General features: G+C 66.1%; 33 protein-coding genes, 1 tRNA gene and 1 pseudogene. 13 read left to right on the plus strand and 22 right to left on the minus strand.

What is annotated here, in order from left to right; genetic code table 11:
* Positions 1-115: 115 nt before the first annotated feature.
* Positions 116-207: transfer RNA gene (locus tag Ato02nite_RS47985), tRNA-Lys, on the minus strand.
* A gap of 198 nt (positions 208-405) precedes the next feature.
* Between Ato02nite_RS47985 and Ato02nite_RS47990 the strand changes: the two genes are divergently transcribed.
* On the plus strand, positions 406-564 hold the full coding sequence (locus Ato02nite_RS47990; RefSeq protein WP_213013428.1) for a hypothetical protein: 159 nt from the start codon (positions 406-408) through the stop codon (positions 562-564).
* A 161-nt stretch (positions 565-725) separates the two neighbouring features.
* On the opposite strand, the gene Ato02nite_RS47995 is transcribed toward Ato02nite_RS47990, so the two are convergent.
* From Ato02nite_RS47995 to Ato02nite_RS48005, 3 genes are all read right to left on the minus strand, one after another.
* Positions 726-1502, minus strand: a complete 777-nt coding sequence (locus Ato02nite_RS47995; RefSeq protein WP_213013429.1) for a hypothetical protein — start codon at positions 1500-1502, stop codon at positions 726-728.
* Positions 1503-2130: 628 nt separating this feature from the next.
* Positions 2131-2583: a HEAT repeat domain-containing protein gene (locus Ato02nite_RS48000; protein ID WP_213013430.1), complete on the minus strand. Its 453-nt coding sequence runs from the start codon at positions 2581-2583 to the stop codon at positions 2131-2133.
* Between the two features lie 8 nt (positions 2584-2591).
* Positions 2592-3986, minus strand: a complete 1395-nt coding sequence (locus Ato02nite_RS48005) for a hypothetical protein (RefSeq protein WP_281419907.1) — start codon at positions 3984-3986, stop codon at positions 2592-2594.
* A 928-nt stretch (positions 3987-4914) separates the two neighbouring features.
* Here Ato02nite_RS48005 and Ato02nite_RS48010 point away from each other — a divergent pair.
* The 4 genes and pseudogenes from Ato02nite_RS48010 to Ato02nite_RS53145 all read left to right on the plus strand — a co-directional run.
* Entirely contained in the window at positions 4915-8328 is a 3414-nt protein-coding gene (locus Ato02nite_RS48010; protein WP_213013432.1) for a PIN domain-containing protein, read from the plus strand.
* 285 nt (positions 8329-8613) lie between these two features.
* Positions 8614-9327, plus strand: coding sequence for a hypothetical protein (locus Ato02nite_RS48015; protein WP_213013433.1), 714 nt, complete (start codon positions 8614-8616; stop codon positions 9325-9327).
* A 16-nt stretch (positions 9328-9343) separates the two neighbouring features.
* The gene (locus tag Ato02nite_RS48020; RefSeq protein WP_213013434.1) at positions 9344-9922 is read left to right on the plus strand and encodes an HD domain-containing protein; all 579 of its coding nucleotides are present in this window, start codon (positions 9344-9346) and stop codon (positions 9920-9922) included.
* A gap of 69 nt (positions 9923-9991) precedes the next feature.
* Positions 9992-10162: pseudogene (locus Ato02nite_RS53145) on the plus strand (transposase); the annotation flags it as partial.
* Here Ato02nite_RS53145 and Ato02nite_RS53470 read toward each other — a convergent pair.
* The 5 genes from Ato02nite_RS53470 to Ato02nite_RS48050 are packed head-to-tail and all read right to left on the minus strand — an operon-like array spanning position 10116 to position 14475.
* The gene (locus tag Ato02nite_RS53470; RefSeq protein ID WP_498371298.1) at positions 10116-10406 is read right to left on the minus strand and encodes a pentapeptide repeat-containing protein; all 291 of its coding nucleotides are present in this window, start codon (positions 10404-10406) and stop codon (positions 10116-10118) included. The pseudogene Ato02nite_RS53145 and the gene Ato02nite_RS53470 sit on opposite strands and share 47 nt — an antisense overlap.
* An 18-nt stretch (positions 10407-10424) precedes the next feature.
* Complete coding sequence (locus tag Ato02nite_RS48035) at positions 10425-10805, minus strand: hypothetical protein (protein ID WP_213013436.1); 381 nt, start codon at positions 10803-10805, stop codon at positions 10425-10427.
* Positions 10806-10859: 54 nt separating this feature from the next.
* Positions 10860-12911, minus strand: a complete 2052-nt coding sequence (locus Ato02nite_RS48040; protein ID WP_213013437.1) for a hypothetical protein — start codon at positions 12909-12911, stop codon at positions 10860-10862.
* Complete coding sequence (locus Ato02nite_RS48045) at positions 12908-14125, minus strand: YqgE/AlgH family protein (protein WP_213013438.1); 1218 nt, start codon at positions 14123-14125, stop codon at positions 12908-12910. Before Ato02nite_RS48045 ends, Ato02nite_RS48040 begins: the two co-directional genes overlap by 4 nt.
* Positions 14126-14133: 8 nt before the next feature.
* Positions 14134-14475 carry an effector-associated constant component EACC1 gene (locus Ato02nite_RS48050; protein WP_213013439.1) on the minus strand — a complete coding sequence of 114 codons (342 nt, stop codon included), beginning with the start codon at positions 14473-14475 and terminating at the stop codon, positions 14134-14136.
* A 737-nt stretch (positions 14476-15212) separates the two neighbouring features.
* On the opposite strand from Ato02nite_RS48050, the gene Ato02nite_RS48055 reads away from it, so the two are divergent.
* From Ato02nite_RS48055 to Ato02nite_RS48070, 4 genes are all read left to right on the plus strand, one after another.
* The gene (locus Ato02nite_RS48055; protein ID WP_213013440.1) at positions 15213-15602 is read left to right on the plus strand and encodes a hypothetical protein; all 390 of its coding nucleotides are present in this window, start codon (positions 15213-15215) and stop codon (positions 15600-15602) included.
* Positions 15603-16249: 647 nt separating this feature from the next.
* Complete coding sequence (locus Ato02nite_RS48060; protein WP_213013441.1) at positions 16250-18358, plus strand: acyltransferase family protein; 2109 nt, start codon at positions 16250-16252, stop codon at positions 18356-18358.
* A 224-nt stretch (positions 18359-18582) separates the two neighbouring features.
* Complete coding sequence (locus Ato02nite_RS48065; protein WP_213013442.1) at positions 18583-19194, plus strand: hypothetical protein; 612 nt, start codon at positions 18583-18585, stop codon at positions 19192-19194.
* 341 nt (positions 19195-19535) lie between these two features.
* Entirely contained in the window at positions 19536-20024 is a 489-nt protein-coding gene (locus Ato02nite_RS48070; protein ID WP_213013443.1) for a type 1 periplasmic-binding domain-containing protein, read from the plus strand.
* 535 nt (positions 20025-20559) lie between these two features.
* Here Ato02nite_RS48070 and Ato02nite_RS48075 read toward each other — a convergent pair.
* A complete protein-coding gene (locus Ato02nite_RS48075) occupies positions 20560-21003 on the minus strand; it encodes a hypothetical protein (protein WP_213013444.1) in 444 nt (147 codons plus the stop codon).
* On the opposite strand from Ato02nite_RS48075, the gene Ato02nite_RS48080 reads away from it, so the two are divergent.
* The 3 genes from Ato02nite_RS48080 (at position 20993) to Ato02nite_RS48090 (ending at position 32517) form a co-directional block, all read left to right on the plus strand.
* Positions 20993-31195, plus strand: a complete 10203-nt coding sequence (locus tag Ato02nite_RS48080) for a LamG-like jellyroll fold domain-containing protein (protein ID WP_213013445.1) — start codon at positions 20993-20995, stop codon at positions 31193-31195. The genes Ato02nite_RS48075 and Ato02nite_RS48080 overlap by 11 nt on opposite strands.
* Complete coding sequence (locus Ato02nite_RS53155) at positions 31195-31617, plus strand: DUF4240 domain-containing protein (protein ID WP_369076938.1); 423 nt, start codon at positions 31195-31197, stop codon at positions 31615-31617. The genes Ato02nite_RS48080 and Ato02nite_RS53155 overlap by 1 nt, the downstream gene beginning before the upstream one ends.
* A 228-nt stretch (positions 31618-31845) precedes the next feature.
* Complete coding sequence (locus Ato02nite_RS48090; RefSeq protein ID WP_213013447.1) at positions 31846-32517, plus strand: hypothetical protein; 672 nt, start codon at positions 31846-31848, stop codon at positions 32515-32517.
* Between the two features lie 779 nt (positions 32518-33296).
* Here the strand turns inward: Ato02nite_RS48090 and Ato02nite_RS53160 are convergent.
* Positions 33297-33587, minus strand: coding sequence for a tyrosine-type recombinase/integrase (locus Ato02nite_RS53160; protein WP_213013460.1), 291 nt, complete (start codon positions 33585-33587; stop codon positions 33297-33299).
* Positions 33588-34701: 1114 nt separating this feature from the next.
* Between Ato02nite_RS53160 and Ato02nite_RS48100 the strand changes: the two genes are divergently transcribed.
* Positions 34702-35100: a tyrosine-type recombinase/integrase gene (locus Ato02nite_RS48100; protein WP_213013448.1), complete on the plus strand. Its 399-nt coding sequence runs from the start codon at positions 34702-34704 to the stop codon at positions 35098-35100.
* A gap of 452 nt (positions 35101-35552) precedes the next feature.
* Here the strand turns inward: Ato02nite_RS48100 and Ato02nite_RS48105 are convergent, their stop codons facing one another.
* From Ato02nite_RS48105 to Ato02nite_RS48155, 11 genes are all read right to left on the minus strand, one after another.
* Positions 35553-36746: a Wadjet anti-phage system protein JetD domain-containing protein gene (locus Ato02nite_RS48105; RefSeq protein WP_213013449.1), complete on the minus strand. Its 1194-nt coding sequence runs from the start codon at positions 36744-36746 to the stop codon at positions 35553-35555.
* Between the two features lie 14 nt (positions 36747-36760).
* Positions 36761-40210: an ATP-binding protein gene (locus Ato02nite_RS48110; RefSeq protein ID WP_213013450.1), complete on the minus strand. Its 3450-nt coding sequence runs from the start codon at positions 40208-40210 to the stop codon at positions 36761-36763.
* Positions 40207-40908 carry a DUF4194 domain-containing protein gene (locus Ato02nite_RS48115; RefSeq protein ID WP_213013451.1) on the minus strand — a complete coding sequence of 234 codons (702 nt, stop codon included), beginning with the start codon at positions 40906-40908 and terminating at the stop codon, positions 40207-40209. The genes Ato02nite_RS48110 and Ato02nite_RS48115 overlap by 4 nt, the downstream gene beginning before the upstream one ends.
* Entirely contained in the window at positions 40905-42362 is a 1458-nt protein-coding gene (locus Ato02nite_RS48120; protein ID WP_213013452.1) for a DUF3375 family protein, read from the minus strand. Before Ato02nite_RS48120 ends, Ato02nite_RS48115 begins: the two co-directional genes overlap by 4 nt.
* 246 nt (positions 42363-42608) lie before the next feature.
* The gene (locus Ato02nite_RS48125) at positions 42609-45602 is read right to left on the minus strand and encodes an AAA family ATPase (RefSeq protein ID WP_213013453.1); all 2994 of its coding nucleotides are present in this window, start codon (positions 45600-45602) and stop codon (positions 42609-42611) included.
* Positions 45599-46828, minus strand: coding sequence for a metallophosphoesterase family protein (locus tag Ato02nite_RS48130; RefSeq protein ID WP_213013454.1), 1230 nt, complete (start codon positions 46826-46828; stop codon positions 45599-45601). Before Ato02nite_RS48130 ends, Ato02nite_RS48125 begins: the two co-directional genes overlap by 4 nt.
* 55 nt (positions 46829-46883) lie before the next feature.
* Positions 46884-48206: an AAA domain-containing protein gene (locus Ato02nite_RS48135; protein WP_213013455.1), complete on the minus strand. Its 1323-nt coding sequence runs from the start codon at positions 48204-48206 to the stop codon at positions 46884-46886.
* Positions 48203-49690: a hypothetical protein gene (locus Ato02nite_RS48140; RefSeq protein ID WP_246608195.1), complete on the minus strand. Its 1488-nt coding sequence runs from the start codon at positions 49688-49690 to the stop codon at positions 48203-48205. Before Ato02nite_RS48140 ends, Ato02nite_RS48135 begins: the two co-directional genes overlap by 4 nt.
* A 5-nt stretch (positions 49691-49695) precedes the next feature.
* A complete protein-coding gene (locus Ato02nite_RS48145; RefSeq protein ID WP_213013457.1) occupies positions 49696-50826 on the minus strand; it encodes a hypothetical protein in 1131 nt (376 codons plus the stop codon).
* Between the two features lie 63 nt (positions 50827-50889).
* Complete coding sequence (locus Ato02nite_RS48150; RefSeq protein ID WP_213013458.1) at positions 50890-51690, minus strand: hypothetical protein; 801 nt, start codon at positions 51688-51690, stop codon at positions 50890-50892.
* A gap of 154 nt (positions 51691-51844) precedes the next feature.
* Complete coding sequence (locus Ato02nite_RS48155) at positions 51845-52471, minus strand: hypothetical protein (protein ID WP_213013459.1); 627 nt, start codon at positions 52469-52471, stop codon at positions 51845-51847.
* Positions 52472-53009 lie beyond the last annotated feature (538 nt).

The following is a 53009-nucleotide window of genomic DNA, read 5'->3' on the forward strand; positions in this document are numbered from 1 at the left end:
CCGGGCTGAGCGCAACCACCGCAACGCGGGGCTTCCGGGGGCTCGGCCCCCGGAGCAGACATGACGAGTGGGTCCGGTCCGCGCTCTCTGCGGACAGGGGACACCCACCCACTCGTGGGCCGCCGGGGACTCGAACCCCGAACCTAAGGATTAAAAGTCCGCAGGAGACGACCGATCGGATCAAGGGTTGCCGATGGAAACTGGCCCTTGACCTGCATAAACGTAATCGCCGAAGCGAGAGGTCTCGTCCTATGCGGCTCGGGGTGATCCTGGGGTGATCGTCTGTCGAAGACGGCGCCAGTCCGATGGAGTACCGAACAGTCCAGAGAAGCTATCCAGAGTCGTTCTGCATATAAGTCGGACGCTATCACGGTCGCGCGGACGGTGACGGGCGATGGAGCGAACATGCCGCTGGGCTCGACCGCTCTCGCGCGCGCCGAGTTGCCACCGGACGAGGGCGCGCCGATCGGCGGCTTCAGGGCGACGCATCGGAAGCCGTACGCCCGACCGGGCTGTGGTGCGCCGACGCTGCCGGACGGTGGCCAGCCCGCCACCGCGCGGTAAGGCGTCACTCTCGGTGGCTGAGTTGCTCGCCGGCGCACGCGACTGCGGACTCGCCTGCGCCTGGTCGCGCCTGCGCCTGGTCGCGCCGGTGACGGTGGACTGGACTGCCGTGTGCGCGTGTCGCCTGGGACGGGTGCGCGATCAGTACACTCATGCTCGTCTTATGGCGGAGTTGCGTTCTCGCTGGCGAATCCGCGCAGGAGTTCGGCCAGCTCCAGGGCGTTCCCGATCTGGGCCCTGCGGTCAGGGTGCTCGACATACCAGCGGATCGCGTACGCCAGGAATGCCGCATCGATGTGTAGTCCATCGGATGGCAGTGACAGCCGCTCGGCCGGCCGCCCCGGCGTCGCCGCGGATCGGAGCACGTCGATCGTGCCCGGATTTCGTTTCGCCGGTCGTGGTGGCCCGCCAGGCAGCAACTTGTCCCACCGGATCTCGTCGCGCCGGAGGGGACGGCGCAGGGTCAGCCCCTTCGGGCTTAGAACAATGCTCGGGCTGTTGGTCATCGACAGCACCACGATGGTGATCAAATACACCGCCACGACGACGATCATGATCATCGTGAACGCGCCGAGTTGCGCGATCCGCACCTGATCTTGATTCGGCACCCGCTCAACCGGAACGACCTGCGCGACCAGGCCCGCCGAGGTGATCATGGCCGCTGCCTGCCGCGGAGACGGCGGCGCGCTGAACCGATGTCCGGCCGGATTGCTGTCCCAGGCGGCTGGCCGGCGACGAAAGGCGCCGGTGACCAGGGCGTACGTTACGGCCGGAACGGCCGCGCTCGCCGCCGCTAAGAGTAAGTAGACCGCGATGCCGGCCGTGGTGGGCTCGATCCGGTATGTGGCAGGTCGCACCCGCAGGGAGACGGTGAGCGACAACGCGAAGGCCAGGACCACCAGCGGTGGTGCGAGCAGTCTGCGTAGGCGTGGTGGCATCGCCGGATCGTATGGCCGGGAAGATCAACGGCGTCTGGAAAATGATCAACAGCACCGCCGGCCCATCGGACACCGGACGCATTAGCAACCCAAACGCCCGGATTGCATGCGTGAACATCAGTGTTCAGCAGCGTGAACAGGTGTTCTTCATATCCCTCCCTATCTCGTTGCAGCGCGGGTCGGTACGCGTCGCTCAGATTCTCGGCGGATGATCGGCGTATCCAGGTGGGGTTGCGTCAGCCGCTGGCGTCCAAAGGCCGTAACGCACCCTGGCCACCTGAGCGGTTACGTTCCTCAAGCTCAGTGCCTCGCCACCGATAGTGCAGATGTGACTCCGTCGCGCCGAACCGGCTGGCTGGTCCTGGCCGCTGCTGTCGCCGGTGTCCTGGTGGGCCGCAGGGTCGCCGGGCGTCTCCGCGGCACTGTATGCCTCAGGGCAGTCACGTCTGCTGGCGTGGCTTAGGTGGCCATCGCAGATCCATGTGAGTTGACGCGGAAGATGTGGTGTTGCCGGACGGCCGTACCGTCGCGGCGGATCGCGCGCTCGAGCGGCGAGGCGCGGAGCTGTGTCACCCGAGTGTAGTGGGCTGTTCGCCTGCATTCTCGCTCGGCTGCTCAGCCACCCGGGTCATGCATCAGAATCGGTCAAGATTCGCGTCGCGAGCTCCCGCACATCGGGGTTCTTGCTCGTGCGCTGCAGGTCTTGCAGCTGTCCGCGTAGTTCCACTGAGGGGTGTTCGGGCACAGACTTCAGGGCCACCCGGGCGACCCCGCTGTCGGCGTCAGCCGTGAGCCCGATGACGATGTCGGTCACCGCGGGAGCGGGCAGGTGCCGCGTGGCCGCGGCTGCGGCGACGCGAACGGTCGGGTCGGGATGGCTCGCCGCGTCGGCGACGACTTTGACGGCTTCGTGCCCGAGGAGGCTGGCGAGATAGACCGCTTTGGCGGCGAGCATCGGGTCGTCCCCGCGGACCAGGGCGGCCAGGTGAGGCAGGGCCTCCGAGCCCAGCTGCTGGGCTTGGCGGTAGTCGGGTTCGTCCCGCTCGAGGGCGGCGCGAACGTCGTTCATGTCGACGGGCATCGCTGCTCCTAGATGTCGATGGTCAGGGCGCTTTGGTCCATGGTCGCACCTTCAGCCGGTGTGAGGTCCGGAGGCGGGTTGGCGATCCTGCCGGTGCCGTTGCCGGTCATCAACTGATTGTTGTTGTTCACGTGGTCGAGGCCGAGCACATGCCCGACCTCGTGGCCGAGCGTCCAGCGCGTTGCCCCAGCCGCGATCGCCGCGCCCGGCTGGCCGCCGGGATGAGCCGCGCACCCGTTCAACGGTGGGATCGTGGATCGGACGAAGAAGACCGCGATGTCGGTCGGTTGCATGCCGTCACGCTCGGCGTAGAGCTGCGCCTGCTCGGTAGTGACGAGGCCTTGGCTACAGGCGCCCACGTCGAGGTCCACGAGAGCAGGCAAGCTCCGTCGGCGGACAGATTTGATCTGTACCTTGATCCCGACGGTGTCATAGACCTCTTGCATGGCCTGCACCGCGGTGTCCAGGGGCACGTTCGGTCCCAGGTTAACCAGGGCGTTGTCCCGCTCACTGGACGAGGTCGTATAGAAGTGGTCGCGAGGGTGCAGGTAGAGCCGGTACAGCGGTGTTGTCCCGGCTTGCGGGTCGGCGAAGACATGGCAGGCGATGCCCTCGAAGGTGTAGCCGGCGGCATTGACCGCGTAATCGCGTTCGGCTTCCGAGGTGGTGTAGAAGTGGTCCTTCGACCCCGGGTGGAACAGCCGTAGTAGCGGGACCGTTCCGGCCTGCGCATCGGCGAAGACGTGACACGCGACGCCTTCGTCGATGAACCCAATAGCGGCAACCGCGTTGTCACGTTCAGCCGCTGAGGTGGTGTAGAAGTGATCACCCGCGGCCGGATGCACCAGCCGGAACAAGGGCGTGGTGTTCGGCGCCGGGGCGGCGAAGACATGGCAGGCCGTGCCCTCATCGGCGTAGTCCTGCACCAAGATCAGATGCAGGCCCACCATCGCGCCGTAGCGCTTATAGGCACGGAACAACGGCGCGCGGTCTTGCCCGGCACTGTCATAGACGTGGCAGGCGACACCTTCGTCGATGTAGCCGGCCGCGCTGATCGCGAACGTGCGCTCGGCCTGCGAGGTCGTATAGAAGTGGTCCTTCGACCCCGGGTGGAACAGCCGTAGTAGCGGGACCGTTCCGGCCTGCGCATCGGCGAAGACGTGACACGCGACGCCTTCGTCGATGAACCCAATAGCGGCAACCGCGTTGTCACGTTCAGCTGCTGAGGTGGTGTAGAAGTGATCACCCGCGGCCGGATGCACCAGCCGGAACAACGGCGTGGTCGCTGCGCTCGGGGTAGGAGTCCAGCAGGCGATACCCTCATCGAGGTAGCCGAACACTGCCACAGCGTTGTTGCGTTCTGCGGACGAGTCGGTGTAAAAGTGGTCACCAGTAGGCCTCACCAGCCGAACATATACTTCCGAATTACACCGAAAATGTCCTAAACCTCATAGTTAGACCGAAGGTGTTGAAACTCTGCGCTAACTGGCCGTTTGAAGAGCATGATGTTCTCTCGGCCGGGCGCCGCGCGAGAGCCTCGTTTTCGTTTGCAAGTTTGATGATCACGTTGGCGGAGGTCTGAACAAGGACCTCGAGGCTGGCGCAGTGCCGGTGCGGCGCGAACCGGCTTTCTGCGAGCCTTACCGCGGACGCTTCCAGGTCGGTACTCCCGCGCTCCATCTCGGCGACGCCAGGACGGCAGACGCCGCAACCACGGATTTGGAGAGGTCACGCTGACTCAGACCGGGTTATGGGCCGGCCGTATCGCGAACCGACCGGATCGTCCCCGTTTCCGTCGAACTGCGGCAAAGCTGCCGGGAAATCGTGAACCATCGGTAATACGCTTGCTACTCTTCCCGGATTGTTCGTTCGCTGTCTTGTTTCTGCAACGGCACTCAGTAGGCGAAGCGCATTGTGTCCACGACTATCTCGCGGACTAGCGGCCGATCGCACCAACGAGTTGGCCGAGCCCACCGCCTTCTACGTACCAGCCCTCGTCGGCCGCGCCGCGCTTCCCCGTACGCCGGCGCAGACCTTGAACGGCCGCAAGACGCCTCGGTCGGTGACCGGGCCAGCGGCCCACCCGAATCGCCCCTCGCCCCGGCTGCCGCCGAGCCACTCCACCGGCGCCTACAGTCGGTGCGGCGCCGCTGTCCGTCCAGATGCCGGATCGTGGGCGGGGCGACGAATTGAAGGCGAGCAACCTGCATGTCGTGGAGATTTGGCCGGCCTGCCACCCCCGACCCGGGGGCTGGCTTGCCGCCGGGCGGAAGCCCTGCCCACCCGAACAGGGGTCGCGGCCCAAGAGTTGGCCTGTGGGCGGTCGCGATCGTGGTCACCACGGCGTGCGAGGCGGTCGTCGCCGTGGTGCTCAATCTGTTCACGAGCAACGTCACCCTCAAGCTGGGCGTGCTCGTCCCCATAGCCGTGATCTGTCTGATCGGCGCCCGGCTGATCTCCCGTCATCTTGACTCGGTGGATAGCGAGCAGCAAGTGGCCCGGCAGATCGAACACGCGCGCGCCGAGGCGTCCACCACCCGCACGGTGGTGGAGGACGGCAACCGCTCCATTCTGAGCAGGATGTCGACCGCCCGGGCGTTCGACGACCAGGTGCGCATGCTCCGGCCGTGGCGCCGTGATCGGGCCATTGAGATCCGTGACTCGTGGCCGGTCGTGGAGCAGTTGGTGCAGAGCATCGTCACGGCTGATGACCGTGGCGCTGTCCTTCGGCAGTGGGGCGATCAGCCGCCGGACTGGTTCTCTCAGGCACCTGTGGAGGTGGTCTGCTGGCTGGCCGAATTGGCCTCCGATTACGGCCAGAACCCTACGGCGGCGCGACTGTTCGCCGTCGCCGTGCAGCGTGGTGCCTATCCGGCCGGCTATTGGAAGGCCCGGCAGGCGACGGCGCTGCCCGAGGAGGCCGTCGCCGAGGTCGACGAGCTCCTCGCCGGTGCGGCCGACGAGCATGTGTTTGCACATGCCTTGCTGCTCGTTCACCGCCAGAAGTGGGATCTGGCCATCGACGTCCTGGCAGGGTGGCAGACGTCGTCGAACGCGGACGAGGTGATGCGGCTGCAGCTGCTTGCGCGGCTGCATGCCCAAGCGAACAACCTAAACTTGGGGATCAAGTACGCGCTCGAGGCCGCCGACATCGAGGGTGCCAGCGGGAGGGCGCTTTACGCCGCTGAGCTGCTGCTTTACCGCGCTCAATACGGGGAGACCGTTAATCGGCTGGCCGATACCGAACAGGCCGCCGCGCTGGCGATCAAGGTGCGCAACGCCCGACGATCGTGGCACGGCGACAGCGTCGAGGCGACCGTCGTCGCGGTCACGGCGCGCACGCTCGTCGGCAAAGTGAGGCAAGCGCGGGTGCTCATCGAGTTGGCACCCGAGGGTGAGGCCTGGCCGCACGAGGCCGCTGATCCCCGGCTGCGTAGGGAGAAGGCGGAACTGCTCGCCGTGACCGGCCAGCACGACGAGGCCCGCACGTTGGCCGCCGAACTTGGCAATCCCTTCGTCGCGGCGCTCGTCGAAGCCGTGGCGCTGACCGGCACCGCCGAGAACCCGCTCGCCGCCGCGGCGTGGCAGGCCGCTTTGGACGTCGCGGAGACCGACACCGACTTCCTCATGGCGGTCCGCGGGCTGGCCCACACCGGAGGTGATCTCCCGGATCTCTCCAAGATGCAACAGCAGCACCCGCGGATGGTCGACGAAATCAAGACCATTCACCGCGCCATGGGTGCCGGCGGCGGAACCATCGAAGCCCTGCGCGCCGGCGCCACCGAACACCTGGCACTCGCGGTGTTACTCGCCGAACGATACGGGCACGACGGGAAGCACCTGCTGGCCGCTGAAGTGCTCAACGACAGCGCACACCGGTGGAGCGAACCGGGCTTGATGCTCACTTCGGCAAACCACCTGCGGGCCGCAGGAGAGCTCGAAGCAGCGACTCGGGCCGCCGAACGCGCGCTAACCATGGGAGGCCCGGAGTGGGCCGGCCAATTCGACACCCGCGCGTTGATCTTCCAAATTCACGTCGCCGACGGTCAGTGGGATCTCGCGATCGAACAGGCCCGCAACCTGGTGACGCTCGACCCCAACGCCGCAAGTGCCCGTTGGGCGCTCGTGCACGCCTTGGTCCGCCGCAATGACAGAGAGGGTGCGTGGAACGCCCTCACCCCTGACGGCGACCCTTTCGCCCCTCGTGACCGGCACGACGCCCGCACCTGGATCGGCCTGGTCGCTCGGTTCGACACCAGCACTCAGTTTGTGTCCCGCGGGCTGTCCACGATGGCTCGATGGCCGGACGACGAGCAGTTGATGGGGGTCTTCATCGCCCAGATCTTCTTCGGTCTGCAACGGCAGGAGTTGTCGACGACCGATGAGGACCTCGCCGCGCTGCACACCGCGATGTCCGATTATGCCGAGCGCTTCCCCGACAGCACGGTGTTTCGTAAGGTGACGATCTCTGAGAAGGATCCGCTCGGCTCGCTCGCGTCGACCAGCCGCGCGCGTTACGAATCTATCAGCGAGGCGGTCAAGCAGCTCGACCGCGCCAACTTGCCGCTGGGCTTTGTCGCCACCGCCTACGGCTCCTCCTACACCGAGGCATCGCTCAAACGCGGCGCAGGCTTCGTCAACGCTCATTCCCCGGCGGCAGAGGCACACGGCAGGGCCGCAGCAGAGACCGCCCTGAACGGCGCCGTCGTTATCGACATCACCGCAGCTCACACGCTGGCTCTGCTCGAACCGCAGCTGCGCTCGCAATTGCTCTCTGGCTTCGGACAGGTCCGTGCCACCGACGACGCCTACCACGACGCGATCCGGGGACAAGAGTCACTCGGCATGCGCTCGACCATGTCGACCGGCTGGGATCCCGTCGAGCAGCGCCCGACCATCACGACAATCGAGGAGGCCACCGCCGACGCACTTGCCGAGCAGTCCACGCTGGTCTGCTCGATCCTGCGTCAAGCAACACGCCGGCCATGGCCACGGTTGACGAAATTCCCCGATACCGACCAGCGATTCGAGTGGCTGTCATCGCTCGACATGGCGGCCGCTCAAGGCACCACATTCTGGTGCGACGACCATCGTCTGCGTTCAGTCGCTGCCGAAATGGGCGTCCCGACCTTCGGCACGATCGACCTCATCCGGCACCTCCAGAGCCAGGGACAGATCCCCCGTGAGCTCCGAGCAGCGGCCGAGGCGGTCCTGCTCACCAACTACTTCACCGACCTCGGATTCGACCGGGACACGTTCGATCTTGCCGCAGCAATCGACGGACAAGTGCCGCGTGGAGTGGCGTTCGCGCTGACCCGGCCCGCGACCTGGGCCGACCCGGACGCGGTGATCGAGTTCCTGCTCGCCATGCTGACGCACGCCGCGACCGCCGGACCGGAGCAGATCCAGGGCTGGGTGTCCGCGACCGCCATCGGCCTGGTCCGCATCACCGCAGACGACGACGGAGCCGGCGCCAACCTGCAAGTCCTCCTGAATCGGTGCCTGACGCAGCCGTGGATGAGCGCTGATCGGCTCCCGGCAGTGCTGAGCGGGGTACGGGCGGGAATCCGGGAACGGCCACCGGTCACTGACCCGTTCGAGGCCGTAGCCACCAGCATCTACCGCAATCTGGTCACCAAACAGGGCCACGCCTTCGCCATGTCCATGATGCTGGCCTTGGTCGCCTTGCTGCCCGAATCCGCCAAGGCGACCGTTTCGCGGGTGATTCTGACCCATCGTGACTAAGCCAACGATCGGGCGGGTGTCCAGCCGTTGTCCGGCCTGTCGCGTCGTGACGCAACTGCAGTCTCGATGGGGTGTGCCGACAAGACCCATTCCACTAAGTTGGCTTCGCTCGCACTCGGAAGCGACAAATGAAGCAGGCCCACGCCGGTGCTCGCAGAGAAATGCAGAGCAAGCCGTGTCGGAAATCCGACCGGTCGTTAGCGGGTCCTCGCCGTTATCCCCGCTGTAACAGGTTACACGGATTTATCATGCCAAGATGTATGTATGGTACAAAACGGAGTTTCAGTGACCAACATAGATATTCTCCCCGGTTCGGTGAACCACGCGCCGGCGACGGCCAGTTATGACGAGCTGCTCGCTGCCTTTGTCCGCTACACGCCGTCAGAGATCACCGCGCTGTTGGGCAGCCTGGCGGACGAGCTGCGAGCCGGGAGGTATCCGGCGGGTAAGCCCTATCGTCACGTCAACGGCTTTACCAAGATCGTGGTGGCCGAGCATCCATCGGCGCGGTTGACGCTGCACTATTGGCCGGCGGATCCAGGAGCAGCCGACGACGTGTCCCGGCCCCACGACCACCGATTCCGCTTTACCTCACTACTGCTCGGGGGCGACCAGCACTTCGACGAATTCGAGGAGACGAACAACCCCGCCGACGAACGTTGGGCCCGGTACGCCTACCGGCCGTTCATCGCCGGGCGCATCGCCGCCGTGGCACGGCGCGGCACCGTCGGCCTGAAGTGCGTCAACGTTGAGAGGCGCAACGCGATGGTGGGGCACTACACTACCTCCTCCATCGTGGTGCACCGGGCAATCACCAGCCGGCGGCAGGCGTGTGCGACATTGGTTCTGCGGGGGCCTCGAGAACGAGTCACCTCCCACGTCTACTACCGGCCATCCGACCCGGCGCCGCGCGGCGGCTTGCAGTTCGGGCGGCACCTCAGCCGCCTCGAGGTTGCCCGGCAGGTCGACCACGCGGCTTCGTTCGTGTCTGGGACATAACTGCCAGAAGGGGCCGATGACAGTGCTGTCCGAGACCTTCGACGCTGCTCTCGCCTTCGCCTCCCGCCGCCATGCGCATCAGCGCCGCCACAACACCGCCACCCCGTACGTTTCGCATCTGTTGGCGACGTGTGCGGTGGTGTTGGAGGAGGGCGGTGACGAACATTTGGGCATTGCTGCCCTCCTCCACGACGTGCTGGAGGACACCGATACCAGCCGTACCGAGCTCCGACAGCGGTTCGGCGAACAGGTTTACCGCGTCGTCGATGACTGCACCGACGCCGATGCAATGCAGCGGGCATCGCTGAGTTGGGAGGAACGCAAACGTGTCCACCTAGACCGGATGGCCGGGTTCGCCAAGGGATCGTTGCTGGTCATCGCGGCGGACAAAGTCTGCAGTCTGCAGTCCCTGATCGACGACCTGGTCCGGTTCGGCCCGGCGATGTTTGAGCGAAGTGCGCGGACCGGTCCGGAGCTTCTGCAGAACTACCGCGACGTGTCTGCGGTGCTGGAGCCAATGCTCGGCGAGCGGCCGGTCGTACGGCGCCTACGGACCCTTATCTGGCAGTGCTCCGACATGTTGGCCGGTTCGTAGCATTACACAGCGCCGGCCAGCCGTTGCGCAGAGGCCTCGAAAGACAAGCCCGATCAGCCAGATCCCCCCGTGAGTACGTTAGCCACGAAGAAGGAACTGAAGGACCTGGTCGCCAGCACCAGCAGCCGCCTGCAGCAACTGCACGGGATCGGACCGTCCGGTGCCGCCCGGCTGCTCGGCGACATCGGTGATATCACCCGGTTCGCCAGCCGCGCTCACTTCGCTTCCTGGAACGGCACATCGCCTCGTCGAATGTGGCGCCGTAGAGGTTGCAGCCGACGAAGCGGGCGGTGGACATCTCTGCGCCGGCGAAGTGGGCCATCGCCAGTTCACAGTCAACGAACGAGACGCCGATCAGGGCTCTGTGTTGATGCCTTCCAGGTTCCAGCCCTTGACCGACAGATTCGGCGACTGGCGCAGGTGACGTCGCAGTTGGTCGACAGTGCCGGGGCGGCCCAGGCTTGCCGTGCGGGCCTGGCGACACAACGACACTGTGATCTGGCTATCGACTCTGTCGCTGTCTGAGCCACTCGCTTGCGGCGTCCGCAACCATGGCGCCGATTGCCTCGTCATCGCCCTTGTCGCGGATCACGCGAGCCGGGATGTCGCCAGCAGCGCCGGCCTCCCGTAGCCACGGCTCGGCCATGGCCAAGCGGTTCTCGGCGCGGAACACGGCAATGACTCGGCGGGTCGCTAACAGTCGCGACGCGATGCGGCAGCGGGTGTTAGCGTCGCCAGTCAGCCAGAGACCGTACTCAGCGAGCGACCGCGCACCGGCGATGTAGGCGATGAGCGACCGGTCGAGGATAGCTGCGCATACGTCGTTGTCCTTGGATACGTCGCGAATCGGGCGGTCGGCAACGCTCGGCATGCTCTCAGCCATCCCGTGACGGTAAACGGCAACGTGCAACATCGCACCCGGCCACGCAGCTGAAAGCTACCCGGCAGAGACTCCTTGGTACAGCTCAGTGGCGCGATGTGCCAGCATTTCGAAGACCGGTTCGCCATCGTCGAGCGCCGCAGCGAAGGCGGCCCACGAATCGATGACGTAGCCGCCCACTGACGGAAGCGGGCGGCTGGTCAGGTACGTCGGCAGCAACACTGCGTTCTGGAACAGCCAGTGGATATAGCGCCCCTCGTCGTCCCAGTAGTCTAGTTCCCGGAACCGATGCAGCTGGTTGGCCAGTTCCTCCGCCGAGTTCCAGCGCACCATGCCCGACTCGTGGTTGAGGCTCTTGATCCTTGGGTTGTACAGCTGGCTGATGCCGAAGCCGTAGATCTGGCGCCATTGCTCCCAGAACAGGCCTTCGTCGCGTCCGCCGAGGGTGATGAGCGAACTGGTGGGGTTCTCCCGGAGTAGATAGTGCAGATACGCCCACATTGTGGTTGGGGTCAGCAACCGGTCTGCGTTGTGCCGCTGCAGGTCTTGTACGATCTTCCCTGCCTGGTCGTCTAGCTCGTACGGTGCCAGGTGCGGTAGCGCCTTGACTGCGGCCAGCGCCGTGTATAGCGACACCGGCCGGCCGTAGAAGTCGCGGGCCACTCGCCAGGGATCGGTCGGGCGTAGCAGCGCCTCGCCGTTCGGAAGTTCGACAGTATTGCTCCCTGCGGTGGTCGTCGTGCCGACAAACGCGGCTAGGGACTGGACCCGCACATGAGCTTCCGGTGCGACGTACCGGATCCACCGGATCAGGTCTGCCTCGAAGGACCGTCGCGGTTCCTCGGCGACCGAGATGCTCAGGTCTTCGAGGGCAACGACGACGCGGGCGCGCCGCGTAGCGAGCGCGCCGGCCGCGAACGCCTGCACCATGTGAATCACCGAGGTGCGCCGGCGCAGCCGGACCGGCCAGAAGACGACGGCGGGCTGGACGTCCTGCGGACCGGGCTCCGCCCATTCCACTCGCCAGGCGAAGCGGCGTTCCATCTCACGCAGCAGGCCGGGCGGGTCGGCCGGCGGCTCGCTGTCCGGTTGGGACACGAACAACCGCTCCCATGCCGGATGGCGCACCTGGACGTTGCGGGTCGGTTCGCTCGGCACAGCCACACCGAGCCGGCGGGCTAGCGCGGGCAGTAGGCGGGAGTTGTCGACCGGGAATATGTGACTTACCGGAATGCGTTCGTCTAGAGCCGGTGGTGCTGCCAGGCCGTGCGACACCCAGATCACCGGTACGGGGTCGGGTATGGCCTCGATCGCAGCGCGAACGGTCCCGGACCGGTCACCCACGCCGAGCACACACACCAGGTCGCCATCGAGCACTCCGGATGCCGCCACGCCGATGCGCTGCACAACAGCGTCGTCGAGGGTGTCGCTGAGCCGCACGGTCGGCGACAGCGGCAGGGGACGCCAGAAGCCGTGTAGGTGACACACGATGGTCGTGTCGGCGTGGGCGGGTTCGATGTCGCCTAGCAGGCGGCTCTCCGCGCGCCCTCCGGCTCGCCGGATCGCAATCTCTAGCAGGGGGTCGACGTTCGTCGTCAGCACGTACTGACAGAACAGGTCCGGATGACTGGCCAGCAGCGCGCCGAGGGCCCGCACCGACGGCGGCATCCGCCACGACTCCCGGTCGTTCTCCAATTCCTCACCGACCCGTAGTGTCATCGGCTGCCAGAGGCCGCGGCGACCGAGCGCCGTGGCGTACAGGTCCGGCGGACGGTACTGCTGCAGGACGGCCTGCTGGGCGATGGCGTCGAACTCGTCGCTCGACAGGAAGCCTGCTAGCACCTGCCGGTACTGCGCGTACAGGGCCGCTGGCGAGGGGTCAGCACAGTCCTCGCGGGCTTTGCGCAGCGCAAGCTGCAGGTCGCCGTCATCATTGCGCCCGTCGGCGAAGCGGTCGGCCAGCCGGATGACGTCGGACACCCGAGGAACGTGCTGGTCGTCCAACCCCGAACCGATTACCAGCGTGATGTGCTCGCCGTTCTCCTCGCACTCGACCAGCAGGCGCACCATACGAGCCTGCACATCGTCGATCGCGGGGTCCCCGGTCATGGCGCACCGTCCCTGGCGAATGTCACCCTCGGTGCGGAGACGTCGGCGACGTTGAGAATGCCGTCGTTGATTAGCTGTTCTAGTCCGCCGGGTCCCCAGCCCAGATAGCCGACAAAGATTCGCAGATCGGCCACGCAGTCGCGGACCGAGGGTTGCGCGTCGCTGAGCGGCAGTGAGCCCAGGTTGCCCTTGACCGCGGTGAACCGGATCGGCTGGTCAGCGCCGGCCCGAAGCCGCACGAGGGCGATGAACGCGTCGCGCGCTATAGGGCCGCCGTCGAAGAGTCGCTTGGGTGCGGTGATCTTCGTGCGCCAGCCGTGCAGCGCCTCAGGAAGCGGGTCGCCCGGGCGGTTGAGGCGTACACCGATCGCCCCGGTGTCGTCGTGTCGCAGCACGAGCATCCGGCCGCCGCGCAGCTCGGGGTCGGTGACCTCTTTGCTTGCCTCCAGCACCGATCCCGTAAGGTTCCGCCGCCGGATACGGATGTTGCGGGCGAGCGGGATGTCGCCGGCCCGGTTACTCAGCCGCAACTCCGGTCGCTCACGGCCGCTGGCGAGTAGGTGCCGGTCCACCTCGTCGGCGACGGTCTGAACGGTGAGCACCGGGTCGCTGAGTTCCGAGCCCATGGTCAGAAGGTCCAGCAGGGCGCCGGTGAACGCGGTGTTACGGTCCCCCGCGGGAGCGCTGGCCGGCCGGTTAGCGCCAGCTGCGAGCAGCAGGCAGGCCTGCTCGGTGTCGGAATGCGCAAGTCGGCGCAGGGCGTCGGCAGCCGACATTTCGGCCGTCCCGGCACGCCCGGCGAAGCAGCAATCGAGAATGAGGACCCGGCGCGGCGAACGGCTCAGCCGGGTGGCATCGCGCAGCGTGGCGTACGCCAGTGCTTGCTCGTCCGGGTGCTGGGGGTCCGTGCCTGGCAGGCCTAGGATGAGATCGCCGCCGTGGATCAGGCCGTGCCCGGCGTAGTAGAAGAGCAGAAGGCCGTCCGTTCCGGCAGCGCCCGCGGCCTCGCGTAAGGTCTCGTAGACCGCGACCCGGTCCGTCGCGTCCGCGATCGTCATAACATTCGCTGGCGGCAGTCCCCAGATGTCCTCATCGGTCAGCGCCCGACGTAGGTCCTCCAGATTGGCGCGAACGGACGGCAGCGGCGTCAGCCAGCGGTAGGCCGACGAGCCGATCAGCACGGCGCGCGAGCTCGCCGGGTTCGCGACATCCATCGTCCGGATCAGCCGTTGTTCAGCCTGCGGGCAACCTCGGCTGCGGCGGCGGGGTCGGACGTCTCGATCTTTACGACTGTGCCGTCGGGACGGTCCTGGGAGACGGTGATCGCCGGAGGGTTCGGCCGGGTGCGACGCCAATTGAGAACCTGGATGATCAGATTGCCGGTGGTTAGTGTGCTGGTGATGGCGAGGGACAGGACCTCAATGTCGACTCCTTGGTGGGCCGGATCTGTGGCACGGCCGTAGCGTAGATCGCCGCCACGCTGGATCTCCGGGTCCGCTGCCATCCACTCTCGCAGGGACTCAACCTCGTCCGGATCCGCTTCCACTCGGAGCTGCAAACGCACGTTTTATCCCGTTGTCTAGGATCTGGGTCACAAAAATAATATCGAAGAGGATTGGACCTGTCACTACTTGTAATCGTCGGCTATCGGTCACCCCCAGCTTCCGATGGCTTGCCCGAGCGAACAAGAAGCCCCGGCGCAGATTTCGAAGTCGGTCTCAGCGGCGGCTCGCCCCAGTCGATCGCGTGCCAGTCGAGGACGTCCTCCGGTCCGTTCACCACCACGCCCGAAGTCACAGCGATGTCCAACTTGTCCTTCGGTTCTAGCCTCGTCGTTATCATCTCTTTCACGGGCTCACCTGATCCGCGTCAGCCTGCTTGCCGCAGCCGGCACCAGGCCCCGGTATCCGGCCAGTTATCCGAGAATCCCTGGTAGAAGAAGGGCCAGCGATTCGACTCTCGGGTTCCTGTCGCCTTTTCGGCCACCGGCGTTCGCTTCTCGGGTCGTCCTGTTCCAGCCGGGGAGTGGGGCCTTCCTCACGGTCGGCCTACCGCCACCAACAGCGGACGGACCCCGTCGGGATTTCCACGTTCTACACTCACGAGGTTCGACCGGATTAGGTGCCCTCTCTACCCCGGGAACGGCGATGCTCATCCTGGCCCGGATGCCGTGCCCGGCCGGCGCCTGCCGCTTCACAACGGCGTATCGCTGCGGAGACCGCCCGTCTGGACGGTCTGGCGCAACTGCCGCAGCAGACCGCGGCCAGCCTGCGGGAGCAGGGTGTCTTTAGCCGACTGTGGGTGGACACCCTCGAGAATCTCGTCGGGGTGGTGGAAGCACTCGGCTCAGGAGTGTTCCGCGGCGCGGTCACGGACGCCGAGCAGCGGCTACGAGGTAAAGGCAACATATTCCAGCTGAACGACACGGCCGACCTGTTCGTCGCCGCGGGCTACACGGACCTGCGGACCGTGATCGACGGGCAGCGGTGGCAGCGCTTGATCGAGTTCTGGGCGACCCGGCACGTGTTCACCCACAACGACGGGCTGGTCGACGACAAGTTCCTGAACAAAGTGCCGTCGAGTACGACCCGAGTCGGTCAGCGACTGACAATCACCGAGGAGCACTGCCGGCAAGCCATCACCGACACCGACGCCCTGTGCCGGGCACTCGGCGCACTCATCACGCCCTGAATAGGTCAACCACTCGGGCGGATGCCGGCCAGCCCCATGTTGTCGGCGAACGCGGGCCAAGTGTCCTTCGATTCGGAGGACCCATGGGCGAGGTCGCTGCGCTCCGGCGTTCCTCGCGGCGGGCGGTCCACACCGGCAGCTCAGCACGGACGAACTCTTAACGTTCTGATCGGTGATGGTGACTACCTCGTCACTGTCTTGCTTGCCGTATTGACGGCCGCTGCGGTCGACGTCCGCGTGAAGGACTCGGTGTAGGGCCAGCGGTAGGTTCAGCGCCCCCGTGGTCGGAGCGCCGTCTCTGGCTTCAGGTCGGCTGAGGGTGGTCGACCGGCGCGTTCACTCCGGCCACCCGGCTAACCCCGTGGATACCAGATTCCATCCAAGAGCTGGTTGAGTTTCTCCTGCTTTGATCAGAGGTCCCATAAAAGTGGGTACATGCGCCACAATTGAACACGTGCGAAACGTGACATGCAATACATGGCATGCGAAACGTGACGTGCGGGATGACGGTTACGTCCCCGGGCAAACAAAGACATCAAAATAGCTCAAAGCCTGGATGAATGATCTCGGTCACTTTGCAAGATGATCTTGCGGTGTATAGCATCTTTCGGCGCCTAGCCGATCATGCTTGACCAGGGAGTTCACGAATGTCCAGTCCCATCCGTGATCGGGATGTCCGGCTCGATATTCAGGCATTGCGGGCATTCGCAGTGGGTGTGGTGGTGTGCGGACACCTGTGGCCGTCCGGGCCGTTGTCCGGCGGTTTTCTCGGTGTAGATATCTTCTTTGTCATTTCCGGGTTTCTCATCACCTCGCACCTGTTGGGGCATGTCCCCACCAACCTGCGCGGCCTGCTGGACTTCTGGGCCCGGCGGGTGCGGCGGCTGTTGCCGGCGTCATTGGCCGTCTTAGTGGCGACCGCGGTGGCGGCGTGGTGGTGGCTTCCGGAAACACAGTGGGCGGATACCGCGCGTCAGATTCGAGCGGCCGCGACTTATTGGATCAACTGGCAGCTTGCCGGCGATTCGGTCGACTATTTCGGAGCCGGGAAGCCGGCTTCCCCGGTGCAGCATTACTGGTCGCTTTCGGTGGAGGAGCAGTTCTATCTCGTGTGGCCGGTGTTCATCCTGGTGCTGACCTGGGTGGGGTGGCGGCTTCGGGACCGGCGGTGGCTTTACTTCTCGGGTCTGCTCGTCGTGGTCGGTGCGTCGCTGTGGTGGTCCGTTACCTACACGCGTACTACGCCGGCGTCGGCGTATTTCGTGTCTACGACCCGGGTGTGGGAACTCGGTGCCGGCGGTCTGCTGGCCGTGGCCTCTCCGGTGATCGCGGGAATGCTGGCGACGCTGTGGGGTAGACGGGCCCGGGTGCCTGCGGCGTATGCGGGTTGGCTGCTGATGATGGCCGCAGTGCTGCAATTCAGCGGCGATACGGCGATCCCGGGCTGGCGAGCGGTCGTGCCCGTCACGGGAGCGTTGCTGGTGATCGCGGCGAACGCCCCGCTGGCCTGGTATCCGGTTCGGGGACTGCGGTGGCTGGGGGACCACTCCTACTCCACCTATCTGTGGCACTGGCCGCTGCTGGTGATCGAGCCGGCGGCGCTGCACTCGGCGCGGGGCTGGAAGGACGACACGGCGATCATCGTCGCCACGCTGGTGCTGGCGGCGCTGACGAAGCGGTACCTCGAGGATCCGGTACGGAATGTGGCGTGGTGGCGTCGCCTTGTGCCGACGTACGCGATGGGCGCGGCGGGGATGGCGGTCGTGATTGCTGTTGCCGCGACTTGGAGTGGGGTGGTGAACCACCGTCAGGACCGCTACCAGCGTCAACTCGTGGCGCAGGTGGCGAGCGCGGAAGGGTGCTTCGGCGCCGCCGTACTCGATCGGGGCTCGACCTGTGATCGTTCCCTGCAAGGTGCGTATGTTCCGAAATCATCGACCTGGCAGATCGGTGCCATCTCGCAGGACAAGCCGGGACTCAACTCTCGAGAGTGCAACAGCACCGACCGTGAGTGGGTGCTCGTACGGTGCGATGCCGGAGATGTGTCGTCACCGGTGTCGGTGGTGTTGACGGGCAACTCCCACGCCTTGCAATGGCTCGAGGCCTTGTCGACGGTCGCGGAGGCCGAGCACTGGCATCTCATCACCTACTACGCCACCGGCTGCCCATTCGCGGCGTGGCCGCGCCGAATGTTCACGCCCCAGTTCGCCCGCTGCGCCGACTGGGAGCAAGAGGTCCTGAGCAGTATCGTCCGGCTGAAGCCGACCCTGGTGGTCACCTCAAACCTCGGCTACCGATCCCGATTCAAAGACTGGTTCACACCCGACGCCGGCGGTCTTCAGCCCGTCGACGCTTACGCTGCCGCCTACGCCACTCTCCGGGACGCCAACATCAAGACTCTGGTGATCAACGATGCGCCGGCGCCTGCCGGCGGCGACAAATCTGATCCCGCCAAGTATCCGAACGCCGACCCGATCCGTTGCCTCGAAGCCCACCCGACCGACTATGCGGCGTGCTCAGCACCGAGATCGGATTGGGAATACCGCGACCCGGCCGTCGACGCCGTAACGAGAATCGGTTCCCCGAAGGTCACCTCGGTCGATCTCAATGACCACATTTGCGGCCCGCAGGTATGCGACGCGGTCGTCGGCGGTGTTCGGGTGCGACAGGACGACTCGCACCTCACCGGAACGTACGTCCACACCTTGATCCCTTACTTACGGCCAGTGCTCGTGGCGTCGGTGACGGATCGGTGAGGCTACGCTCCGTCGCGTGTCAGGTTGCACGAGTGACTTAAGAGTGCCCCCCGGGCGGATGACTCAAAAGCCGAAACGTGCGAAGACCGCTGGCGCCGGCACGGACCCGCCGCAGTTAGGTACGCGCAAGAGATCCTGAGGCTGGCCCAGCAGCCTCGGGGGCTGCGGGGAAGCAGTACTGTGCGGCTGCGGGCAGGGGTGATGGCTAGCCGGATCGGCTCGTCATGGCGCTCACCCTATTGGCCTATGGCTGGATCGCCTACGATGCCGACGTGAGGCGCGCGGATCTTGGGATCGGACGATACGCCTGGTCTGAGCTGCGGTGCGGCTGCGGCCGTCAAGCCAGCCATCTCGAGGGGGGCTTCGCGCGGCTTGCCGGGGCCGACGCAGAATTCGACGCAGGTGCACTCGAGGGACATGTTTTCTCGGAAACGGTTCTCTATGAACCGGCACCCGTAGTCATATCGGCGTGTTTAGACGCATTGGCCGATGACCTCGCGGTGACGGCGCGTCTGCACCTGTTGGCGCTACTGGCGCAACTGTCTTCAGCGCAAGACCAGCCGCCAGGCGTGACCAATGCAGGAAGCAACCTCTGGTCGGAGTGCCGTGCCGCCCTGCGTAAAGGCATACCTTTGCTCTATGCAGAAGTATTCCGCGCATATCCGAAGCAAGCTGGCCGCGAAAATGCCATGGTAGCGGCAAGCTACGCATTCGACGTATTGATGATGATTGACAATGATGCGCAGCGAGTGGAACGGTGTCGGTCGGCTGCCGCTGAATTTCTGGCCTGGGACCTGCGGTCGAAGGCCTCCTTCGGGGGGTCGGCATCCTCGTAGGCCCGGGATGGGCGGCCGGTATGCCCAGGCAGACGCCGACATCCTGACCCAGGGCAGGAGCCGACGACTGGCATCGCGTAGGCGGAACGATCACCTGGCGAGATCCGGACATTCGGCAACCGGCGTGCCTTTGCGCTCAGGTCATCCCGAGTTCGGACGAAGGCGTTCAGCTAAGTGATTCTGCTGACTTCTGGCCGACGGGCTAGCCGTTTGTCCTGGTCGGGGGACTGGACAGGCTGGGTACGCTCTGCGCCGTGCTGGGTGGACGAGTTGATAAGCGACTGCAGGGTTCGATGAAGACGGCGCGGCCGCCACGGGATTGGTGGCCGCCATCGCGGCGTGTGCGATGGCTGGCGGGCGGCGCGCTCGTGCTGGTCCTCGCTGTCGTGGGTCTGGTGGTCTGGTTGTCGGATGACGGCGTGGATCTTCGGGCCCGGGTGTACACGCAGTCGTCGGCGTGTCTGCTGACACCGGCGGCCGGTGTGTCCGACCCGGCCGCGGCCCCGGTGTGGGCCGGGATGCAGCAGGCGTCGCTGGCCACGAACGGCAAGGTCAGCTTCCTCGAGGTCGACGGCCGGCAGACCGCAGAAAACGCGGCAACTTACCTCGCGACTCTCGCGCAAGGCGATTGTGATCTTGTTCTCGTTGCGGGTGCAGGTCCGGTCGCGGCGCTGGAACAGTCATCGGCGTCGTTCCCGCAGATCCACTTTGTCTCGGTGGGCGGGTCAAAGGCGCAGGCCAACGTCTCGGTTGTAGCCGACTCTGACGCGAACGCGGTTTCGGCACAGGTCAAAAGCCTGGTGGAGAGTGCCCTGCGTTCCGGTGAGTAGTTGATCAGCCGAACGGCCATGTCCAGTTTGTGATCTTGTAAAAGTCAGACGTCAGCCAGAAAACTCCCAGGAGCTTCGCAGCTTCGGGGGAAGGAACGGCTGTGCGTCGTGGGTTGAATCGAATCGCTGTCGGTACGGCGGTGGTTTTCGCGTTTACCTTCATGGCCCCGGTCGGGGCTGTGCAGGACCCGAAACTTCCGCTCTCGTGGATGTGGTCGTGGCTGTCGCAGCGTCCGGCATGGGCGTGGGGCCACCTGGAGCTGCCGCAGCAAACCGACGGCCCGGGCCCGGTCGCGGACTTCGACACCGACGCGGACCGGGGCTCCGGTAAGCCGGTGACCGCAGTGAAGGGCGCCCTGCCGGGCTATCAGCCGCACGATCCGACGCAGAAGCCTGTCACGACAGGCGAAGCGGATCCGGGGTTCGACGCCGAAACGAGCAAGCGGTCAACGGACGACTCATCGCTGCGGACCGACGTGTTCGACAACGCCGACGGGTCACAGTCCGCGACGATGTATGCCGATCCGGTCAACTTTCAGGACAAGAACGGCGACTGGCAGAAGATCGACAGCGATCTGACGAAGCGGGCGGACGGCCGACTGCACGCCGCGGCGAACAGCTTCGACGCCTCGCTCGCCGCGACCGCGACCGCGACCGCGGCCACGGCGACGGCTACTCCTGCCGCGGCCGCCATCACGGCAACGCCGTCTTCTGCCCCGACGGCAACGACGGCAGAGCCGTCCACTTCTGCGAAGACCTCGGGCGCACGTGCCGCTGCCGCGGCGACCACATCGCCGGCTGAGGCGGCCTCGTCAGCGCCGGTGAACCCCGGCGCCGCCCCCGAAGTCTCCGGGGCGGCGTCACCGTCAGCAGCCGCGTCACCGTCGAGCACCCCGACGACTGCGGCGACCCCGACGACCGCGGCGACCTCGTCGGCTCCCACCACATCGTCGCCGGCGGGAACGTCGTTGCTGGCCAATCTGAAACTGCCGACCGGCGAGAGTGCCGGTTACACGCTGCAGGGTGCCGCGCCGGTGACCGCCCGGGTCGACGGTCAGACGGCGACCTATCCGTCGATCCTGGCGGACACCGATCTGGAGCTGCACACCTACGACTCCGGTATCAAGGAGACGCTGGTCCTCAAATCGGCGCAGGCGGCCTCGTCGTGGACGTTCCCGCTGACGCTCAACGGGCTGACCCCGCGGATGACCGACAGCGGCGAGGTCGAGCTGCTCAATGCCGCTGGTGTGGCGGTGGCGTGGTTCCCGCACGGCTCGATGGAGGATTCGAAGTTCGATCTGCGGTCCGGTGGGTCGGCAGAGTCGGGTGCTGTTACCTACCGGCTGGCCGAGCAGGACGGTGGCACCGTTCTGAAGGTCACGGCGGATCGGGCGTGGCTGGATGATCCTGCCCGGGTGTATCCGGTGCGGGTAGACCCGACCGCGACCACGATCGACAGCGGCGATGTGTATGTCGACAACGACTCGACGACGACCAACCAGAACGGCAACGACTTGCCGATCGGCACGTACGACGGCACCGTCAAGGCCCGTTCGTTCATGCACTTCGACAGCTTCGCCGGCGACGGGTTTACCAGCCGGCATGTCAGCAAGGCCGTGCTGCAGCTGTATCTGACGTGGCAGCCCAGCTGTACGGTCAGCCGCGCGTTCGACGTGCGTGCGGCGACATCGGCGTGGACGGTGGACAGTCTGAAAAACAACGCCGGGCTCAGTGCGGGGCCGTCCTACTCGGCGCCGATCGGTTCGCTGACGGTCACGGATCCGGGTGACGCCTGCACCAACAGCGCTAAGGATCGGTCGAAGGGTAAGTGGGTCAACGTCACCCTGGACGCCTCGGTGATCGACAAGTGGGCGCGGCAGACCAGCCCGAACTACGGCCTGGCGTTGACGGCGTCGGAGACCGACGTGAACGCGTGGAAGAAGTTCACCTCGGCGAACTACTCCGATACGTACAAGCCGCGGCTGTCGCTGACCTACACCAACAACGTCGCCCCGCAGGTCGATGTGCGGTATCCGGCGAATAACGCGGTGGTGCAGACCCTGACGCCGGAACTGTTGGCCAAGGGCCACGACTCGGACAACTGGCCGGGCAAGGGGCAGAATTTCACGTTTGGCGTGCTGGGCACCGACGGGTCGACGATCGCGGTGTCCTCGGCGGTGAACTCGTCCTGGACGGTGCCTGCGGGCAAGCTGAACTGGAACACCACTTACCTGTACACGGTGAAAACGTTCGACGGGGTGACCTACAGCCCGTTCCAGGAGACGTACGCGTTCACCACGTCGGTGCCGCAACCGGCGGTGACCAGCTCGCTGGCGCAGAACGGCGGCAAGGGCTTCGACGCGAGTATCGGCAATTACACGACGTCGGCGACGGACGCGAGCGTCACTACCGTCGGGCCGTCGCTGGCGATCACCCGCACCTACAACAGCCTCGACACCCGCCGGGACACGGCGTTCGGGGTCGGCTGGTCGAGTGTGCTGGACGCGAAGGCCACCCAGATACCCGACGCCGCCGGAACGGTCCAGTCGGTGCGGGTGACCTACCCGACCGGCGAGGAGGTGGCGTTCGGCCGGACCGCCACGGGGACGTTCGTGCCGCCATCGGGCCGGTTCTCCACCTTCGCGGAAACCAAGTCCGGCTCGACGCTGACCGGGTACACGCTGACCGACAAGAACGCCACGATCTACACGTTCGGCCGCGGTGTGGGCGGAGGAGTGTTCCGGCTGACCGCGATCACCGACGCCAACGGCCGCACCATGAGCCTCGGCTACGACGGCGACGGCAACCCGACGACGATGACCAGCGCCTCCGGGCGCCACCTGAGCTTGTCGTGGTCGTGGCCCGACGGCGCGTCCGCGCCGCGGGTGGAAACGGTGAGCACCGACCGGGCCGACCCGGACGACCCGGACAGCGCCAGCGTGTGGACCTACACCTATCGCGGTGAGGACCAGCTCGGCCAGGTGTGCCAGCCCGACGGCGAAAACCGGTGCTGGCAGTACTGGTCGTCGTGGATCTCCCAGTACCGCAACTCGGTGCTCAACCTGTCCCCAGCGGCCTACTGGCCATTGGACGAGGCCGGCGGCACTATGGCCAACAGTGCCGTGCTGGCCAACGCCGGTATGGACGTGGCCGCCTACAACAACGTGACCCTCGGCCAAGGCGCGCACCTGGACGGCAGCACCGCCACCACGGCCGGGTTCAACGGCACAAGTTCGTTCGTGCAGCTGCCGAGCAACATGATCGCGGGCGGGCAGTACCAGTCGGTCAGCATGTGGTTCAAGACCGCCACGCCGGGTGGGGTGCTGTTCAGCTACAGCCACGACCAGGTCACCGCCGGTACCACCAGCGGCGACTACGTGCCCGCCCTGTACATCGACAAGTACGGCAAGCTGCGCGGCGAGTTCTGGAACAACACCGTCGCCAACATCAACTCGAACACGGTCGTCACCGACAACAACTGGCACCACGTCGTGCTGGCCGGCGTCGGCAGCTCCCAGACGCTGTATCTCGACGGCAACGCGGCCGGCACGATCGCGGGCACGATCTCCGTCGTCAGCTCCCGCAGCCTTGACACCGTCACGGTCGGCGCCGGGTTCGTCGGCGGGGGCTGGCCCGATCACGCCAACTCCGGGGCAGCGCCGGCCAAGGCCACCTACTTCAACGGCCAGATCTCCGACGTCGCGTTCTTCAACACGGCGATCACCGCCGCGCAGGCCGGCCAGCTGAACTGGACCGGCCGCAACGACCAACCGGTCCTGGACTGGGTGGGCCGGCCCAGCGGCAACGGCGCCAACGCCTGGGTCGACTACGACGCGGTCACCGGCCGGGTCGCCCGGGTCGGCGACGAGAACGGCGGCGCCTGGACCCTGGACACCCCCAAGATCGCCGGCAGCAGCGCGGTCTACGCCGGGCAGGTCCTCGGCGCGAAACCGCAGGACTACTGGCGCTTCGCCGACGCCCCCGGCGACGGCGTCTCCGACGCGGTCAACCAGGTCTCGGGTGGCATCGCCACCTACAGCAACGTCACCCTCGGCGTGTCCGGGCCGTTCCCGGACGCGAGCGCGGCGAAGTTCGACGGCAGCAGCTCCTATGTCGAGCTGCCGCCCACCGACATCCCGGCGGGCACCGGGCCGTCGACGGTCGAGATGTGGTTCAACATGCCGGCTGGCAACACTGCCGGTGGTGTGCTGTTCGGCGCGCAGATCGCCGCCACCGACGAGCCGACCGGCGGCGGGTGGACCCCGGTGCTGTATGTCGACGTCAACGGGAAACTGCGCGGCAGCTTCTGGACCACCAACGTCACCAACATGGTCACCTCGGCCAGTGTCAACGACGGCAAATGGCATCACGTCGCACTGACTGCCACCAACAACAACACCCAGGTCCTCTACCTCGACGGCGCCCAGGTCGGCACCTCCACCGCCACCATCACCAACGACTACGGCGCCCAGCACGCCTACCTCGGCGTCGGTCGCTGGACGAGCTGGCCTGGGAACGGCAGCACCGACATCGGCTGGTTCCCCGGCTCGATCGCCGAGGCTGCTGTCTACAAGTCCGCGCTGAGCGCCGCGCAGGTCGCCGACCACGTCGCCACGGCGAAGCAGACCGCGTCGGTGGCGATGACGATGATCGGTGGTGTCGCGACCGCGATCGCCATGCCCGTGCAACAGGTCGTCGTGCACACTCCCGACACCGGCCCTGACGGCGACCAGGACCGGACCCAGGTTTCCAGCTACGACCTGGTCAACGGTAATCGGCTGGTCGCGCAGACCGACGAGCGTGGCCAGACCACCAAGTACGGCTACGACGTCGGCGGCTACGCCAGCATGGTGTACGACCCGAAGGGTGTCCTGACCCAGACCTTGCAGGACGTGCGGGGCAACACCATCCAGTCGATCACCTGCCAGGACCAGAGCGCGAACAAGTGCTCGTCGGTGTACTTCAGCTACTTCCCGGACGCCACCAGCAAGGCGCTGACCCCGAACCCGAAGAACGACCTGCTGCTCACCACCCGGGACGCCCGGACCACCCCGCCAGCCACCGCGGGTGCGGCGCCGAGCGACGACCGGTACCTGACCACCAACACTTACGACGATCACGGCAACCTGACCGCGGTCACCGACCCACTGCACCGGGTCACCGCCACCACCTACACCGACCACTGGACTGCCGCCGTCGACGGGGGCGCACCACCGGACGGCTTGCCGGAGACTGTGACCACCCCGGGCGGGCAGACCAAGCAGGTCGTCTACTTCCAGTCCGGTGACGTCGCTGAGATCCACGAACCCAACGGCAAGGTCACCAAGTTCACCTACGACGGCCTCGGGCAGGTGCTGACCGAAACCGAAACCACCGCCGACGGCGGGGACGAACTGGTCACCACCCACACCTACGACAAGATGAGCCGCGAGGTCACCCAGACCGACCCGTCGACGACCAACCGGATCACCGGTGGCGTGCACACCCGGGTGTCCACCTCCACCTACGACGCCGACGGCAACGTCACCGCGGTCACCACCAGCGACGCGACCGGCGGCGACGACCCCCGCACGGAGCAGCACACCTACAACGACTTCGGCCAGGAGGAAAGCTCCACCACCCCCGGCGGCGCGCAGACCTGGTTCGACTACGACGCCATGGGCCGCATCGTCAAACAGACCAGCCCTGACGGAACCGTCACCACCAACAGCTACGACGCGACCGGCAACCTCACCGACGTCTGGCTCAAAGACTTCACCGGCGACCCCAACGACCCGCAGGACCCGACCGACCTGCGGCTCGAGCACAACGAATACGACGAGGCCGGCCGGTTGGCCAGCGAGACTGACGCCGAGAACAACGTCACCTACCACACCTACACCGACAACGGTCTGGAAGCGACGATCACCCGGGTCGGCGCCGACGCCAACGGCAATACCGTCACCTACCAGGTGCAGGACACCACCTACGACGAGGCCGGCAACCCGCTCGTCGAGCTCAGCAACAACGGCCTGACGAAGGTCAGCCACGTCTACGACGCCGCCGGACGGGAAACCTCGTCGACCGCTGACCCGGACACCCTCAAGCGCACCTCGTCGGTCACCTTCGACGCTGACGACAACCCGATCAGCAACGTACAGACCGACGCGTCGGGCACCGTGACGGCGAAGATGGAAACGCTGTACGACAACGCCGGCCGCACCCTCGCCGAGCTCACCTACCGGTCGACCACGACCGCCCCGGTCGCCCGATGGAAAATGAGCGACGGCTCCGGCAGCACCGCGGCCGACACCGCCGGCAACAGCCCGCTTACCCTGAGCTCCACCGGCGGCGCGAACTGGAGCACTGAGCACGGCGGCGCCCTGGCCTTCAACAACACCGGCGGCACCGCGACGACCAACGGCGCGACCGTGGACACCGGCCGCAGCTTCACTGTCTCGGCCTGGGTCAAACTGACCGCCGGCGGGCACTACATGCAAGCCGTCGCCGGTGTCGGCACCAAGCAGACCGCCTTCGATCTGGGCTACAACTCCGCCAGCAACCGGTGGGAATTCCGGCTCGGCGCCTACGACACCGTCAACCCGAGCACCATCGGGACACAGATCCTCTCCACCTCCACCCCGCAGACCGGCACCTGGACCCTGCTCACCGGCGTCTACGACGCCGCCAGCAAGACCGGAACCCTCTATGTCGGTGACACCGCCGAGGCCAGCGCCACCGCCCAGCCGTACGCCGCCTCGGTGCCCACCGTGCTCGGGACCGGGCTGTGGAACGGCGATCACTCCGACTACTTCAACGGTGCTGTCAGTGACGTGCAGCTCTACCAGCAGGCCCTGACCGGCAGCAACGTCACGGGCATCAAGAACGCCACCTTCCCGGCCGCCGACGCGGGCGTGATCCGCACCAGTTACACCTACGACGCCGACGACGAGGTCACCTCGGTGACCGACCCGAACGGCAACACCAGCTACACCGCTTACGACGAGGACGGGCACGCGGTCAAGACGACCGCGCCGGCTGCGATGGCCGAATCCGCCACCTCGGGTGCCGCGGTCAAGGCGAACGCGGTGTCCTGGACCGGCTACAACACCTTCGGCGAGGTCACCGACACCAAGGACGCCCTGGGTAACTGGTCGGCGACCTACTACGACGCCGACGGCCGCGCCACGCTCGAACGGCAGCCCGCCTACACCCCACCAGGCCCCGGCACCACGGAGATCGTCCCGGAGACGATGTCCTACTACACCGCTTCCGGGCAGGTCGACCACACCACCGACCCGAATGGCAACAACACCTGGTTCGACTACGACCAACTCGACCGGCTGTCCAAGGTCACCGCCGTGAACGGCGCGGTCACCAAGTACACCTATGACAAGGTCGGCAACCAGCTGTCCATGACCTCACCCACCGGTGCGGTCACCTCGACCACCTACGACTACCTCGGCCGGCAGGCGAGCATCACCGACGCGGTCCGGCAGGACAACGCCTCCTACACCACCACCTACAACTACAAGCAGAGCCCGGCCGACGGCTGGTCCACCACCGTCACCTCCCCGCGCGGCGTCACCTCAAAGACGACCTACAACCAACTCGGCGACGCCGTCAGCAGCGAAGACGGCGCCCACAACGTCACCACCACGACCTACGACGGCGGGGCGCGGCCAGTCAAGACCACACTTGCCGACGGCACCTACACCACCACCGGCTACGACCTCGCCGGACGAGCGCTGAGCACCACCTTCTACGACGAGAACGACACCTTCCTGCAGTCGCAGTCCAGCGAGTACGACGCAGCCGGCAACGTCATCGCCTCGACCGACGCCCGCCACACCCGCACCACGTTCACCTACGACGCGACCGGGGTGCTGACCGCCGAGCACCAGCCGATCAACAGCTCCGCCGCGATCGACACCAGCTTCGGCTACGACCTCGAAGGCAACCAGACCCGGTTCACCGACGGCCGCGGCAACGCGTTCTGGACCACCTACAACTCCTGGGGCCTGCCCGAATCGCAGATCGAACCGGCGACCACGGCCTACCCCAACCCGGCCGACCGCACCTACACCACCAGCTACGACATCGCCGCCCGGGCAACCAAACTCGTCCAACCCGGCGGCGTCACCACCACCAACACCTACGACGACCTCGGACAGCTGACCAAACAAGCCGGCACCGGCGCCGAAGCCACCACCACCGACCGATCCTTCGGCTACGACCTCGACGGCCGCCTGATCAGCTTCAACGGCAACACCGGCACCAACACGATCAGCTACGACGACCGGAACCTGCCGAAATCGATCACCGGCACGTCCGGCAACACCAGCTACACCTACGACGAAGACGGCGACCTGGCCAGCCGCGCCGACGCCGCCGGCACCACCGCCTTCCATTACGACAGCGCCGGCCGGGTCGACCAGCTGACCAACACCAGCAAAAACGTCACCCAGCTGTACACCTACACCAACCTCAACACCCTCTCGAAAATCACCTACGGGGCGGGTAACAACTACCGCACCTTCACCTACGACAAACAGCACCGGCTCACCGGCGACGACCTGAAGAACACCGCCGGCACCACGATCGCGAAGATCGGCTACGGGTGGAACGACAACGGCGATCTGACGTCGAAGACGACCACCAACCTCGGCGGCACGACTACCACCAACACCTACGACTACGACCTCGCCGACCGGCTCACCTCGTGGAACAACGGCACTGCCACCACGGCCTATGCCTACGACAAGTCCGGTAACCGGCTGCAGAACGGCAGCAAGCTGTTCACCTACGACGCCCGCAACCGCCTGTTGACCGGCGACGGCGCCAGCTACGCCTACACCGCCCGCGGCACCCTGTCCTCCTCCGGCGCCAACCAGACCAAGGCCGACGCGTTCGGACAGGTCATCACCCAGAAATACAACAACGGCGGCGGCACGAAGACCTACAGCTACGACGGTCTGGGCCGGGTCATGCAGACCGGCTTCGCCTACACCGGCACCGACAACGATCTGGCCGGCGATGGCACCTCCACCTATGTGCGGGGCGGAGGCAACGAAGTGGTCGCGGAAGCGACCAGCGCCGGCACCAAACTGGCCTGGACCGACCTGCACGACGACATCGTCGCCCAGTTCACCGCCACCGGCACCACCCTGGCCGGGTCACGCAACTACGACCCGCTCGGCAAGGTGATCGCCACCAGCGGGGCGCTGGTCGGCAGCCTCGGCTACCAGTCGGAATACACCGACAACTCGACCAACCGCGTCAACATGATGGCCCGCTGGTACAACACCGACACCGGCCAGTTCGACACCCGCGACACCGCCAACAACAGCCCGGTGCCGGACTCGGTCAACGCCAACCGCTACCAGTACGGCGACGCGAACCCGCTGACCGTCACCGACCCCTCCGGCCACTGGGGCGTGCCGAGCTGGGCGAAGAAGGCCGTCAAGGTCGTTACCGCTCCGGTGCGGGCGACCGTCAGCGTCATCTCCAGCGCCGCGTCGTACGGCTACAGCAAGGCCTCATCGGCCTACAGCGCCTCCACCTCGTACCTCGGCTCCAAGCTCAAGACCGGCATGAACACGGTCAGCCAGAAATACCACCAGCTCAAGAAAGCAGCAATACATAAAGCGAAGTCACTCAAAAAGAAGGTCGACGCCGGTGTTTCGAAACTAAAGCGGAACGTCAAAATCGGCTATTCCATAGTTAAGAAAAAAGCCAGCAAGACCCTCGCTTCCGGCATCGACAAAGCAAAAAAGATCGGCAAAGCCTCACTCAAAGTCATCAAGCAGAGCGCCGGGCCGATCCTATCCGGCGCCAAGCGGGTGGGCAGCGTCTCTTCCGCCGTGCTGAAGGACGGCTGGAACAAGACCAAAAAATTTGTGGTCGAGCATAAGGACGTCATCTACGAGATCGGTGCGATCGGGCTGACCATCGCGGCTGGTGCAGCGTGTGGTGTGGTCACGGCCGGTGTCGCGGCGCTGGCCTGCATGGCGGGCGCCGGTGCGTTGATCAACATGGGTAAGGATGCGCTGCAGGGCGACATCAACTCCTGGGGCGACGCTCTCGGATCCGCGGGTACCGGCGCGGTGAACGGTCTGCTCAGCGGGACCGGTGGTGGTGGCGGTTTCGCGAAGGCTGCCACGATGATCGGTGGAAAGGCCGCGACCGGTCTGACCGGCCGTGTTGCCACCGAGATGGTGGAGAACGGTGCCATCGACGGCATCAGCCAGCTGGCCAACACCGGCAAGATCGACCCGAGATCCATGGCGTTGGGCATGGTCCCCGGTCTCGGCAAAGTCGAACGCAAAACCCACATCAACACCGGCACAGCACTCAAAGATGCCCGCAAATCCGGCCTCATCAGCGGCGTCGAAACGGCTGCCGGTGGAGTCGTCGGCTGCCAGACCGGCACTCGACGTGTTGCGCGCCACAGCTTTGACCCCGATTCGCGGGTACTGATGGCGGATGGCAGCCAGCGGCCGATCAAGGACGTCAACGTCGGCGACCAAGTCCTAGCCACCGACCCGGACAGCGGAGTGTCGAAGGCCGAACCGGTCACCCAGTTGCACCGCAACACCGACCACGACCTGACCACCCTGACCGTCCAGGACCAAGACGGCAAGAAGTCAGCACTGGAAACCACCTGGCATCACCCGTTCTGGGACGCCACCGACCGCAAGTGGACTGACGCTCAGGACCTGCGGGCCGGCCACCACCTGCAGGTCGAAGGTGAAGGCGACGTCACCGTCATGGTGGTCGCGAACACCACGGGTACTCGTGAGATGCGTGATCTCACGGTCAGCGACATCCACACCTACTACGTATTCGCCGGCACCGCTCCAGTACTCGTTCACAACTGCGGCAAAGACCAGGGAATCTACGAGTTCGCGGATCAGCACAATCCTGGTCAAACCTATGTCGGGAAGTCGATGAATCTGACGAACCGGCTCCAGGATCATCTGGATTCTGGACGGCTGTCTAGCCTGGACGACGTGAAGGTGACCCACGTTTGCGGATGCGAGGATGACGTGTTCGTTGCCGAGCATCTTCGTATGGAGGAGTTGCGACGACAAGGCGTTCCGCTTTCCAATCAGAAAGCATCGCCGGGGAAGTCGATTCTCGGAAGACGAAGTCAACCGATGTTGCCGGGGGCTGAAGAATGGGGCAAATGATGGCGTTCGATTTTTGGACTGTTGTAGGATCCTGTTCGATAGTTGATCGGTCCGATGTTGAGGCCGCGCTGACGGACGTCGAGAATCGTCTGCGAGCGCTAGACCTCGAAGGCTTGGTTGCGTTTCAAGGTCATCTTGCTGTAGAGCTGGAGGCGCTCAATCTCGGCTCGTTGGCCTCCATTCCGATTGAGCTGCCGAGTGGAGCCGTATTCGATCAGACCGAAGACCACTTTCTCTATGCCAGGTGTGCATGCTTGCTGTCGGGGCGCGCTTCGGCTCACGAAGTAATTTCGGATCCTGGGCAATTCAGTGTCTTCGTCGCTCCGCGGCTCCAGTCGGCGGAAACGCTGTTGTACCTGGCTCGGAATGAATATCGGAGACGCACTGGGGAATCGATGAAGGGTGTACGAACTCCTGAGTAAGGCGTCGATCGAGAAGAGCTTCTGCGCGGTCCATGAGTTTCGAATGGGATGGCTGAAAGTAGTCGTCCGTACGTCTTCGGCCAGGCGCGGAATCGTTTCGATTGCAAGTTCGTGGTGATGCCGGGATCGGGGCATAGGCGGGGCTACGCGGATTGGAACGCTGAAAGCCTTTCCGAGACCCGGCGGCGGCTTGAATGGCGGCCTACTCGGGATTGAGGTGACTCCGTGATGGCTGACGCGCAGGTAAAGCGACGAGTCGGCAAGCAGTGGGAGAAAATGTTTCCCGGATTTGAACTCTGGCGTCCATTGCGTTTGCTCCGGCGTATCGGGCCTGTACTTCAGGGGATTTCACTCGATCTCGCCAGAAGTGGCACGCAGTACTTTCCGTCTGCACATGTGCATCCGCTTACCATGAAATTTCCTGTCGTTTCGCTGGGCCTCGATCACCGTCTTCTAGGGAAAACGGGAATTCAGAGAAGAATTTCTTTCGATGACGACGTCGATACTCTTCTTGCTGCGGCAGCTGATCTGCGTGCCCAGTCGCCGCTGCCGCTGGACCGGTACCCGACAGCCGCTGAAATACTCGACGCCTACAGGAGTTTTTTCGGCTCCGCCAATTTGCCAACTGGGCCCACTTCAGAAATCGAAACACTGGTTTTATTGAGTGCGCTTTCGGGGTCGCCTGAAAGGCAGACTATTGCAGTCGATTTTGCCCGCAGTTTGGTGAAGTCCTGGCGCCACGCGCCGGATGGCTTCGACTCGGCGGACGCCTGGCTCGAAAACTTAGTCGAGCGAGCCGATAACGTTGATGCGTTGGAAGCATTCGTTGACGAGCAGGCGAAGGCGTTGAAAGTCGACAAGCTGAAGTTTGCTTCGCCGTTCGGCCCCGAATCACGATAAGTCGAGCTATAAGTAACGGCTACTTTATCTCGCGGATTTATCCTGAATCGTTCGAGCCGACCAGTCAGGTTCTCGCTAGCGCGCCGGCTGGCCCTCGTTGATCGGCATCGGTTCATTCTGTGGGCGACGGGAGCGAAGGTCAGTGGCCAAGTTGTACATTGACTCTTGCTAGGTTAGGCCTGGCGTGTGGCTTTATGGGTAGGTGCCATGAGTATGACCGTGTACTTGGCGAAGGTTCAGCCCGAGCTGGCCGAGCGTATCGAGGGCGATCCTGAATTGTTCCTCTAAATCTGGCGCGAGGAGGATGTTGTAGATTAGGCGGTATCCGCCCTCGACAAGGAGGAAGACCTGCTGGCGGAGGACTATCTAGCCGTCAATCAGGCTTGGGATGAGCGGCCCGAGAATTACCCGTGGATGCAAGCCGCATTGCAAGGATTAGACGTCGAGATTGCCCTGGATTCGGCTATGGTCCGAGGTTCAGGCTGACAATAAAGGGAGTCTCGCGCATCGCTGCAGGCCTAGTCGAGGAGGGCTGGAATGCGGCCGGTGAAGAGCTAGAAGCCACTTCTCAGGCGATCACAGCTTTCTACCTGCGCGCCTCGGCCCAAGGCCGCGTTGTCATTGACGGGAACTCCTGACGAACCCGAGGCCGCGCGGCAATCCTTCACTACTGACGAAGGGTCGATGTAACCGCCGTACTACTCTCTGATATCGGAGCCCGTCGGACCAAAGATGGAAGCTTCCGTCAGTTCGTCACGCTTGTGAAGCTGCACCCAGATTCAACCTAAATCGGCATGCGACCGTAGCAACTCCGCCGTCGCAGCGACCGCTCCATGCGCCAGCTCCCGGAACACCGTCCAATACGTGTCTGCAGTCGTTACCGCGCTGGAGTGGCCGAGGTCGTGCTGGATCACTTTGAGCTCGACGCCGGCGGCGCCGGCCAGGCTTGCCGCGCCATGCCGTAGATCGTGCAACCGGACTGACGGCAGCCCCAACTTGCGGACCAGGGTGCGGAAGCGGTGGCTGAGCCAGCCCGGCCGTAATGGCCGCCCGTCGGGGTGGGTGAACAGGTAGCCGTGCGGATTGAGGCCGGTCCCGGCGAACCGGCGTTCCTGGCGCCCGTTTCTGCCGGCGAAGTAGCTGGTTGGTGAACTCGTCCAACGCCAGCGCGCGTACCCCGGCGGCGGATTTGGGCGGCCCGAGGTGCACCTTGCCGTCGACGACCAGCAGCTGCCGCTTCACGCCGAGCTCGCGGTACCGCTCGTCCAGGTCTGAGCCGCGCACTGCGACAGCCTCGCCGCGGCGCAGCCCGCGCAGGGCGATCAGCCACCACAGCGGGAACAACGGGTCGTCCTGGACGGCCTCCAGGAACTCCGCGACGTGCTCGACCTCCCACACCGCAACCGGTGGCCGGGGCGCCGGTGGCCCACCACAGCTTCTCCCGCTCCCGGGTCCAGGCGACCGCCTGAGGCCGGCCGCCACGCGGTAGCCGCAGCCGCCACGCCACGTTGGTGGAGACCGGGCCCTGGCGGCGGGCTTCGCTGAGGCCACGGTCGCTACCGAGGGCAGCGCCCGCGGTGTCACCGGCGAGCAATGGCTGCTGCACTGGCTGCAAGCCCTGCCCGGCCGGGTCCGCCGGTCCACCGCGGCCGGCTACGGCATCCACGTCCACCGCTACCTGATCCCGCACCTCGGCCACTACCTGCTCACCGGGCTGCGGGCCGGGCACATCGGGGCCATGTTCACCGCCATCGCCGCGCAGCGCACCAGGTCCGGCACGCCGATGGCCGCGATAACCCTGCAACGGATGCGCGGCACCCTGCGCCGCGCCTTGAACATGGCCATCCGGGAAGGGCTGCTGCAGGTCAACCCGGCCCGGCGGGTCCTGCTGCCCCGCCCACAACGGCACCGACCGCAACCCTGGACCACGGCCCGGGTCGCCGCCTGGCGCCGTGAGGGGCAACGGCCGACGGTGGCGGTCTGGACACCCGCACAACTGGCGCAGTTCCTGCTGTTCGTCCGCGACGATCCGCTGTGCGCCCTGCGGTGGACCGACTCCGACCTGACCGACGCCACCCTCACTGTCAACCACAACATCGCCCACGCCCACGGCTGGTCCGACCTCGACGCACCGAAGACCGCCGCCGGGCAACGCACCATCGCCTCGACAAGGCCACCATTGCCGTGCTGCGCGAGCACCAACGCCGGCAACGCCTCCTGCTCCACGACGTCGGCACCAGTTGGAGACCCGGTGGGCCGATATTCACGACGCCCGACGGGCGAGCGCTACGGCCGGACTGGCTCACCCACCGCTTCGCCACCCTGGTCACCGCGTCCGGGCCGCCCCCCATCCGGCTGCACGACCTGCGATACGGCTCCGCCACCCTCGCCCTGGCCGCCGGCGCCGACCTCAAAACCGTCCAAGACATGCTCGGGCACACCAGCTACGCCTTCACCGCCGACACCTACACCGCCATACTCCCCGAAAACGCCAAGAAAGCCGCCGAGTCGACCGCTCGACTCGTCGTCGATGCCATCCGACAACAGGAACCCTCACCGGCCCGCTTCATGGTCGCCGCCTGAGGGCGGGGTTTCCGTCCTGGCTATCGAGCTGTTCGGCTCGACAGCGCGAGATCGCCGGGAAGCCGGGGAGGCTGGTGCTGCCCGCGACCACGAGAGGGCTGGTACCTCTCGTGGTCGCGGGCGTTGACTGCGGTCAAGTCGCCCGCGGCGGTGTGCCCGGGTTTCGCCCACGCACCGGGCGCCTCGGCGGTCTCGGCGTCACCGGCCCGGTGTTGTCCGGGTCGGCGGGGCTGGAGAATACGACCGGAGGCACGTGACAGATCACCGCGGCCGCGGTGACCCGTTCCGGCAGTTCCGGACCCCGCCGGCTCGAACGGCGGGATGCGCAGCCCTGTCTCAACCAGGAGTCTCGTAGATCCACGTCAAGCTCCACTGTCGGTCACCAGGGCCGCCGCGCTCCTCGTGGCCAGCGCCGAGCCGGCCCAGCAGACGGTCACACGACTCGGCAAGGGCTAATTCGGCTCGTTGGAACGGTCTCCGTCCATGGCGCGTCGTAGCTGGTCAAGGACGTACGGCGACGGGATGCGTTCCTGCTCTAGCCGCATATATTTGCCGTGCTCTGTAGACAAGGCGGTCAGGGCGGCGGTTTCGATGTCGGTGAGATTGGGGTCGGGCGGGTCGGCTCGTGTCTCGTCTTTGACGGCCAGTGCCTGGTGCTCCGCGAGCGTGGCGGGGTTCATGAGGACGGAAGCGAGGTGCGGAAGCCGAGTACGAGCACGTGACAGCAGGGTGAAGCCGGCGCGGTCGAGGTCTCCCCAGTACAGCTGACGCGCGTCGTCCAGCCAGCCGATCTGGTCCAGAACGTTGAGGTGATTGCCGAGCGAGTGGACGATCACGGTTCTGGGCCGGTCGGGTATCAGGTAGGCAGACTCCTTGTTCTCGACAATCAAGACCGTCTCGGGGCGAATGGGTAGCGCGTCGATCTGCGGCAAGGGCGCGTTTACGTGTCGCAGCCCGCCCGCCAAGGCGCGTTCGGAGGGGTCGGCCAGGATAACGTCGATGTGCACGGGCAGCGCTTTGAGTCCGAGCGGGTCGAGGTCGCTCTGTTCTAGTTCCTCGTCTGGCTGTTCGGCGCTGGCGTTCGGCTTTGGGGTGATGTTGAGGCAGGCGAGAACGTGTCGGCGGTTCCGGGCGAGCCATTTGGTGTGCATTCCCAAGACGGGCACCTGTCGGATGATCAGTCCGGAGCGGGGGTTTTCCGTGAACCAGATGACGGCATCGAGCAGGATCTTGAAGTCGGCGTCGTCCATGTCGACGATCTGCGGAAGATCGGGGCGCAGCCGTTCCGCGTCCACACCGCCAGGCAGTGCGCTAAGCCGCGCCCATCTGGCGTTCGCCCGCCGCCAGTGGTCGGCAAGGTCGTGATCGAGGGCGACAAGGTCATTGATCGTGGCGATGTCAAGGTGGGTGAATATTTCCTGGGCGCCCACGATGGTTCGGCGCTGGGCATTGCGCAGCCGGGCGGCGGGGTGCGCCTTCGCCCAGCTCCGCCAGTCCTGGAGCCACTGCCCGATAGCGTCGGAGTGGCGAGCTATCGTCTGCGCCGTCGGCGCAGCGAGGGGAAACGAAAACGTCGCTTCGTCGCCTCGCAGGAGCCAGTCGCGCCAAGTGCTGCGGTACCGGGTGTGTATAAGTTCGATGATCATATCGGGACTTCGCATTATTCCGACGCTTCGCCTTCCAGACGTAGTGCCTCTTTCATCGTCATCGGATAGATCCGTACGCGCGCGGGATCGTCAACATTGATGTTGATGTAGGCGACGGATTCGACGTAGTCCTCGAAGGCGGTCGCCTTCTCTCTGGGTGCACCCACGATGAGTTGGAAGCCCAGGGCTTGCAGGGCAGACAGTGCCCGGCCGGTGTAGTCGCTGTCGGCTTTGACGAATCCTTCGTCGAGGATGATCGACGCGTAGCTGGGCGGGCCTTCGTGGCCTTCGCCGAGGCGGAACCGCAGGGCGGCGCCGAGGATGAACGCGATCAGCTCCTGTCCCTCGCCGCCACTCATGCCGGACACGCCGTCATGGATCACCTTGATCCCGTCTGGGCGGGTTTCGATGGCTTGGAACTCGACGTGCTCGCGGGCGTCGAATACCCGCCGTCGCCATGCGTCGCCGGCCCGTGACTGGTCATCGAGTCTGGACAAGTGCTTACGGAGGCGGGTGAAGGACTTCTCCACCTGATCGGCGTTGCGTTCGATGTCCATACCGACCGTGTTGCTGGTGTACCGGGTGATGATCTGGCGAAATTCCTTCAGGTCACCGCTTGGTCGTTCGACCGATTCGATGCTCAATGTGGCGTCTGAGCGGAACGGAACGTGCTGCAGAACGTCGTTGATAGGGGCCAGGCCTCGTTTGATCGTCCGTGCGTCGTCGTCGATCTGCACGAGCAGGCCGCGTAGCTGCCGGTTCATGTCTTCGTCGACCTTCGCCAGCCACGCGTCCTTCGCGCGGGGCAGGTCGTCGGTCACCAGTTGCCGATATATCGCCAGCACCGCCGGTAAGGAATCGATCGTGCCGTCGGTCTCGCGTGCGGTTCGTTCATCCAGATTGCGGTACGCGGCGATGTGGCCCACCACGGCCGTCTCAAGTTTCTCCCGATCATCCTTGTGCCGTTCGATCTGCGCGCGTAGGTGCTCCATTGCTGCCTTCAGGCTCGCCGTGACCGCGGTGGTGTCGACCGGTGCGGTGAACGGGGTAGCCGCAAGCGCAGCACGCTCGTCGTGTGTCAGTGGTGGCCCTGCCTCGACCCGGTCCTTGGCCTCGTCCACGACGGTGACAAGGTTGCCCCACTCCTTGTCGAGTTTCGTCTGCTCGTCCTCGAGTCGCTTCACCTCACGGCTGGCGGCGATGGACGAGTCACGCTGCCCTTTCAACAGCTTGGTCAGGTGCGCAACTTCGGGCGAGTTGGCCTGTGCGAGCTGAGTTTCGAGCTCGCCCATCCGTTGTTGGGCAGCTGAGGTGTCGATCCCGTCCCAGGTCAGGTCAGAGCGGATGGCTCGCAGTTCTTCCAGTCGGCTGCGCGCGGACTCACGGCGTCGACCGGCCTCATCAGCCGACACGTCCGCTACCTGCAGCTCCCGCTGGATGGACTCGAGTTCCTCGCCCAGTTCCAGCAGCGTCCGCCGGGTGTCCCACCCAAGCCAGGGGTAACGCAGCCGGCGGTCGTCCTTGATAAACCGGTTTCGGGAGCCTGTGCGCATGCCGGCTGGGGTGATCGAGCCGCGCGCCCAATGGGGACGCCGGTGGTCCAGCTCCGCGTCAGTCTCGACGCAGTAGTAGTTCGCGGTTTCGTTCAATTCACCTGCGAGCCATCCTTGAAATGGGTGGTCGGCGATGTCGAGCAGTGCAGGGACACCGCCGTCGACCAGCATGGGGCCCGGCGAATCCGAGACGGCGGGGGCGAGGGTCATCGATCCCCGCATGTCGTGGTCATGCACGTATCTGCGGACACGTGCGAAGTCATGGCTTCCGACCAGGAGCGTGCTCGCCAGCGGCAGCAGCAGACCGACGACCGCCTTCTCCCACCGGCGGTGCTCGGGCTTGAGCTGGAGCAGTTCCCCGGCGTACCGGAGCTGGTCGATTTCGATATCGAGGTGGGAAGCGATCCGGTTGCGGCGCTCATCGGCGTCCTCGGGGATCAGGCTGTGTCGTGCCCGCAGCCCGGCAATCTCGCGCTTCTTCGCTTCAGCGTTCTGGCGGAGCTGCCAGAGCTGTCCAGCGGCCTTGGTCGCCGTCTCGGTGACGACCTCCAGCGCCTTCTCCTCCTTGATGGCGAGGTTGTCGAGGCTGGCATGCGTGAGCGTCACATCACCTGGCGAGGTAGGCAGGGACAACTCGAACACAGCAAGGCGGCTCTCGAACCGCCGGCGTCGCGCTTCGAGCCGTTCCAGCTCTTCCTTCAGATGCTGCAGTTGCACTTTGATCAGCTCTGAACGATCGCCTCCGGCCGCAATGAGCTGGGCGATGGTGTCCTTCTCACGAAGGTCGGCGGCTTCGGCCACCTTGAAGGCAGCGGCGTGCTCTTCGTCTGTTACCGCCTTGGCGAGACGGTTGTCGTCGATGGTGGTCTCGGCCCATTCGGCGACCTTCTCCGCATGCCAGACATGGATCCGGGTGGGGCCGTCGCCGTTGCTCTTCAGCAGCCTGTTCTTGTCTATGTAGTCGGCGCCGGCGGCGCGGTACTTTTCTGCGATCTGAGGAAGCGGCTTCAGAGTCTCGGTCCGGCGTCGCGCTGTCTCGAACTCTTCGTACAATCGCGATGCCTCACGGTATGCCTCAAGGGCGACGTCCCACCGGGTCAGCGCGAGCGGTTCGGTGAGCACGAATTCCTTGAACAGGGCGTTGATGGAGAAGATGCCCTTGGACGCCTGGGCACGCCGCAGCAACTGCATGGCCAGCCGCTGCGACTCGTCCGTGGAGCCCATCCCCATGACGCTGCGCATTTTCGCGTGCACACGCGCTTGCGAGGAATCCACGACGTCGCCTCGGCTCTGGTGGATCAGACGTTCCAAGGAGGTCTTGGACAGCGGGGAGGCGCCCTGACGGATGGCGGTGATGCCGTTGAGCTGCGCAAGGTCGAAGCGGTCGTGGACGAACCCGTACACGGTGGCACCGTTGATCGCCTCCGGTCCGTCGGCGTCCGGGCCGACCCACGCCAGCCGAAACGAGGTCGCGCATCGTCCGTCACGGGTCTCCCAGGTGATTGCCGCGCCGCTGGGGAAACCCGGCCCGCCAGGCGGTCGCAGGTAGTTCGTCGTCGCGGACCGCCGGTTCTCGTCCTTCCTCTGGTCGGTGTGACCCCGCGCGTACGAGTAGACGGTCCGTTCCCTTTTCTTGCCGCGGTCGTCACGGGCGGCTTGGTTGAACTCCTGCGGATTGGGCAAGATTACCGAGGCCATGGCGTCGAGCAGCGTGGACTTGCCACGCCCGGACGGGCCGACGATCGCCGTGCCAGATCGCGCCACAGTCATCGTCTGCAGGCCGGCGTATGCGCCCCAGTTGAGAATTTGCACCTCGCTGATGCGAAACTGCGCCCGGTCTTGCCCGTCGGTGACAACCAGAGGAAGCATGATTTCTTCGTGGGATCCCGCAGTCGCGTGGGGCGTGGTCATGCGAGATCCTCGCCAGTCTTGTTGTCGGGCTCGTCTGCCTTGCCCGCTGTACCGGATGCCTGGAGGAAGTACCGCTCCATGCGCATTACCTCATCGGCGCCGATCAAGGGAACGACCGCCGGCGAGACGGCGAACAAGTAGTCCGCATCCGGGTCCGGCGTTAGTAGCTTCAAGTCGGCGACAGCACGGATGGCGATGTCCACGCGGCGTTCAAACCCAGCCTCGTCGCCGTCGCCGTCTTCCCGGAACGGGCGTAGAAACTCGCCGATCTGGGCTCTCGTGATCATGACCGGGTCATCGGTGGCATCCGTATACGTGTGCTCTTTGCGCAGGTGTATCAACAGCAGGGACGCGTCACGGTGCAGCGGCTTGTCGCGGCGCAGCAGCTTCGGCGCGTCCTCTGCCGGGTCCTGCCTTTTGAACGCCACCTCGTATTCCTTGTCGATGATGAGCAGCAGGTACATGTCGGCGAGACGTTCACGGATCTCGTTCTCATACGCCAGCAACGCCTCCCAGGCGGAACGGTGGCGAGATCGGGTGATGAATCGATTGGTCAGCAGGGTCGTCAGTGCCCGGCGCGCTGCGGCCGGCAGTTGGGAGCCGCCTTGGCTGTCCGGTTCGTCGCCTTCGAAGCCGTACTCGTCCCAGTGGTCGCCGGAGGTCGAGTCGTCGGCAGGGGCGTCGATGCGTTCGTTCACGGCAACTCCTTCGTGGGAACGGGAGCGTCGAAGACGACGTGAGGCAGCGTTGCCATCAGGGCGGTGGCGCGGTCGCCGGACAGCCGCACCCGCTCGACGAGGTCGGCGTCGATGTGCCCGTGTACGACGGCAAGATCCAGGAGGCTAACAAGGGTGCCGAGTCGCTGAAACGCCTGCGGGGTGGCGTCGAATATTTCGGCACCAGTCACCACCGGCCGGACAGCCAGCAGCTTGTTAATGGTTCGGCCGACGGCACGTGGGCTGGTTCCGGCGGCCAACCGTAGGGCAACCCTGTCTTCGGTGGGCAGCGTCCCGCGCCGTTCGGTCACTTCGACGACGACCTCCTGCGAGCCTTGGTCGCGCCATAGCTGGGTTTGGGAGACGTCGATGACGGCAAGTGGACCCACGCCCAGGACGTCTTGTGGGACATGCCGCTGCCCTGGCTCGGCATGTGTCCAGGTGGCACCGGCGTGCAGGGCGCGGTCGGCGAGGGTGAGCAGCCGCTGATGGCGGCCGTGGGCAGCGCGCGTGAGGAAGCGGCGCAGCGATGCGGACCAGCGCAGGTAGCTGTTCTGCACGTCAAGCTCGGCGGCGAGGAGCGTTGAGAGCATGCCGTCGAGCTCTTCACGCTGCGTGGTAGTCATGTGCTCGCGCGCGAATCCCTGCCCGAGGATCTGGTCGATGTCGGCGCGGAGTTGTTCGGTCTGCGCGGACGACAGCAACCGGGAGAAGCCGAGGTAGGCCGTACCCTGGCTTGTCTTGGACAGCAGGTCGTTCTCGCGAAGGTACTCTTCCACGAGGTCCGCTTTGGGCGGCCCCTGGGCCATGGCCCGTCGCGCAACCTCCTGATGACGGTCTTCCACCATCGTGCGCAGTTGCCGGAAATCGGCCGGCAGAGACCGTGTCATCGCGAGAATCTCGCGCAGTTGCTGCTTCATCTCCTCCAGGGTCGCCAGACGCACCCGACCAGCAGCGATGTCGTCGCGCCTTTTGCGCAGCTCGGCGATTTGGCGATTAATACGGCGCACCTGGACGTCCCGGTTCGGATTAGTCATATCCGCCAGGAGCCGCATCGCGTGTGAGATCGAGCCGAGACGGGCACCGCTCACGGTCGTCTCACCGTCGACGAGCTCCCGGACGAACCGCAAAGCTCGAAGTGAATAGGGCGAAAGGCGGTATCTCAGGCGCCCATTGGGTGTCTCGGTCTCCAACCACCGCTTCTCGACCCAATCGCGGCAGTACTCGGCCGGTGTGACATTGCCTTGCCGCTGCGGGATCTGCTCACGTGCCTCGGATATCCGCTCGTGGAACCACTCGGCGGAAACCGACCCGTCGACTTGCTCGAGGTGCTCAGCGAACAGCGGCAGCACCCATTCCCTTGAGTAGGCCTTGAGCAGAGTCAGGGTCGGGTTCGAGTCCAGCGCTGCCCTGATCCGTTCGCTTGCGATCTCCATGATGGTCAATCACCTCGCGATGCATGCCAGCACTGCCGAGTCTGCCGGAACCCACCGACAAAATGTGTTTGCGCCGCAGCGGATCGAGATTTAGCCCGCGAACCAACCACGGGGCCCCCGCGATCAGCGGGTGATGACTCTCCGGGCTGCGCGTGGCGACGGCGTTGATGTCGGCTACCTCCGTCCCGATACGGGTTGGATTCCTACTCGTTGCTACGCCCTGCTGCCGTCTGTTGTTATGTGCGATCAGGTATGTAGCGGCCCGGCGCCGGCTTCGTCGGCTAGTTCGAGCAGTTCGGCGTCGGTGGCCCACCGCACGGTGCTTCCCCCGGCGGTGTTGGAGACACGGAGTAGCACCGGCACGTGTTGGGCCACGGCGAGCATGTGGCTGATCACGACGACGAGGCGGCCAGCGGCGACTTGGGTGGACAAGGCGTCCAGGGCATAGGTGAGGGCGGTCTGGTCGAGGCTGCCGAAGCCTTCGTCCAAGAAGAGGGACTCGGCTTTCCCTCCACTGCTGCTGGCTTGTTCGACCACGGCGAGGGCGAGCGCGAGGCTCGCCTGGAACGTCTCGCCGCCAGAGAGAGTCTTCACGTCGCGCAGGCAGCCGGTGTGGGCGTCGAAGATCTGGAAGTCGGGGCCGAGGGCGAACCGGCCGAGGGTCATGCCGCGGATGATCGCGGTGGCGGCCCCGAGCAGAGTTTGCTGTCGTTCCTGGACAACGGCGGCGCCGAATTTCCCGTTGCCGAGCAATTCGACCAGGGCGGTGAGTCCGTCAAGGTGGGGCTGGGTGGACTCGATGCGGTGCACCAGATCGTCCATCACCGGGATCTGGGCCAGTGCGGTGCCGCGTGTCTTCACGGCGATGGCCCGGCGGCCGATGGCGTCGTCATACGCGGCGCGGATGGGCCTACCGCCGGTCGGCGCGTTGCTGGCGACGGCGGCTGCTTCGCCGGCGAGCCGTTCGAGCAGGGAGCCGATATCGCTGGTCCGGGCGCGCCCGACGTCGAGTGCACCGAGGGCGAGGGTCTTGATGTTGGCCGCCCATTGAGCTTGGGCGGCGAGGTCGGCGGTGAGATCGAGCTGGCTGGCTGGCGGCGTACGCAGCAACGCCGCGAGCGCGGCGTGGCCCGCGGAGACGTCCAGCATCCGCTGCTGGCTCTGCTTCGCCGGTGCCGTGACCTGATCGGCGCGTTTCTCGATCAGCTGGTCACGTCGCGTCTCCAGCGTCTCGATCTCCGTGCTGAGGCGCGTGAGACCGCTCCATTGCTCGCCCAGACGTAGCCGGTCGGCGATCGCTTTGTCCCGCAGGCGGGTCACCAGTTCCGCAGTGGGCCGTTCCGGCCGATATACAGCCGGGATCTGCTGCGTAAGGGTCGTGATCCTCTTGCGCAGTGCCGCGCTCTGGGTGTCGACCTTCTTCAGCTGGGCGGTCCGACCGGCGATGTCCTTGTCGATGGCCTCGACGATCGCGGCGGCTTTCGCGGCGCTGTTGCGGATCTCCTCCAAGTATGCGGCCTTGGCCGCAGTCCGCTCCTGGGCGGCCGTGAGGACTGCGATACTTGGTGCGAGGTTGTGATCGTCGGACCGCTCGAGGTCGATCGCACCGAGCTGTTGCGTCAGGACCGTGAGGGCACCGCGCGCCTGCTCGGACGTATCCGTGAGCTGGGCGGCTTTCTGCTCGGCGACCGTGTAGGTCTCCCGTTCCTTGCTCAGCGCCGCGGTGGTCAGGGCGGCTTGGCGCTTGGCGTGGGCTCGGGCCTTCTTCAAGGCTTGTTCGGCGTCGTGCAGGCCCGGCGCGTGCGGAGGCACAAAGCCGTCGGGCAGTTCGTGGTCGCAGATCAGGCACGCGTCGCCCGGCTGCAGGCCGGCCGCGGCGTATGCGGCGGCGTTCAGGCGCTTCTGCCCCTCGAGCGTTTCCTCCGCCTCCGCTACCGCCTGATCGGCTTCCTCCTCGGCGGCACGTTGCTGCTCCAGCTTCTCCGCCGCGACAGCGTGGTCGGCACGCCGGTCGCCCAGTTGCTGGGTGAGCTGCGTGACCCGGGCCGTCAGGTCGCGGACATCGCGCAGGGCGGCACGCCACGCATCAAGCTGTCTCTCGAGGTCGCTTTCGCGGTCCGCGGCGTTCTTCCGGTCCTGCTCGGTTTCCTTGCGCAGCGTGGCGAGCTTGTCGGCTGCCTCCCGTGCGCCGGACGCCCCGGACTCCGCTGCTCGCAGCTCGGCGGTCTCGGTGTCGTAGCGGAAGCCGGCGTCGGCCTCGCGCTCGATCAACTCAACGAGTTGCCCGAGCTCGGTAGCGGCGGTGGCGGGCACATCGGCGAGCGGGCCGCCTGGTCTACGGTCCCCGAGCTGGGCAAGGAGATCATCGCGCTGCTGACGCAAGGGGGTCAGCTCGGCGACAAGGGCACCGTCCATCACGGCGATGGCGTCACCGAGTTCGGCGAGCCTCTTGAGCTGCTCGGGCGCGTTGGTGTCCAGGATCGATGCGAGCTTGCCGACCAGCTCCAGCAGGCGCGTGCGTTCGTTCTCAGCGTTGATGCGCCTCGTCTCGATGTCGGCGAGTTGCTCTTGTGCCGCGCCGAGCTGCTTGATCTTCTCGTCGACCTGCCCGATCTGGGTGGCGGCCTGGGCTGCGGCGGCACGCGGGTCGTCGAGCAGAGCGGCTTTGCGCTCACGGAGTTTGTGCAGCTGGGGGGCGAGTGCGTCACGGCGGTCGCGGGCCTGCTGGCTGATGGTGTCGAGGATGTCGAGGCCGAGCAGGCCTTTGAGCATGTGCGCCCGTTCGGCTGGCGAAGCGTGCAGAAGCTGTTCGAACTTTCCTTGCCGCAGGAGCACCGAGCGGACGAAGGTCTTCTGGTCGAGCCCGATGAGTTGCTGGATGCGGGTGTTGGTGGCGTCTCGGCCGAGCCGTGTCTCCGAGCCGTCGAGTGCCTGCAGCCGGTGGTGGGAGGTGGCTGATGTCTTCGACAGTCGTCGGCTGACCTTCCACTCTTTGCCGCGTGCTTCGAAGACGAGTTCCACGGCGAGGGTGCCGTCGCCGCCGTCGGCGATGAGCACCTTCGGGGTGGGCGCTTCGAAGGTGCAGGCCCCGAAGAGGGCGTAGTTGATGGCGATGAAGATCGAGGATTTGCCGGAGCCGGTTTCGCCGGTGATCCCGATGAGAGTCTGGCCGCGGAAGTCGATGTGCTGTCGGCTGATGTAGGACCGCAGCCCGGAGAAGGTGAGTTCGAGCGGTCTCATGCTGCACCCGCCATGTGGTCGTCGGTGAGCAGCGCCTCGACGGCGAAGCAGGGGTCGCGGTCCTCGTGGTCGGCGGCGAGGAATTCGCCCATGATCGCCATCACCGTGTCGATCGGGGCGGTGCGGGTGCCGATCTGCTGCAGGTAGGCGCCGAAGGCGTCCAACAGTGGCCGCTGGGCGGTCGCGGTGCCGGGTTCGACTACGAGCGCGGCGCCCTGGGTGCCGGCGACACGCTGTTGCAGGTCCAGGACGGTGGCGTGTCCTAGCAGGTCATGGACGCGTTGCGCGAGTGCCGGGTCGTGGGTGTCGGTGTGCACTGTCGCCAGGCACAGGGCGTCGTCGATCATGTCGACCTGGGATTGCAGATCCGCGAAGCTGCCCTCGAATCGGAACAGGGCTCGGCCACCCCGCAGCGGGATCGCCTCGCAGCGTGCGGGCATGCCGGGCTCCAGCGTGACCAGCGTGACGCTCTTGCGCTGGCCGGCCTCACCGAAGTCCAGCGGGATGGGCGAGCCCGCGTACCGGCCGGTGACGGGGCCGGGCAGGTCCTGCGGGTCGTGGATGTGACCGAACGCGGCGTAGTCGACCGGCGGGATGGCGGCGGGGTCGCAGGCGTAGTCGTCGCTGCAGTGCTGGGCCCGCTCACTGCCGGAGAGACCGGCGCCGGTGACATGCAGATGGGCGGCGAAGACCGTCAGCTCGCGACGCGGGTCCAGGCCCGCGGTCAGGCCAGTGGTGATCCTCGCCTGCAGGTCGGCGATGCGGGCACGGTACGCGCCGGCCCATCGGCGAGGGTCGTCGAAAACGTCGACGCCACGTTCGGCGGACACGAACGGCAGCGCGCCGAGCCGCAGTGTGTTGCCGTCGCGGCCAGGCAGGACGAGGTGGTCGCCGCCGATGCCGAGCGGCTTGTTGACGAAGTAGAGCCGGTTGAGGCGTCCGAGCCGGTCGAGGTAGCGCAGCAGGCTGAAGTTGTCGTGGTTGCCGGCGACCACGATGGTGGGGGCGATCGCCGCGAGTTCGGCGAGCGCATCGACGACCCGCTCGATCTCGGCGTGGCTCACCTTGGAGTGGTCGATCAGGTCACCGGAGTTGATGATCGCGTCGGGCCGGATGTCCCGGGCGATCGCGATGAACTCGGTGAGGGCGTCGTCGAGGTCGGCGGCGCGGGACTGGTTGTAGGTGGTCCGTCCGGCGTGCCAGTCGGAGGTGTGCAGCAGTTGCATGCGAGCTGGGCCCTTTCGCGAAGGGGACGTGCGCTGACGTCAAGGGGGTCGGGCGTTAGCCGAGGCTGCGGATCCGGTGGCCGGCGAGGTGGGCGAGGACGGCTTGGTTGGCTTCCCAGCCGTCAGGGAACTTGATGAACGCTTTGAGGTGCATCGGTTCGGTCGAGGGGTGGGCGTCCAGCAGTTCCGGGATGCCCTGGCGGCCCACGACGATGCAGGCGTGCCGATGCCGGGAGGCCAGCACGCACAGCCGACCGGACTCCAGGTGGAACGCGGTGGCGTCGATGCGACCGGACAGTGGGTGCAGGATGACGGTGATGTCGAACTCGGCGCCCTGCAGCCGGTTGGCGGTGTCCACGCGGATGCCGGTGAGACCGCGGGCGCGTAGTTCCCGGCCGAGGGCGGCGACCTGGTCGCGGTGCGCCGCACCCACGGCGATCCGGTCAGCGGTCAGTGGCCGCCCGCCTCGGGCGTGTTCGCAGTAGGTTTCCGTACCACGTTGCAGCAGGCGCGCGGCGATGTCCGCCGTCGCGGTGACCGCCTCCTCGTCGGTGCGCACCGTGTTGCGGTGCGGCAGCTCGTAGAAGCCCCAGCCGGTCTCGGCCGCCATCGCGATCACCTCGTCAACCGGAGTCGGCCGCAGGCCAGCAACGCGCATCACGACGTTACGATCTGCCGGGCCGGTGCCGGACTGGAAGGGGGTGAACGGGTAGAACGCCTCCTGGACCACTCCCGCCGCGCTCGGCGGCAGCCGCCACGACAGCGGCAGATGGTGCGGCGTGATCTCCGGGTTGTTGCGCATCAGCACGGCGACCGCGCTCTGCATCGGATCCCACGGCAGACCTGCCCACCGCTCGCCGTCGACCGGGGAGAACGGGTCCAACTGCCCCGGGTCGCCGACGAACAACATCCGCTCGAACAGCTCGGCGGTGAGCAGCAACATGTCGGAACGCATCTGATACGCCTCGTCGACGATCGCCCACGGCAGCTTCCCGGCCGTCTCGACCCGGCTCCACTTCGCCGCCGTGCCGACCACGACGCGGCAGTCCCCGAGAGCGTCCAGGCGGTTGCCGATCTGAACCTTCGGCAGCTGGACGGCGGCGGGCGGACGGTAGTCCTCGCGGGTGAGGCGGCCGATCAGCAGGTGCGGCAACCGCGCGGCGATCTTCGCGGTGAGGTCGTCCACCTGCGCGTTGGTCTGGGCGACGACCATGATCGGCTCACCGGCTTCGGCGATTTCCGCGGCCGTCCGGACGACGAGCGTGGACTTACCCGCCCCGGGCGGCGAGTCGACGACGACCCCCGATCGCCGAGTGCTGGTGAAATCAGCGATGATCCCGGCGGTGCGGGCTTCGGCGAGCTGCTGCGGTGATGTCATGACCAGTCCTCCACCGCGTCCTCCGGAACGGGAACAGGCTCCGGCGGCGGCCCGCCGTGGGTCCACGGAATGTTCTCCCGCGCGGGCCAGGCCCGGCCGCGACGCACGAACGTGTCGGCGAGCGCGGTGTAGACCACCTCGTCACCGACGGCCGGGACGGATCCTGGTTCAGGGGCCCGGCCGCGGCCCATCTTGTCCTGCAGTTCGAGCTCGACGATCCAGCCGTCGGTGGCCTCGTCGAGACTGGTGATGAGCGCCCGCTGCCCGTTGCGGCTCGGGTCGTGCACCTGCTGTCCCACGTCGAGGCGCACCGGGTCGGTGGTGGTGACGGTGACCAGGGGCCGCGTCACGGATCGTTGCGCGCCGCGCACCCGCCGGTGGGGATCGCTCGCGACGACCTCGCCGGCGAACGCCTCGCCGGCGAGCCGGTAGTCGGCGAGGACCAGCGGGTCGTCGTAGGCGCGCTCGGCGTCAAAGCTGGCCAACCGCTGCTCCATCTCAGCGAGGCGCTGCGCGCCGCGTACCGCGTTGTCGCGTTTGGCCTGCGGATACCCGCCGTCCGAGACGTAGTGATGAAACGCGGTGAAGCGATCGCGCTGCCGTTCCCATCGGCGGGCCACACGCGCTGCCGGCGGTTCCGCCCCCAGCAGGTCGATGGCCTGCCACACCAGATCCCAGGTGGGCCGCATCTGTTCCACCAGCATGCCGGTCAACCGGTGGAGGACCTGCCGCCTGGCCAGCTCAGTAGCCGCCGAGGCGAGATCCCGCAGGGTGGGCTGCAGGAACAGCCGATCGAAGGTGGGATCGGTCGCCGGACCGGCAGGCGGGCACACAGCCGGATCCTCAGCCCGGCGCGCGGCATCGATGATGGCCATGCCCGGCGGCGGCGCCAGCCAGGCCATCACCGCGGCGAGGTTGCCGTCCTCGACATCGCTCTGCCCGGTCGCCCACACCGCGCTCAACGCTCGGGTGGCCGGCACCAGGACGCAGGAGTCGGCGAACTCGGCCTGCTCCGCCAGCCAGGTGAGCCAGATACCCAGTTGCCGCACGGACGGGGCAACAGCCCAGGGACCCTCGCTGGAACGGAACCGCGTCATGCGTCCTAGCAACCGGACGTAGTCGACGCCGGCCGGGTTGGGCACCCACACCTGAGGCGCCTGGGTTGCCCGCACCGACAGTTCCGGTCTGCGGGTGTCGACGCGCTGCGTGGTCGCCGCCATCGACGCGATCGGGAAAAGCAGATGGCCAGCGAGACGTTCCGCGAATCGAAGCCGTTCGGCTCGCTCGCGCGGCTGCCGCGTCACGATGACCTCCGGCTGCCCGGGGTCAGAGCCCACCATCACCGCGAGCGGAGCGTTCGTTTCGCCGGCCAAGATGATCGGCACCATGACGATCGGCTGCTCGGATACGTGCAGGTGGCGATACAGGGTGACGCGCTGCGGCGTCTTCGAGCCGGCGGCGAGCACTCGGGCCAGCGAACTCATCACGGTCACCGCATAGCCTCCAGGGCCTGCTGACGCATCTGGTAAGCGGTACGCAGCAGACGAGCGGCCTCGCGTTGGCTGTCGTCGGGCACTCGGCCGCCGGTCGCCAGCGCGATCGCTTCCGCGATGGAATCGATGCCGCCCAACTCCTCGCGAACCACCCGGCCTAGCACCGGCACGGTGCCGTTCGCCTCGGCCCGGCACACCCCCGCCAGCTCGCAACTCTGAAGACAATCCGGTGAATAACGTGCCGAGACCTGAGCGACAGAGGCGGCAAGATCGTCCGGGCTGCGGGTCGGCTGTCCCGTCGCGTCGAGAACAAGGTCGAAGGTCAGGCTAGGAGGAAGGATCGGCAACAGGGTGTCGATCGACTCCATGCGGGTGAGGTGACGCCGCAGGGACGCCAGCGGCTTGCGGACGTCGACCAACTCGGCCACCGGCTGGTTACTGAAGTCCCTGGGACACACTAAGATCACTTCGTGGGAGACCAGCTCCGGCGAGAGTCCGGCGGTCTGCAGCATCTCGCGCATCGCCAGTACGTAGACCGCCGCTTGCTGCGCGGCGGCGGCGACCTTGCCCGAGTCGGCGACGCCGTCCACGATGGGGAAGGATTTGATCTCGACGATGTGGAAACGGTCGCCGAACTTGAAGGCGATCAGGTCAGGCTCGATGTGGACCCGGACGCCGTTCATAGTCAGTTGCAGGATCGGGTGATCGAACATCGTCCCCACCGGGTCTGATGCTCGCGCGGCTTCCTCCAGGGCGCGCTGTGACCGCCGAAGCCGAGCGCTGATGCGGTCATCGTCGTCGGCCGGGTTGAGGTCGTGATAGTGCGCCTGCGCGGTCGGCAGGTCGAGGTGCAGCCGCAGCAGCCGCAGAAGGTCGTTGCCGCCCTCGGCCTTGACTTGCGCTTCGAAGCTCTTTCCGCGGGCCAGCGCGATGCTGGACATCTGGCCGACGGTCATGCCATAGCCGAGTCGATCAGCGATCAGTGCTTTGTTCACGCCGGCAGCGTCCATGAGCGTGCGACGGCGGCAGCCAGGGTTGGCGGCGAGAGCAGCGAGAGTTCGGGCGTTGTGCGGCTTTCGCGGTGCCGCACCACGGATGGCGTTGAGACGGTCGTCGATGACGGTCATCGTGTCCTCTGGAGTGACGGGTCCGGTCTTCGCGGTACCGGGCCGCCGATATCGGAAAAGTTGTCAGTCAGCGCTGCGGACTGCCCTGAGCGGTTGAGCGCCGAACAGTTGCTGAACGTCATCGAGGCGACGGCGTGCTGCTTCGGCTGCAGCCTTGCGTTGTGCGCGATCGGCGGCGTCGTGGACCTCCAACTCGGCTCGCGCAGCCGCGATGATCGCCGCAGGTCGGGCCGAGCCGAACGATTCGGCCGCCCCGGGAATGTTGGTCGCGAACCGCCACAGAAGCCTGCTCGTCTGCGGTCCGGGATCGCCGGTCCGCTCAACGTGCTGGGCAAGCCTGATCGCCCCTGAGAGGAAATCGACACGCGGGGACAGCGGGCCGATCATCCGCCGGTCCAGCGACCATGTGGAGACGGCCAGCAACCCCCGTACGCTCACCCACTGGTCCACCGCGAGCGCACTGCACAAGTAGTACGGACGCGCGAACGGCGCCGACCGGAACGACCGTTCCTCGTCTCGCCGAAGGCTGGTCAGTTTCGCGCTGACCAACTCGCCGCCGTTGAACGCCTCATGCACCGCCACGATCAGCTTTGGCGCAGCCGGCGCCCCCAACAGCGTGAGCACTTGATGGACCTGCTCCCGCATCGGCAGCAGCGACGCGCCGGACGGCAACGGAGCGAGCGGCGCCTGTCCCGTGTCCGAACCTTCGATTTCCTGCAGACCCGTGTCCCACCGCTGCTCAGCTGCATGGAGCTCGGCTCGCAGCTTGGGAACCTCGGCGCGTTGGCCGTTGGCCAACGCGCGACGAATCTGCACTCGCAGCCCTGAGATCAGGTCTTCGAGTTCATCCATCGTCTCTGCCATGCGGCAGAAGCTAGCACACTCTCCACTAGATTCCAGTATTTGCCAGCAAGATCCTTTAAGCGATGGCGATTTGGTCACAGATGTTCTGTCGCGCCGGAACAGCAACGGCTCTGGGTGCCCGCCGGTCGAGCCGGTGCGATGGCGTGTCATCGGTCTAGCGGCCTGGGGCAGGTACCTGATCGAGCCGAACCGGACCGTCGGGTAGATCGACCAGGACGTCGCCGGTGCTCTCGTCGAGGTTGATCGGCGCGTCGCCGATCGTGTCGAGCAGTGCCAGCAGGTGAGGGAAGGCCCTGGTTTGTCGGAGCCGGTCGATGATGCTGGCGTCGCGGAGTGCCTGGACGACGAGCGCGGCCAGATTGATTCCGGCGCGCCTGTACTGGGCGTCGTTGCGGACCAGCAGCGGCCCACCCAGCAGCCGGTCCCGGTCGTCGGGTTGGACCGTTGGTACTCGATGAGCAGGTCGGCGCGCTGTGAGGCGAAGCTGGTTTCGCCGTCGTGTAGGGCGTGGCGGCTCTGTTCGGGGATCGGTCCGATGACCGGGCCTTGCCGTAGCGCCCGGATCGCGGAAACCTGCTTGATGGTCGGGTCGGCCAGCTTGTCGTGCTCGGGTAGCAGCAGAACGGCGTGCCCGACCAGGCTGGTCTCGTCGCGCCAGCGGGGGCCGGTCGGTGGCGTACTGGGTGCGGTTGCCGTCCGGGTCGTGGATCACCACGCCGACCGGCAGGACCTCGGCGGTGATGCCGAAGTGCTGGTACGCGCGTATCGCAGTTGCATGCACGCGTCGATGCACGAGTTGGCCCGCTTTCCCTCGGCCAGCTTGACCCGCAGCAGGGGAAAGGTGGATGGCGAGGAACTCCCCGGATCCCTGCATCAACAGGGGTAACGGGTGGTCGGCGCGCTTTCCCCGGTCGCCGCCGATCCGATCCGGCCGGCTGGTGTCGGTGCACAGCTCGGCGCTCGGCGAGGCGTGGAGTCGCTGGTCGATCGCGTAGCCGCCACTCGGCGAAAGTTAAAGCGACCCAGGGCAACGCTCATCACCATCGGGAACCCGCCACAGACCAGACCGAGGCACCCAGCCTCGCTGCTTAACACCCACTGGTCTCACCGAGGCGGCTTCGCAGCGCGCACCGCGCCCGATAGGCATCGTTTTGCGGACAGCAGGCCGCCATCGTCGCGGGCCTGCCGGGCGGCGGTCTGGAAGGGGATAAGCCCGTAAGGGTGCAGCCGGTCATCCCAGCGATGCCGAGTAGGCGCTCAGGTTCGCCCCCCGAAGGGACAGGGGCCGAGCCAAGGCTGCTCGGACTCGCTCTACGGCG

Origin of the sequence: Paractinoplanes toevensis, assembly GCF_018332695.1 — a bacterium.
GTDB classification, from domain to species: domain Bacteria; phylum Actinomycetota; class Actinomycetes; order Mycobacteriales; family Micromonosporaceae; genus Actinoplanes; species Actinoplanes toevensis.

What these genes read in the sequence shown, in the direction of transcription:
- Ato02nite_RS48145 (WP_213013457.1), bottom strand. Translation starts at nt 50,826, where the DNA reads ATGACCGTCATCGACGACCGTCTCAACGCCATCCGTGGTGCGGCACCG.
- Ato02nite_RS48120 (WP_213013452.1), bottom strand. Translation starts at nt 42,362, where the DNA reads ATGGAGATCGCAAGCGAACGGATCAGGGCAGCGCTGGACTCGAACCCG.
- Ato02nite_RS48130 (WP_213013454.1), bottom strand. Translation starts at nt 46,828, where the DNA reads ATGCAACTGCTGCACACCTCCGACTGGCACGCCGGACGGACCACCTAC.
- Ato02nite_RS48135 (WP_213013455.1), bottom strand. Translation starts at nt 48,206, where the DNA reads ATGACATCACCGCAGCAGCTCGCCGAAGCCCGCACCGCCGGGATCATC.
- Ato02nite_RS48000 (WP_213013430.1), bottom strand. Translation starts at nt 2,583, where the DNA reads ATGCCCGTCGACATGAACGACGTTCGCGCCGCCCTCGAGCGGGACGAA.
- Ato02nite_RS48065 (WP_213013442.1), top strand. Translation starts at nt 18,583, where the DNA reads ATGGCGCTCACCCTATTGGCCTATGGCTGGATCGCCTACGATGCCGAC.
- Ato02nite_RS48045 (WP_213013438.1), bottom strand. Translation starts at nt 14,125, where the DNA reads ATGGATGTCGCGAACCCGGCGAGCTCGCGCGCCGTGCTGATCGGCTCG.
- Ato02nite_RS53155 (WP_369076938.1), top strand. Translation starts at nt 31,195, where the DNA reads ATGGCGTTCGATTTTTGGACTGTTGTAGGATCCTGTTCGATAGTTGAT.
- Ato02nite_RS47995 (WP_213013429.1), bottom strand. Translation starts at nt 1,502, where the DNA reads ATGCCACCACGCCTACGCAGACTGCTCGCACCACCGCTGGTGGTCCTG.
- Ato02nite_RS48125 (WP_213013453.1), bottom strand. Translation starts at nt 45,602, where the DNA reads ATGAGACCGCTCGAACTCACCTTCTCCGGGCTGCGGTCCTACATCAGC.
- Ato02nite_RS48020 (WP_213013434.1), top strand. Translation starts at nt 9,344, where the DNA reads ATGACAGTGCTGTCCGAGACCTTCGACGCTGCTCTCGCCTTCGCCTCC.
- Ato02nite_RS48040 (WP_213013437.1), bottom strand. Translation starts at nt 12,911, where the DNA reads ATGACCGGGGACCCCGCGATCGACGATGTGCAGGCTCGTATGGTGCGC.
- Ato02nite_RS48140 (WP_246608195.1), bottom strand. Translation starts at nt 49,690, where the DNA reads ATGAGTTCGCTGGCCCGAGTGCTCGCCGCCGGCTCGAAGACGCCGCAG.
- Ato02nite_RS48150 (WP_213013458.1), bottom strand. Translation starts at nt 51,690, where the DNA reads ATGGCAGAGACGATGGATGAACTCGAAGACCTGATCTCAGGGCTGCGA.
- Ato02nite_RS48060 (WP_213013441.1), top strand. Translation starts at nt 16,250, where the DNA reads ATGTCCAGTCCCATCCGTGATCGGGATGTCCGGCTCGATATTCAGGCA.
- Ato02nite_RS48105 (WP_213013449.1), bottom strand. Translation starts at nt 36,746, where the DNA reads ATGATCATCGAACTTATACACACCCGGTACCGCAGCACTTGGCGCGAC.
- Ato02nite_RS47990 (WP_213013428.1), top strand. Translation starts at nt 406, where the DNA reads ATGCCGCTGGGCTCGACCGCTCTCGCGCGCGCCGAGTTGCCACCGGAC.
- Ato02nite_RS48090 (WP_213013447.1), top strand. Translation starts at nt 31,846, where the DNA reads ATGGCTGACGCGCAGGTAAAGCGACGAGTCGGCAAGCAGTGGGAGAAA.
- Ato02nite_RS48035 (WP_213013436.1), bottom strand. Translation starts at nt 10,805, where the DNA reads ATGGCTGAGAGCATGCCGAGCGTTGCCGACCGCCCGATTCGCGACGTA.
- Ato02nite_RS48110 (WP_213013450.1), bottom strand. Translation starts at nt 40,210, where the DNA reads ATGACCACGCCCCACGCGACTGCGGGATCCCACGAAGAAATCATGCTT.